Annotated in this window: 42 protein-coding genes and 1 pseudogene; 22 read left to right on the forward strand and 21 right to left on the reverse strand. The window is 40.9% G+C overall.

Annotated features, from left to right (window positions below; translation table 11 throughout):
* Window positions 1-63 precede the first annotated feature (63 nt).
* Window positions 64-873: a uroporphyrinogen-III synthase gene (locus tag H6G18_RS19455; protein ID WP_190408747.1), complete on the reverse strand. Its 810-nt coding sequence runs from the start codon at window positions 871-873 to the stop codon at window positions 64-66.
* Window positions 874-961: 88 nt separating this feature from the next.
* Between H6G18_RS19455 and H6G18_RS19460 the strand changes: the two genes are divergently transcribed.
* The 3 genes from H6G18_RS19460 (at window position 962) to H6G18_RS19470 (ending at window position 4,650) form a co-directional block, all read left to right on the forward strand.
* A complete protein-coding gene (locus H6G18_RS19460; protein ID WP_190408748.1) occupies window positions 962-1,636 on the forward strand; it encodes an HAD family hydrolase in 675 nt (224 codons plus the stop codon).
* Window positions 1,637-1,786: 150 nt separating this feature from the next.
* On the forward strand, window positions 1,787-3,865 hold the full coding sequence (locus H6G18_RS19465) for a DUF1565 domain-containing protein (RefSeq protein ID WP_190408786.1): 2,079 nt from the start codon (window positions 1,787-1,789) through the stop codon (window positions 3,863-3,865).
* A 128-nt stretch (window positions 3,866-3,993) separates the two neighbouring features.
* Window positions 3,994-4,650, forward strand: coding sequence for a hypothetical protein (locus tag H6G18_RS19470; protein ID WP_242040410.1), 657 nt, complete (start codon window positions 3,994-3,996; stop codon window positions 4,648-4,650).
* Window positions 4,651-4,722: 72 nt separating this feature from the next.
* Here the strand turns inward: H6G18_RS19470 and H6G18_RS19475 are convergent, their stop codons facing one another.
* From H6G18_RS19475 to H6G18_RS19485, 3 genes are all read right to left on the reverse strand, one after another.
* The gene (locus H6G18_RS19475) at window positions 4,723-7,353 is read right to left on the reverse strand and encodes a DNA polymerase III subunit alpha (RefSeq protein WP_190408749.1); all 2,631 of its coding nucleotides are present in this window, start codon (window positions 7,351-7,353) and stop codon (window positions 4,723-4,725) included.
* Between the two features lie 346 nt (window positions 7,354-7,699).
* The gene (locus tag H6G18_RS19480; RefSeq protein WP_190408750.1) at window positions 7,700-7,873 is read right to left on the reverse strand and encodes a hypothetical protein; all 174 of its coding nucleotides are present in this window, start codon (window positions 7,871-7,873) and stop codon (window positions 7,700-7,702) included.
* 305 nt (window positions 7,874-8,178) lie between these two features.
* Window positions 8,179-9,366: a HetZ-related protein 2 gene (locus H6G18_RS19485; RefSeq protein ID WP_190408751.1), complete on the reverse strand. Its 1,188-nt coding sequence runs from the start codon at window positions 9,364-9,366 to the stop codon at window positions 8,179-8,181.
* A 496-nt stretch (window positions 9,367-9,862) separates the two neighbouring features.
* On the opposite strand from H6G18_RS19485, the gene H6G18_RS19490 reads away from it, so the two are divergent.
* Window positions 9,863-10,609: a creatininase family protein gene (locus H6G18_RS19490; protein ID WP_190408752.1), complete on the forward strand. Its 747-nt coding sequence runs from the start codon at window positions 9,863-9,865 to the stop codon at window positions 10,607-10,609.
* Between the two features lie 226 nt (window positions 10,610-10,835).
* Here H6G18_RS19490 and H6G18_RS19495 read toward each other — a convergent pair whose 3' ends face one another.
* The 3 genes from H6G18_RS19495 to H6G18_RS19505 all read right to left on the reverse strand — a co-directional run bounded on the left by H6G18_RS19495 (window position 10,836) and on the right by H6G18_RS19505 (window position 14,106).
* Window positions 10,836-11,546: a DevA family ABC transporter ATP-binding protein gene (locus tag H6G18_RS19495; RefSeq protein ID WP_190408753.1), complete on the reverse strand. Its 711-nt coding sequence runs from the start codon at window positions 11,544-11,546 to the stop codon at window positions 10,836-10,838.
* A gap of 62 nt (window positions 11,547-11,608) precedes the next feature.
* Window positions 11,609-12,787 carry an ABC transporter permease DevC gene (devC, locus tag H6G18_RS19500; RefSeq protein WP_190408754.1) on the reverse strand — a complete coding sequence of 393 codons (1,179 nt, stop codon included), beginning with the start codon at window positions 12,785-12,787 and terminating at the stop codon, window positions 11,609-11,611.
* Window positions 12,788-12,792: 5 nt separating this feature from the next.
* Window positions 12,793-14,106: an ABC exporter membrane fusion protein gene (locus tag H6G18_RS19505; RefSeq protein WP_190408755.1), complete on the reverse strand. Its 1,314-nt coding sequence runs from the start codon at window positions 14,104-14,106 to the stop codon at window positions 12,793-12,795.
* 184 nt (window positions 14,107-14,290) lie between these two features.
* On the opposite strand from H6G18_RS19505, the gene H6G18_RS19510 reads away from it, so the two are divergent.
* On the forward strand, window positions 14,291-15,154 hold the full coding sequence (locus H6G18_RS19510) for a TetR/AcrR family transcriptional regulator (RefSeq protein WP_190408756.1): 864 nt from the start codon (window positions 14,291-14,293) through the stop codon (window positions 15,152-15,154).
* Between the two features lie 147 nt (window positions 15,155-15,301).
* On the opposite strand, the gene H6G18_RS19515 is transcribed toward H6G18_RS19510, so the two are convergent.
* A complete protein-coding gene (locus H6G18_RS19515; protein ID WP_190408757.1) occupies window positions 15,302-16,255 on the reverse strand; it encodes a polysaccharide deacetylase family protein in 954 nt (317 codons plus the stop codon).
* Between the two features lie 111 nt (window positions 16,256-16,366).
* Window positions 16,367-17,752, reverse strand: a complete 1,386-nt coding sequence (locus H6G18_RS19520) for an ABC transporter substrate-binding protein (RefSeq protein ID WP_313954447.1) — start codon at window positions 17,750-17,752, stop codon at window positions 16,367-16,369.
* A gap of 83 nt (window positions 17,753-17,835) precedes the next feature.
* On the opposite strand from H6G18_RS19520, the gene H6G18_RS19525 reads away from it, so the two are divergent.
* Window positions 17,836-18,594, forward strand: a complete 759-nt coding sequence (locus H6G18_RS19525; RefSeq protein WP_190408759.1) for a YebC/PmpR family DNA-binding transcriptional regulator — start codon at window positions 17,836-17,838, stop codon at window positions 18,592-18,594.
* 53 nt (window positions 18,595-18,647) lie between these two features.
* Here H6G18_RS19525 and H6G18_RS19530 read toward each other — a convergent pair whose 3' ends face one another.
* Window positions 18,648-19,484 (reverse strand): Rpn family recombination-promoting nuclease/putative transposase, encoded by an 837-nt coding sequence (locus tag H6G18_RS19530; protein WP_190408760.1) that lies wholly within the window; start codon window positions 19,482-19,484, stop codon window positions 18,648-18,650.
* Window positions 19,485-19,709: 225 nt separating this feature from the next.
* Here H6G18_RS19530 and H6G18_RS19535 point away from each other — a divergent pair, with 225 nt between their 5' ends.
* The 5 genes from H6G18_RS19535 to H6G18_RS19555 all read left to right on the forward strand — a co-directional run bounded on the left by H6G18_RS19535 (window position 19,710) and on the right by H6G18_RS19555 (window position 24,994).
* Window positions 19,710-20,969 (forward strand): FAD-dependent hydroxylase, encoded by a 1,260-nt coding sequence (locus tag H6G18_RS19535; RefSeq protein ID WP_190408761.1) that lies wholly within the window; start codon window positions 19,710-19,712, stop codon window positions 20,967-20,969.
* A gap of 260 nt (window positions 20,970-21,229) precedes the next feature.
* Complete coding sequence (locus H6G18_RS19540; protein ID WP_190408788.1) at window positions 21,230-22,915, forward strand: NAD(P)H-quinone oxidoreductase subunit 4; 1,686 nt, start codon at window positions 21,230-21,232, stop codon at window positions 22,913-22,915.
* Between the two features lie 246 nt (window positions 22,916-23,161).
* Entirely contained in the window at window positions 23,162-23,674 is a 513-nt protein-coding gene (locus H6G18_RS19545; RefSeq protein ID WP_190408762.1) for a PD-(D/E)XK nuclease family protein, read from the forward strand.
* 99 nt (window positions 23,675-23,773) lie between these two features.
* Window positions 23,774-24,304 (forward strand): hypothetical protein, encoded by a 531-nt coding sequence (locus H6G18_RS19550; RefSeq protein ID WP_190408763.1) that lies wholly within the window; start codon window positions 23,774-23,776, stop codon window positions 24,302-24,304.
* Between the two features lie 114 nt (window positions 24,305-24,418).
* Window positions 24,419-24,994: a Uma2 family endonuclease gene (locus H6G18_RS19555; RefSeq protein WP_190408764.1), complete on the forward strand. Its 576-nt coding sequence runs from the start codon at window positions 24,419-24,421 to the stop codon at window positions 24,992-24,994.
* Between the two features lie 56 nt (window positions 24,995-25,050).
* On the opposite strand, the gene H6G18_RS19560 is transcribed toward H6G18_RS19555, so the two are convergent.
* On the reverse strand, window positions 25,051-26,424 hold the full coding sequence (locus H6G18_RS19560) for a 1-acyl-sn-glycerol-3-phosphate acyltransferase (RefSeq protein ID WP_190408765.1): 1,374 nt from the start codon (window positions 26,422-26,424) through the stop codon (window positions 25,051-25,053).
* Window positions 26,425-26,619: 195 nt separating this feature from the next.
* Between H6G18_RS19560 and H6G18_RS19565 the strand changes: the two genes are divergently transcribed.
* Both H6G18_RS19565 and H6G18_RS19570 read left to right on the forward strand, forming a co-directional pair.
* A complete protein-coding gene (locus H6G18_RS19565; protein ID WP_190408766.1) occupies window positions 26,620-28,434 on the forward strand; it encodes a proline--tRNA ligase in 1,815 nt (604 codons plus the stop codon).
* A gap of 580 nt (window positions 28,435-29,014) precedes the next feature.
* Window positions 29,015-29,629, forward strand: a complete 615-nt coding sequence (locus H6G18_RS19570) for a GerMN domain-containing protein (RefSeq protein WP_190408767.1) — start codon at window positions 29,015-29,017, stop codon at window positions 29,627-29,629.
* Window positions 29,630-29,694: 65 nt separating this feature from the next.
* Here H6G18_RS19570 and H6G18_RS19575 read toward each other — a convergent pair whose 3' ends face one another.
* From H6G18_RS19575 to efp, 3 genes are all read right to left on the reverse strand, one after another.
* Entirely contained in the window at window positions 29,695-30,039 is a 345-nt protein-coding gene (locus tag H6G18_RS19575; protein WP_190408768.1) for an ArsR/SmtB family transcription factor, read from the reverse strand.
* A gap of 75 nt (window positions 30,040-30,114) precedes the next feature.
* Window positions 30,115-30,663, reverse strand: coding sequence for an acetyl-CoA carboxylase biotin carboxyl carrier protein (gene accB / locus H6G18_RS19580; RefSeq protein ID WP_190408769.1), 549 nt, complete (start codon window positions 30,661-30,663; stop codon window positions 30,115-30,117).
* A gap of 192 nt (window positions 30,664-30,855) precedes the next feature.
* The gene (efp, locus tag H6G18_RS19585; protein WP_190408770.1) at window positions 30,856-31,413 is read right to left on the reverse strand and encodes an elongation factor P; all 558 of its coding nucleotides are present in this window, start codon (window positions 31,411-31,413) and stop codon (window positions 30,856-30,858) included.
* Between the two features lie 205 nt (window positions 31,414-31,618).
* On the opposite strand from efp, the gene H6G18_RS19590 reads away from it, so the two are divergent.
* Window positions 31,619-32,725, forward strand: coding sequence for a peptidylprolyl isomerase (locus H6G18_RS19590; RefSeq protein WP_190408771.1), 1,107 nt, complete (start codon window positions 31,619-31,621; stop codon window positions 32,723-32,725).
* A 90-nt stretch (window positions 32,726-32,815) separates the two neighbouring features.
* Here H6G18_RS19590 and H6G18_RS19595 read toward each other — a convergent pair whose 3' ends face one another.
* Window positions 32,816-33,388 carry a Uma2 family endonuclease gene (locus H6G18_RS19595; RefSeq protein ID WP_190408772.1) on the reverse strand — a complete coding sequence of 191 codons (573 nt, stop codon included), beginning with the start codon at window positions 33,386-33,388 and terminating at the stop codon, window positions 32,816-32,818.
* A gap of 99 nt (window positions 33,389-33,487) precedes the next feature.
* Here H6G18_RS19595 and thiL point away from each other — a divergent pair, with 99 nt between their 5' ends.
* Window positions 33,488-34,492: a thiamine-phosphate kinase gene (gene thiL / locus H6G18_RS19600; protein ID WP_190408773.1), complete on the forward strand. Its 1,005-nt coding sequence runs from the start codon at window positions 33,488-33,490 to the stop codon at window positions 34,490-34,492.
* Window positions 34,493-34,533: 41 nt separating this feature from the next.
* Here thiL and H6G18_RS19605 read toward each other — a convergent pair whose 3' ends face one another.
* Together H6G18_RS19605 and nadD are read right to left on the reverse strand one after the other, a co-directional pair.
* The gene (locus H6G18_RS19605; protein WP_190408774.1) at window positions 34,534-35,547 is read right to left on the reverse strand and encodes a type I glyceraldehyde-3-phosphate dehydrogenase; all 1,014 of its coding nucleotides are present in this window, start codon (window positions 35,545-35,547) and stop codon (window positions 34,534-34,536) included.
* Between the two features lie 116 nt (window positions 35,548-35,663).
* A complete protein-coding gene (gene nadD / locus H6G18_RS19610) occupies window positions 35,664-36,290 on the reverse strand; it encodes a nicotinate (nicotinamide) nucleotide adenylyltransferase (protein ID WP_190408775.1) in 627 nt (208 codons plus the stop codon).
* A 403-nt stretch (window positions 36,291-36,693) separates the two neighbouring features.
* On the opposite strand from nadD, the gene murC reads away from it, so the two are divergent.
* The 4 genes from murC to H6G18_RS19630 all read left to right on the forward strand — a co-directional run bounded on the left by murC (window position 36,694) and on the right by H6G18_RS19630 (window position 40,514).
* Window positions 36,694-38,178: a UDP-N-acetylmuramate--L-alanine ligase gene (gene murC / locus H6G18_RS19615; protein ID WP_190408776.1), complete on the forward strand. Its 1,485-nt coding sequence runs from the start codon at window positions 36,694-36,696 to the stop codon at window positions 38,176-38,178.
* A gap of 121 nt (window positions 38,179-38,299) precedes the next feature.
* Entirely contained in the window at window positions 38,300-39,298 is a 999-nt protein-coding gene (murB, locus tag H6G18_RS19620; RefSeq protein WP_190408777.1) for a UDP-N-acetylmuramate dehydrogenase, read from the forward strand.
* Window positions 39,299-39,511: 213 nt separating this feature from the next.
* A complete protein-coding gene (locus H6G18_RS19625; protein ID WP_190408778.1) occupies window positions 39,512-39,859 on the forward strand; it encodes a YbaB/EbfC family nucleoid-associated protein in 348 nt (115 codons plus the stop codon).
* 169 nt (window positions 39,860-40,028) lie between these two features.
* Window positions 40,029-40,514 carry a low molecular weight protein-tyrosine-phosphatase gene (locus H6G18_RS19630; protein ID WP_190408779.1) on the forward strand — a complete coding sequence of 162 codons (486 nt, stop codon included), beginning with the start codon at window positions 40,029-40,031 and terminating at the stop codon, window positions 40,512-40,514.
* Between the two features lie 9 nt (window positions 40,515-40,523).
* On the opposite strand, the gene H6G18_RS19635 is transcribed toward H6G18_RS19630, so the two are convergent.
* Window positions 40,524-41,207, reverse strand: coding sequence for a response regulator transcription factor (locus H6G18_RS19635; RefSeq protein WP_190408780.1), 684 nt, complete (start codon window positions 41,205-41,207; stop codon window positions 40,524-40,526).
* 550 nt (window positions 41,208-41,757) lie between these two features.
* Here H6G18_RS19635 and smpB point away from each other — a divergent pair.
* Window positions 41,758-42,225 (forward strand): SsrA-binding protein SmpB, encoded by a 468-nt coding sequence (gene smpB, locus H6G18_RS19640; protein WP_190408781.1) that lies wholly within the window; start codon window positions 41,758-41,760, stop codon window positions 42,223-42,225.
* A gap of 17 nt (window positions 42,226-42,242) precedes the next feature.
* Here smpB and H6G18_RS19645 read toward each other — a convergent pair whose 3' ends face one another.
* On the reverse strand, window positions 42,243-42,452 hold the full coding sequence (locus H6G18_RS19645) for a hypothetical protein (protein ID WP_190408782.1): 210 nt from the start codon (window positions 42,450-42,452) through the stop codon (window positions 42,243-42,245).
* Between H6G18_RS19645 and H6G18_RS19650 the strand changes: the two genes are divergently transcribed.
* Window positions 42,451-42,738, forward strand: coding sequence for a WGxxGxxG family protein (locus tag H6G18_RS19650; RefSeq protein ID WP_190408783.1), 288 nt, complete (start codon window positions 42,451-42,453; stop codon window positions 42,736-42,738). The two genes, H6G18_RS19645 and H6G18_RS19650, sit on opposite strands and share 2 nt — an antisense overlap.
* A 192-nt stretch (window positions 42,739-42,930) precedes the next feature.
* On the opposite strand, the gene H6G18_RS19655 is transcribed toward H6G18_RS19650, so the two are convergent.
* Both H6G18_RS19655 and H6G18_RS19660 read right to left on the reverse strand, forming a co-directional pair.
* Complete coding sequence (locus H6G18_RS19655) at window positions 42,931-44,358, reverse strand: IctB family putative bicarbonate transporter (protein ID WP_190408784.1); 1,428 nt, start codon at window positions 44,356-44,358, stop codon at window positions 42,931-42,933.
* A gap of 194 nt (window positions 44,359-44,552) precedes the next feature.
* Entirely contained in the window at window positions 44,553-46,106 is a 1,554-nt protein-coding gene (locus H6G18_RS19660; protein ID WP_190408785.1) for a GAF domain-containing sensor histidine kinase, read from the reverse strand.
* Between the two features lie 903 nt (window positions 46,107-47,009).
* On the opposite strand from H6G18_RS19660, the pseudogene H6G18_RS19665 reads away from it, so the two are divergent.
* A pseudogene (locus tag H6G18_RS19665) lies at window positions 47,010-47,426 on the forward strand (aminotransferase class I/II-fold pyridoxal phosphate-dependent enzyme); the annotation flags it as partial.
* Between the last annotated feature and the right edge of the window lie 107 nt (window positions 47,427-47,533).

Here is a 47,533-nt window from a genome sequence, read left to right on the forward strand (position 1 = left end):
GTTATGTTCATTGGTTTGAGGAGATAATGTTATGTTGACTATTTTAGGACTTTTGGAGTTAGTCTAACTAAGAATGTAAAGTTTTGTATCAGCTTTCAACATTTCTGCTGTTGAAACAATTGAAACATTGACACCCAACTCTTGGGCATTTGCTGCTGTGTAAGGGCCAAAACAGGCAATAAGACAACGTTCAAACTCACTTTTTGAATCAAACATTGTTAAAAAACTGGCTACTTCTGCCGTACTACTAAAAGCAATAATATCTATTAAACCTTGGCGGATTAAATTGATTTCTACAGTATAAATATTTTTATCTAAACATTGAGTTATATACGCAGGTACACGCATTACCTGCATACCCAATTTTTTTAAATCCGCAATAAAATTAGGCACGATATTAGGTTCAGATATGCCTACAACCTCTGGAATAGGTACTAAGATTTTTTGCCCGCTAATTCCCTCAATTTGCGAAAATTCAGCCACAATTCCCGCAGGACTAGACTCACGAGGAATCAAATCAACCCTACCGCACAAAGATAATAAAATATCAACATCTTTTCCTAAAGCAGACAATTGACAATTTTGTAATTTAGAGATTTCTATATCTAAATTATGTAGACGCTCAAAAAATGCTATAATGCCGTTTCTACTAGTAAATGCAATCCAGTCAAATTCATCTATGCGTCTGATCACACCATCTAATTCAGAATAGTTAGATAAATAGCAAGTTTCTATGGTGGGCATGAAAATTGACAGACCACCTTGGGAAATAATTTGTTCGGACAGCCTAGCAGCATAGTTTCTCGGTGCTGTGACTAAAACTCTTTTACCGTATAAAGGTAATTGGCTAGATGCAGTTAGTAAGTTAGACATTATTTAGTCAAAGTTATTTGATTGCACTCAGCACTCAGAATCCCTAATTATAGTGTGTTGTTGTCAAGCTTAAAATAAAGGATTTAGTGTGTTAAAAAATATCCGCGCCGCAATCTTTGACATGGATGGTTTGCTGTTTGATACAGAAAGCATCGCTCGTTGGGCATGGCAGCAAGCCCTGACCAGTCATGGATATATAATGAGCGGTGATTTCTATAATGAATTTGTCGGGCGCGATTTGACATGGCGAGAAAAAATCCTCAAACAAAGATATGGCAACGATTTTCCCTTTGATGCAGTCAAAAGCCAACGGATTGAAATAGGCGATCGCCGAGAACTGCAAGAAGGTTTACCAATGAAAGCAGGTGCGTTAAACTTACTGTGTCAGCTACATAGTTTGGAAATCGTCATTGCCTTAGCAACAGGTACATCACGTAGCCGCACCATCCGCCGCTTAAGCAACGCAGGCATTTTGCATTACTTTACAACAATTGTCACCAGTGAAGATGTCCCAGAAGGCAAGCCTGCACCAGATATATATTTAGAAGTTAGTCGCAGAATTCATGTTACGCCTGTGCAGTGCGTAGTTTTTGAAGACTCATGTGTAGGTATAGAAGCAGCCTTTAGCGCCGGGATGTATCCGATTATGATCCCCGATATTGAACATCCATCTCCAGAAATTAGATGTTTGACTTACAAAGTTTTAGATTCTTTAGAACAAGCCAGCCAATTATTAGAAGAAAGGTTAGGAACTAGAGGTTAGCTAATCCACAGTACTCTAGGGGAAAAATGCGATGGCGTTCCGCCCACCGTAGGTGATCGCAATACCTCTAATATTTCTTTTGTGTAAAAAAACTAAAAGTAGTGTTGTCTTATGATGGACGTAATTTCCCAAATTGCTGCTCAATCATTAATGGTGAACACTACGCTCATTACTATAGTCTACGTTAATCCCGTGACCGGGAATGATGCTAATACAGGCTCACGGCAGAGTCCGTTGAAAACCCTCACCCGTGCTTTAAAAACGACTCCCCCAGCAATTATTCAGCTAGCTGTAGGGACTTATAACACTGCTAATAAAGAAGTTTTTCCCCTGGTGATTCCTGAGGGAGTAACCGTGGTAGGTAACGAAGCCAACAAAGGCGCAGGAATTTTGATTTCTGGGAGTGGAGAGTACCAAAGTCCCAGTTTTAGCGTGCAGAATGTCACCTTAGTTTTACTCAATCAAGCTAGTCTCAGGGGTGTGACTGTCACCAATCCCATAGCTAAAGGTACTGGTGTCTGGATTGAATCAACCGCACCAAATATAGCTAACAATACCTTTATTAATTGTGGTCGAGAAGGTGTATTTACTAGTGGTACAGCCAAACCAGCCATTTTAGATAATGTGTTTGTGCAGAATGCTGCTAGTGGTTTATTTATGGCACGCAATAGTAAAGGGGAAGTGTTGCGAAATGTCTTACAAAAGAATCCCTTGGGTATAGCTATCAGTGACTTTGCTGCACCTTTACTAGCCAATAACAAACTATCAGAAAATCGGACAGCGATCGCCCTATCTCGCAATGCCCGTCCGGTATTACGTCATAATTTTATCGTCAAAAATACCCAAGGCGGATTGTTAATCAATGAAAACGCCATCCCTGATTTGGGTAGTAGTCAAGATGGGGCTGGCAATATTTTTAGTAATAATGGCGAGTTCGATATTCAAAATGCGACAACACAGCAATTAATTTCTGTAGGTAATCAGTTAAACCCTACCCAAGTCAAGGGAAGAGTAGATTTTATTGCTGCCATCATCGATAATCCTGTCACTAGCACCAATTTTCTGGACTTACCAGGACATTGGGCAGTCGCTTTTGTGGAAGCATTGGTAAATAAAGGTTTACTTAGCGGCTTTCCCGATGGCACATTCGCCCCCGATGCACCAATCACCCGCGCCCAGTATGCGGCGGTGATTGCCAAAACTTTTCAATTACCCACAAACAATCAGCCACCTAAATTTCCCGATATCAAATCAGATTTTTGGGCAGCATCAGCCATTACCAAAGCATCCCAGATGGGATTTATTAGCGGTTTTCCTGATGGGACGTTTCGCCCAGCGCAGAACTTAACCAAAGTGCAAGCCATCGTTTCCATTGTCAATGGTTTAAAACTGAGTGGAGGTAGCCCGAATGTGTTGAGTATATACCGCGATCGCGCTCAAATTCCCAGCTATGCCACAAATCCCATCGCCGTTGCTACACAAAAGAATTTGGTTGTCAACTATCCCCAAACTGATCAACTAGAACCACTGCGAGATATCACCCGCGCCGAAATAGCAGCCTTAATTTATCAGGCTTTAGTGGCTAATGGACAAGAAAAAGCGATCGCTTCACCTTATATAGTCAGCCCCGAAGTTGATACCCCCTCCTTCACTGACTTAGCCGGACACTGGGGAGAACCATTTATTCGCGGTTTAGCCAGTATGGGCATCACTAGCGGTTTCGCTGATGGTAGCTATCAACCTAATAAACCCATGACCCGCGCCCAGTATGCAGCGATGGTGGCAGTTGCTTTTAACCCCCCTGCCACTAGACCAGCCACAGATTTTGTAGACGTACCACAGAATTTTTGGGCATACAAAGCCTTACAAATCGCCGCTAGTGGTGGCTTTGTCAGTGGTTTTAGCGATCGCACCTTCCGCCCCGACCAAAATGTCCAGAGGCTACAGGTAATCGTTTCTCTAGTTAACGGACTAGCCCTAACGACAGTTGATAGTAATAACTTACTCACTTACACTGACAGTAATAATATTCCTGAATATGCTCGAAAAGCCGTGATTACAGCAACACAGCAAAAAATTATTGTCAACCATCCAGACCCCAAACAGTTAGCACCCACAAGAGAAGCCACAAGAGCAGAAGTAGCAGCAATGGTCTATCAGGCCTTAGTAGCCATACAGAGAGCGCCAAGTATTAATTCGCCCTATATTATTTCGACAGTTAGCAGTTGACCAAGTAAAATGAAAAACACTGCTTTTCGACTGGGAAATTCTTGGTAATAAATCCTACAGCCAAAAACACGCTAGGCTATATGCGATGGGTCGATGATTCATACAGATTGCCAGCAGCCAAAAGTCTTATGTCAACATCAGTACCAAACACTTGTGCCAAACTGGCAAAAGCCCTACTAGTTCACTATGGTTTTGATCTCAGTGGTTATAGTGCCACTGAGCTAGTTAACCGTTGGCAAAAGCAATATCCCGCCGACTGGTTGCATTTAGCAGTAATTGAAGCACTATATCAAGGTCGTTATAAAGGTATTTCAGTCCAGCAAATCTTGGCATTTTGGCAAAGGCGGGGTCAGGAAATATATCATTTCAACATGGAATTTGAGCGCCTGATTTGTAGCAAGTTCCCTGAAAGCTTACATCAGATGGCTGCACCAGTGTTACCCCCTGCACGTGAGCAAGTTGGTGAGGAACGGGGGATCAGCCAAAATCAATCCCTACAATTGATGAGTTTCCCACAGCAGGAACCAGTCAACCAAGCAGAAGAACAGCCAGCCGAAAAGATTTTGGCATACTCTAGTGTGAGCGTGGCTGCTAGTGTTGAGGTGAATTTAAACAACCAGGAAAATTATTCGGGTCAATCTATATTATTGAACCCTGATACAGCCACAAAACTACTACCAATATCATTGACTCATCCACCCATTGGGCAGTTTACTCCAGAAACAAGCGATCGCTCCGAGACATTCACCTCAAAACTCAAAGCCATGTCTAGCGAGAATCCTTAACAGTCATATTTCTGGAATAAAAGCATTCTCTAGGTTCCCCAGGGATGGGATATTTTTTTACTGGAAAGTCCCTTACTCTGGTAAACCCTTCACCTGCAACAAGTCCAACCCCCGTTCAAATATTTCATCAATTGGCAACATTTGTTGATCTTGAGTCATAAATTTATGGTCTTTCGTTGCTCGAATTACTGAACCATCTTCCAAGCAATATTCCCACACTTCTTGTTGACCGCGATTGTGCCATTGGGCAATTGGTTGAGTGTAAACAAGACCATTACTATCAACACTAAATACCCTGCATTCAATACCTTTCTCTACAATTTCGCCGATAGGTACAAAGCCATATTCAACTGTTAAAACTTCCGTGTCGTAACTCAAGCAATATTCAGCAAATTTCAACATATCCTCAAATAGCTTCTCCGCTACTTGCTTTCTCACACCATTTTTAGTTGAACCATCAATAAACTTTTCCTGCTGCTTCTGCATCTCCGAAACTTTCTTTTTCCCCATAGCACGACGCAGCAAGTCAGCTTGTCCTAAAGAATAACCAGCCATGTCTTGAGCAATTTTCATAATCTGCTCTTGATAAACCATGATTCCATAGGTTTCATTTAATATCGGTTCTAAAAGCTGGCTTTCATAATCAATATTTTCCCGCCCGTGTTTACGGTTAATAAACTTAGGAATCAATCCCGCATCTAACGGGCCTGGTCGATAAAGTGCCAAGATTGAAGAAATATCTTCGATATTAGAAGGCTTCAAATCTCTGACTATCTGCTTCATCCCTGAAGATTCTAATTGAAATATGCCTTCTAATTCACCAGATTCTAAGAGTTCGTAGGTCTTTTGGACATCTTTAGGTAGAGTTTTATATTCGCCTTTAGCTAATATCTTCTGTGCCTTGCGTTCTTGATTAGTGATTTCATAAGGGTCAATCCTAAAGCCATGTTTTTCTTCAATCAAATCAATGGTTTTCTGAATCATGGTGAGGTTCTTCAGACCTAAGAAGTCCATTTTTAACAAACCCATTGATTCCAGGTCTTCCATGAAATATTGAGTAATTACAGACCCATCATTATTTTTTTGCAGTGGGACGATTTCATCTAATGGATCGGCAGAAATTACTACACCGGCAGCGTGAACACCAAAGGTTTTGTTAGTCCCTTCAATTCGCATTGCCATATCCAGCCAATGGCGAACTCTTGGGTCTTTATCATATTTCTCTTTAAACTCTGGTTCTGGGGTAGCATCGGAAATCATCACCTTGAGTTTGGTTGGTTTACCCCGCACCACAGGAATTAATTTCGCCATTTTATCCGCTTCCCCGTAGGGAATATTTAACACTCTGGCGACATCTTTTAAAACTGCTTTGGAAGTTAGACGGTTAAAGGTAATAATTTGGGCAACTCTTTCTTTACCGTATTTTTCTGTTACATACTCAATGACTTTATCCCGTTGTTCAATACAAAAGTCTGTATCAATATCGGGCATTGATTTACGTTCTGGGTTCAAAAATCGCTCGAACAGTAACCCATGATGTACCGGATCAATGTTGGTAATTCCCATTGTGTATGCAACCAATGAACCAGCAGCAGACCCTCGACCAGGCCCCACAGGAATATTATTATCTCTAGCAAATTTAATGTAGTCCCACACAACTAAAAAGTAAGTGGAAAATCCCATCTGCTGCAACATTTTGAGTTCATATTCTAGCCTTTCTCTGTAGGCTAGATCGACTTCATTACGGGATTTACGATTTAATTTTTCTAACAGTCCTTGCCAAGCAACTTCCTCAACATAAGTATCAGCAGTATGACCAGAAGGAATTGGGTAGTTGGGAATGCGAGGCTCGCCCATAATATGGTAAGGCTCGACTTTATCGGCAACTTCTGCTGTGGTGGCGATCGCTTCAGCAATTACATCATCTGATAGGTGGTCACGAAATAGCAGTTTCATCTCTTCAGCAGATTTGAGATATTCTGTGCCGCTATATCGCATCCGATTCTCTTCAATAATTAGTTTACCTGTTTGAATACATAACAAGGCATCGTGCGCTTCTACATCAAAACAAGAAATAAAATGTGAATCGTTAGTGGCTATGATTTTAATTCCCAATTCCCGCGCAATTCTGACAATTTCCACATTTACAATGCGGTCTTCTTGGGAACCGTGGTCTTGAATTTCTAAATAGAAATCATCACCAAATACATCTTTATACCATTTGGCAACTTTGCGCGCTGCATCTGGTCTATTGCTAAGAATTGCTTGGGGAATTTCTCCACCCAAACAAGCACTAGTGACAATTAAATCTTCATGATATTTTTGTAATAATTCTTTATTAATACAAGGACGGGAAAAAATACCTTTACCTTGGACACCTTGTAGATGAGAAATTGTGGTTAATTTAACTAAATTTTTATAACCTTTAGTGTTTTTTGCTAAAACAACTTGATGATATTTCGGACGGCGTTCTTGCTTTTCAATATCGCCGTTGATTATATACATTTCATTGCCAATGATTGGCTTAATATTTTTACTGCGGCAAATTTTCAGCAGTTCGACAGCACCATACATGACACCGTGATCAGTGACAGCGATCGCCTCCATACCCAGTGAGATCGCCTGATCAATCAACTCTGGTAGCTGACTAGCCCCATCTAGCAGACTGTAATCACTGTGAATATGTAAAGGTACAAAGGACATATATAACTCCCAGCACTAGCCCACAATCTTCTCAAGCTGATTTCTTGTGAGCCAGATTTTATCTAGCAACGGAATCTTAGATTAACGCTTTTACGGAAATTTCACTTCCGCAACTGATGTTTGAATAGTTACATCAGTTCAATTCATTAGTTAGGTGCAAATTTTTAAAATGATGTGAATGCCCGGTATGAGGCGATATCTGCGTTGTATATTTCACAGGTGATTGGGCATTATTTCAATTTGGGACAGCAGTTAATTTTTGTTCTTACATGAGGGAGATGAGAGGAATGATGTAAGTAGAAATTATGCCCCATCTCTCCCCGTTCCTAATCTTAATTACGAATTACTAATGCTGTTGTGGCCCTTTGGCATCACATTCTTTACTCCAGCACCGTTTTAAAAGTCCAATACGCCAGCTGTAGGCGAAACGCCGGGGATTGAGTTCTAAGTCACGGTTAAACAATGGTTGGTTGAGATACTGCCAAAGAGGAAATTTAATTTGGTGGTGTTTATCAGCCATAGGAGGAGCAAAATAGTATAAAAATGTTATGGCAGTCGCTCACGCTAGGAAAGCAACTACCAAATAATGTTTTTCTAGTTAAAGATGACATGATATACATTCAATTGTCCTGGTGACAATTGCGGAATTCTACCTAAAGATTGATGCTCAGAAATTTTTAATAAATTAACTAAAATTTAACTGTCTAAGAAGCTAGAGGCTAGAGGCTAGAATTTTTACTCAGCGCGGTATTACAGCCCACTTTACTAACAGTATTTAGCCCGCAGCACTCACTTCTCAGTTCTCCGTACTCAGCCTCACCATAGTTACTCTTGAGTCCTAATGGCTTGAGCCGCAAGATAGACTTTAGTCCATTCCCCCATTACCTGATGAGGTTTGAGATGTAATTGTTGGGCTACTGCTTCTGTGGAGTTACCAGCCTTCCGCAGATCCAGTATTTGCCGTCCGACGGGGGTTAGGTTGTCATAGAATTCCTGCCATTGCTTTTGTGTTAAACCCAAATTATTCTCCTGTAAGGAAATTGCCAGCCAGTTATTTACGAGTTCCGGCTTACCCTTGAGGGCAAAGACGCGTACTGCATGGTAGCTGATTTTTTCTCGAAGTCGATAGATTTCTTTGATTGGTTTATTTAATTTCTTGGCGATTTCATCTTGGGTTTTACCTTGCAAATAAAGTTTTAACCAGTCTACTGCTTCTGTTCCCAGGTTTTCTTGTAAGTAGTTGGCAAATTCTTCCTGTACTGTCTGTCGCAGTGCTTGTTGTTCCTCTATTTGCTGTGTTTCTTGGTATTCAGCGATCGCTTGGTTATCTCCCAAGTTAACTCGATTGTCGCTGTCATCTGTCAGCACTTCTTCGGAAACTAGCCTAACTAAATCGCCTCCTGGGACTTGGGTTAACCCTCCACGTTGAGAACGGCGTAGATAGTTGACAAAACGATAGGCTAACAAGGGCTGATTGCGGACTGGCCGCATACAATACTCTTCCACCGTAGCAAATAGCAAAGTATCTCTGAGTCGCTTATCTAGGGCAACTTCTGCGATATACCCCATTTGCTGCTGAATGTAAGTATCATTTTGTAGAAGTTCTTGTATCACTTCTTGTAATACGTCAATCACACTACGTTGGCGATCGCGGCTCAGGGCAATCCAGGTTTGAATTTTATACCGTAATGTCACTAAACTCCCTAATCGAGTGATTAGGTTACGATATGCACGTTCCCGCCCTACACCTAAGTAGCGTTGACTTAAAATTTTCCAGCGATATTCCATCGCTTGCTTGGCAATTTCAAGTTCTTTAGTATTGAGCAGGTCAAATCGTTGTAAATCACGACCTAACAGCCAGAGAAGAATACTCTCTCTTGCAGCCACATTTTGTTCTGGACACTCCGCAGCTAGTCGCTGACGCCAAAACTGCGCTAGTTTTTCTGCTTCCGTTACCATAGCGAGATTGCGCTCCTCGAAACCCTGTTTTAAAGTTTGCATCACAACCCCCATTTGTCGCACTTATCTTGTGAGCTAGCAAATCACCCGTGAGTCCGTCATCTAGATGAAGACGTATCCACCATTCCATTGTTATTACGTCTTTATTCACGAACTTTATGCAGGAATTTATCTAGTTCTGTATTTTTTTTCGACTTCAAGACCGGAAAACCCATATGTATCGGGCTTTTGCTTCAATTTCAGTAAAATTACAATTTTGTAAAGTTATGTGTAGGAATCATGGATGGGGCATTTACCCAGAGTAAGTGCAGATGACCTATTTTTTGAGAGGCGTTTAAAAAAGCTAACATTTTGTACCTTAGAGGAGCAGGAAGAATACACCTGAATTGAGACGCTATTTTAGCCCTATAAGTTTCGTTTCACAGAGTTTAGCTGCGATAATTTTGAGTTTTTGGGAAGATGAAACTCTTTCTTCTCCGAATCCTTGTTCTCTCGTCATAATTATTGAATAAAGAAAATCCAAAACAACTGGCGCGGAAATCAGTAAAAAATGTTACTAAAATTAAGTACATGGCAGGAAGTTGAAACCTATTTGCAAAAATCTACAGGGATGATTATTCCTATTGGTTCGACTGAACAGCATGGGCCGACGGGTTTAATTGGTACTGATGCAATTTGTGCCGAAGCGATCGCTCATGGTGTGGGTGAAGCCACTGGGGCGATCGTTGCGCCTACAATCAATGTAGGGATGGCATTACACCATACAGCTTTTCCAGGTACTATGAGTTTACGCCCCAGCACTTTAATTCTGCTGGTGAGAGATTATGTAACCAGTCTTGCCAAAGCCGGTTTTACCAAGTTCTACTTTATTAACGGACACGGCGGTAATATTGCTACCCTCAAAGCGGCATTTTCGGAAACATACGTCTACTTAGAAGATTTACAGATTCCCCATGCCCATAAGGTACAATGTCAAGTCGCCAACTGGTTTATGTGCAGTTCTGTATACCAACTTGCCAAAGAATTGTATGGTGACAAAGAAGGTTCTCATGCTACCCCCAGTGAAGTAGCGGTGACTCAATATATTTACCCAGAAGCAATTAAGCAAGCACCTCTTTCACCAGAAGTAGCCAAGGGACACAGAATTTATAGCGCCACCGACTTTAGACAACATTACCCAGATGGACGCATGGGTTCTAATCCCGCTTTAGCAACACCAGAGCATGGTAAGCAGTTTTATGATTTAGCCGTCAAAGAACTCAGCGAGGGATATTTAGAATTTTTGAGTAATGAGTAATGAGTAATGAGTAATGAGTGATGAGTAATGAGTGGTGAGTAATGAGTGATGAGTAATGAGTAATAAGTAATGAGTAATGAGTGATGAGTAATGAGTGACTTTCAGAAAATAAAATATTCAATGGGTGAGAGCAAATATTATCGTGAGATTTTTCCTCCCCTGCTCCCCCTGCTTCCCCTGCTCCTCTGCTCCTTTGCTCCCCCTGCTCCCCTATCTCTCCTGCTGATTAGTTAACACTTACCGCATCCCTGACTAGATGACCATCTTCCATGTAAACAATTCGGTCAGCAATGTCTAGAATGCGGTTGTCGTGAGTAACTAGGAGAATTGTACAGCCTTGTTCTTTGGCTAATTTTTGCATTAGTTCTACAACATCGCGCCCGGATTGTTTATCTAGGGCGGCTGTTGGTTCATCGGCTAAGACTATTTTCGGCTGATTGACTAAAGCACGAGCGATCGCTACTCTTTGTTTTTGTCCTCCCGATAAGTTATCTGGGTAGTAATTTAGCCGATTTCCTAATCCTACTTCTTCGAGTATTTTCTGCGATCGAGTCAACATTTGTTGGGTGGAAATTCCTGGTTGTAACTCTAAACCCATCCGCACATTTTGCAGTGCTGTCAGGCTACCATGTAGGTTATGAGCTTGGAATATATAACCATTGTTGCGTCGTGCTTGAGTTAATTGTTTACTACTAGCACCGCAAAGTTCCCTTCCTAATACCTGCAACTTCCCAGACTGGGCTGAACGCAAACCACCAGCTAAAGTTAGCAGTGTAGTTTTCCCAGAACCAGAAGGGCCTGTCATAATCACAATTTCACCTGCATTAATTTCTAGATTGATATTAAATAAAACCTGTTTGCGGAGTTGTCCGCTACCAAAGTAATGATCAAGATTGCGGATAGAAATAACTGGTGCAGATTTGTTAATGGTTTGCATAGGTGATTTGAAGAAGATATTTAGCACGCAGAAATGCAAAAAATCTTGAGAGGTTTTGCTGTTTAAAACATATCTGCTGGATCAGCAGACTGTAATTTACGTGTGGCGATCGCTCCAGAAAGAATACACATAATAAGGGTTAATAATAAAACTATTAAAGCCCTAGCTACTGTCATATATATAGGTAAATTTGTGGCGTTTGCGGCTAATTGGTAAAGTCCTAAGGGAACAATAAAACCCGGAATAAAGCCTAAAATTGCCAAAATAAGCGCCTCTTCAAAAATTATCCCTAGTAAATAAGAATTACCATATCCCATTGCTTTAAATGTGGCATATTCTTTTATATGGGCATTGACATCAGTGGAAAGAACCTGATAAACAATAATCACACCCACCATAAACCCCATTGATACACCGAGACTAAAAATAAAACCAATAGGACTTTCTGTTTTCCAGTAATCTTCCTCCATTTTGATATATTCAGCACGAGTTAGTACTTTGACATCATCATTTGGTAGGTAAGATTTTAATGCCTCTGCTACTTGTTTTGGTTCGTAACCTGGCTGAACACTAACTAAACCTAAATTAATACTTCCTGCTTGTCTTCGGGGAAATAGCCGCAAGAAATTTTCATCACTAGAAATTAAAGTACCATCAGCACCAAAAGAAGCGCCTAGTTTGAATGTTCCACTAACGGTAATAGTGCGTTTATCTACTTCGGTAGTGACACTCTCACCTGCATCAATTTGACTAAAAACTTCGTCGTATTCACCCCTAGCTGCGCGGTCAAAGATAAAATGGTCTGGTAGCTTAATCTTATCTAGTTGATTATTCACCTCTGGGATGTTGAGAGCAAGTTGCTCAGGATTAAGCCCAATTGCTTGCACTGAAGTTTTGCGGCGAGTTTGGGGATTTTTCCAAGTGACTAAACCGATATACATGGATTCTGCTGACTTCACGCCAGGAACATCGGCAGCTTGTAACAATCGCCGCCGCGAGAATGTAGCCAAATTCTGCATATTCCGGCTTTGGGGACTGATTAACACTATATCTGCAAGTACTGCACGATTAAGCCGAGTGTTACTGTCATACAAGGCATTTTGAAAACCCAACTGCATGAACATGAGGACATCTGCAAAGGCAATACCAGATAAAGCAACCAAGAGACGGCTTTTATGATGACTCAGTTGTAGCCATCCTAAAGGTGTGCGTCGTTGTATTTCTTGAATGAATGCAATCATGGTTATTAGTCCATATTTATTACTGCTTTGATTTGTAAGTTCGTAAATTTGGCTGCTTTCTGGCTTGAGGGTTGGTCTAGTTGCACATGAACTTCCACAACTCTCGAATCAATGTTCTCACTGGGATCAGAGTTAATGATGTTCTGGCGTTGCACTTTCCAGCCCACCCAATCTACTGTTCCTTGTAATTTGCTAGGTAGTGAATTACTTGATATATCTACCTTTTGTCTGGTGCGGACTTTGCTGACATCGCTTTGGTAGACTTCCACCACTGCATACATCTGGTTTGTTTGCCCAATTTCGACGATACCGTCATTAGATACAACTTCACCAGCACGGGTGTAAATGTCAAATATCACCCCATCTTGAGGGGAACGCACATAAACTTGATCTAGGTTTGCTTTTGCTTGTTTTGCTGCTGCTAATGCGCGGTTAACTTCTACTTTGGCTGCTTGCACGTCAATGGGACGCACTTCCGCGATTTTATTCAAGGTGGCGGCGGCGGCGCTGACTTGTTTACTACCTGTGGCGTTAATTCGAGATAAAGCTGTTTTGGCTTCGCTAATTTGCCTACTTCCTGTACTATCAATCCGTTGCAGGTTCGCTTGTGCTTCACTCAACTGCTGGGTAATGGTATCGACACTCAGGCGTTTACTATCAAATAAAGATTGGGAAATTGCACCGTCAGCATAAAGCTTTTGATAACGTTCCCATTCGCTTTGAGCGTTTTTTAGTTCTGCTTCTAATCTCTTAATTGTGGCTTGTTGGGCTGATTTCTCGCCTTGCCATTGGGCTTCTAATCTGGCTATCGTTTCTTGTTGTTCTCTGCCATCACCTGTTGTTTGTGCCTGGACACGGGCAATTTCGGCTTTTTGCGCTTCTATTTCGCCAATTTTGGCACCTTCTCGCACTTTTTGTAAATTTACCTGGGCTACGTTCACCGCTTCTTGAGCTTCTTGGTAAGCTGCCTCTAGGCGATCGCGGTTATCTAAAATAGCAATTACTTGTCCAGGTTTTACCCTGTCACCTTCTTTAACTAATAGTTGTTCTACTCGACTCCCTTGTCCAGATGATGAAGGTGCGGAAAGTTTAATTACTTTGCCCTTCGGCTCTAATCTACCCAATGCTGTCACCGTTCTGATTTGCGGTGCGCTGACTTGGGGAATCGGTGTTGTTGAAGACTCTTGTGCTTGACTTTGCCATGAAATATAACCTTTTACACCTGCGATCGCCAAACCTGCTGTTGTCGCTAAGATGATTAATTGCCGGGAGTTACGCTTGAAGAATACGGAACCTTGATCTGCTACATCGCGTACCATAAGCCCCTCTTTTGTTTAGGACGCTAAATAAACTGTTTAGTTTAGTAATCTATAATTAAACTAAACCGTACATTACAATCTTGTCAAGAGAGATGGGATGGAAAAATTCATTTTTTAGGACAAATCTCTGCAAATTCGATCGCTTATCGGTCTAAGCTGGTTTATTTAGCGAAGATATAAAAATATGAGTAAAAAAAAGGCAGATATAGAAAGTAATAACACCGACCGTCTACCGTTAGCCGAGAAGATTGATGCAATTCTCAATGGTGCAATGCAAGAGTTTTTGACCCACGGCTATGCTGCGACGACGATGGATAGAGTCACAGCCGCCGCAGGTGTATCGAAAACCACTGTCTATAGCTACTTTCAAGACAAAGAAGGACTGTTTGTGGCGTTAATTGAACGCATGGCGCAGGAAAAATGTTTCGCCATCCAATACCCAGAATTTCTCCAAGGAGAACCCCGTATAGTTTTACACCGTTTAGCGAAAAATGTTTTAGAGCAAGTTGAGCAAGAACCGGAGTTTTTAAGTTTAGTGAGACTGATTATTGGCGAATCTGGGCGATTTCCATCCTTAGCACAAACTTTTGTTAGTAACGTAGATAAAACGGCTTTAGATTTGCTTAGTCAATATTTTGCTGATCATCCAGAACTAAATTTACCCGATGCAGAAGTCACAGCACGGATTTTTCTGGGTACATTGGTGCATTTTATAATTCTTCAGTATATGCTCCATAGCCATGATATCTTGCCGATGGATGGCGATCGCCTGATTAATAATCTGATTGATTTAATTACGATGAATCTCTCTGACAATACATCTGCGAATCAGTATTCCGGTACAAGACAAAAATCGCCAAGACGCAAACGTAGCGCATCAGGTAAATTCCAGATGGACTACGGTTCAGAACCCAAGCAATTAAGGTCTATCAGGTTGACGGATACAGCTTGGAAGCAGTTAGCAGAACTAGCACAGGAAAATAATTTGACACGCAGTGAAATGATTGAAATTTTTGCCCGTAAAGGGTTTCTCCCTAATCAAGAGTAAGTCAAATTTTCTACTAGATTTTGGCACAATATGTATATACATGGAAAAATCAGTTATTATTGTATATACATGGAAAAATAAAAGTAATACATAATTACTAATAATTAACCAGAAGAGGCAAGGAATAGGGGCAGGTACTTCCCCTTGTCACCCTGCCCTTCGGGTTCGCAGTCGCTCATGGGGGAAACCCCCAAGACCGCGCTGTCTCACCCCCTGCCCCTTTTCCTCTTGTTGACAGGCTTGATTATTAATTAGAGCTATGTCTTTAGCCATCTTGATAATTTGTTGGGAAGACTTATTATAATTAACAATTAGACGAGGAATTTGATAAGGATTTTGCTGACAGGTATAATCGAAGGTTTCGTTATTATATAAATATCCAGATAAATAATATCGAGAAACATAGGACTCAACTTGTTTATTATAAGCTCCATAAGGATAAGCAAAATGAGAACCCACCTGTTGTTTTGGGTCTAAATCTTCTGTACACCTCCTCAAAATAGTCCTAGCGTGTAAAAGTTCACGAACAATCTCCCGACGGGACAAATTTGTTAAATCTCTGTGATTTAATCCATGAGATTGAATATCATAAAAATCTTTTTGTAACCCTTCTCGTATTTCTTCACAACTGAGGTGGGTTTTACTACTACTGGCTTTTTGCTCTAAACGACTGGGATTGATAAATAAGACAATTTTTACTTTCTGACCATATTGCTTTTCTAGTTTTGATAAGATAGGTAATAATTTAGTGTGTACTGATTTATATCCATCATCAAATGTCAGCATTATCGGCTTCTTTCGCCGATAATTGGCTGGTATTTCCTGGGATTTAGTTAAATAAAAATTATATAAATCTTGTGTACTTAAAAACCAGTAATCATTGATAATTAAGTCATTTAAAAGCTTTTCTAATTCTTGTTTTGAATAGTGCATTTCCTCTGGTATGGCAACAGATTTAATGTTGTTGTTTTGAGGATCTATAATGCCATGAAAACCTAAAATAGGTACGGTGGTTTCAGAATGTCCAAAATTTAGGGCAGCGAGGAAAATTATAGAAACTAAGGCTAAACCAAAGGGAAAATTTTGAGTTTTAGCGGTCATTGTAGCAGTAGTATTACCCTGATATAGCGGCGAAAAAAAAGCTGAGTAATGTTCACATCACACAGCATTTATAAAAAATGCATGAGATTTTTATAACATAATGAATGTAAATTATTTGAAAATTAAATCTAAACGCTGCTGGCTGGCTTTTAAAGCATCGGCGGGAGAACTTCTACCCAACAACACTGTTTCTACTGCCCGACCGACACTATCAGAAATCCGATTATAACCGGGGAAAGTAGGACGCGATCGCGCATATTGAGCCTGTTCTAAAAATACTTTTACTTGTGGTAGCTTCTGCAAAAAAGCTTGGTATTCTGCACTTTCACGAGATTTTAAATTAATCGGTAAATAGCCAGTTCCCAGTGCTAACTCTGTTTGAAATTCTTCACTAGCAGCATACTCCAGAAACTTAAAAGCTGCTTTTTCTCTTTCTGGTCTAGATTTAAAGATATACAAATTTTCGCCACCAATTACCGTAGCAGGTCTTTGTCCTACCGGAATCGGAAACACATCAAAATCAACCCCACTAGCTTGAAATTCTCCCAAACTCCAAGGCCCAGTTAATTGCATTGCTACTTTACCAGATAGCAAATCATTGGTTTCATAACCTCGTTCTGGGCCTGATAACACAGCTGAACCATCTGTAATTAAATCACGCCACAATTGCAAAGCAGCGATCGCCCCAGAATTATCTTGTAAAGTCACACCAGCCGCATTTTGTGAATCTCCGCTTACCAACTCGCCGCCACCACTCCACATAAACGGTAGCCAAGTAAAAACCGTAAACTCACCTTTACCCAAAGGTAGTAACATTCCATGTTGATCAATTCGCCCATCACCATTAGTATCACGAGTTAACTGTTTAGCTACCTCACGTAACTCTGTCCAAGTTTTGGGTAATTGTGTAATTCCCGCCGCCTGAAACAGACTCGGACGGTAGAAAACACCAACATTGTTTGTAGCGAAAGGAACTGCCCAGATTTTCCCTTGATATTCCAAAGACGGGTATAAACTAGGGTCAATCTCGTCTTTAATTGGTGAATTTGCCAACAGATCATCTAGAGGAAGCAAAGCATTTAGTTCTACCAATTGTCCTGTGGTTGCTGGGTTGTACCACAAAATATCTGGGGGTGCATTACCTACCACAGCCGCCAAAATCTTTGGCATTTGCTGGTCTTGTTGTCCAGCATAAATGGCTTCTATATGAATATTAGAATGCCTTTGGTTAAACTTATCTACTAGCTTTTGAAATACGTCACGATTAGGCGGCGGATTTACCCCATGCCACAAAGTTAAATTAATGACCTTATCTGCATCTACTCTATTTTGTATGAACTGACATCCACTAGTAATCAATATTCCTACCAGAAACAGTGATATCCAGCGATATCGATAAAATCGCCAGTTTTTGCTTTTTACCCTAAAATTATCAGAGGCGAAAAAAAACCGCCTACAAACTTGATGCGACAGATTAATGAATTTTTTAACTTTAATGGACATAGTTAGGATCTAGTAGAAAGAGTAATTACTAACTAATAACTATTGACTGGGAAAAACAGATTTATTAGCTTCAGATTATGGCAGGACACAGTAAATGGGCAAATATTAAGCGCCAAAAAGCAGTAGTAGATGCCAAGAGGGGAAAGACTTTCACTCAGTTATCTAGGGCAATTATCCTGGCTGCGAGAAGCGGGGTTCCCGACCCAAACGGAAACTTTCAACTCCGCACAGCTATAGACAAAGCAAAAGCGGCCGGTATTCCTAACGATAATATAGAACGGGCGATCGCTAAAGGTGCAGGAACCTTTGGTGGCGATAACGCTAGTTTAGAAGAAATTCGTTACGAAGGTTATGGGCCTGGGGGTGTAGCTATCTTAATTGAAGCCCTCACCGACAATCGCAATCGCACGGCTGCTGACTTGCGGGTAGCTTTTAGTAAAAATGGTGGTAATCTCGGTGAAACTGGCTGTGTTAGCTGGATGTTTGATCAAAAAGGTGTGTGTGTTGTCTCTGGTGTAGTGGATGAAGACCAGCTTTTAGAAGCATCTTTAGAAGGTGGTGCGGAAACTTATGAAATGACTGAAGATGAGACAGCAGAAGTTTTTACAGAAGTAGCAAATTTAGAAATTCTCAACCAGACACTCAAAGACAAAGGTTTCTCAGTGACAGAAATCGAGTTGCGTTGGATTCCTGGCAATAATGTAGAAGTGACCGAACCAGATCAGGCGCGATCGCTGCTCAAATTAATTGATACTCTAGAGGGGTTAGATGATGTCCAAAATGTGACATCTAATTTTGAAATGTCCGAAAATCTCATGGCGTTAAGTATCGCCTAGATAATATCTTATCGCTGGGGAAGCTAGGAAATCAAAATTTGATACCTCACTCCTTAAGAAGACAATTTTTCTGCGGCTTGTCTGACCAAATCAACTTCTAACTCCAAAGCCTCAGCGATTTGTTCCACACTCAATCCCAATTTCAAAAACTTAGGCACTGCTTCGAGTTTACCCTCTAGCTTACCTTCGAGTTTACCCTCTAGCTTGCCCTCCAGTTTACCTTCGAGTTTACCTTCCTCTTTGGCTTCTTGATAAACCTTGGTGTTCCTAATAGCATCCAAACCCAACATAGCTTCTACCTCTTCCCGGCTAAGTCTGGGAAACTTATAAATTACTACTGTCTCAATAAATTCTATAATTTCTTGCTGGGTAAGCGCATCTGTTAACTGCTGTTTAGCTTGCCCAATTAGTTGTTTAGCTTTTCCTGCTGTTTTACTTTCGCTTTCCACAATTAGCTGCACAATACCAACGCCGATTGAGGTATTTGCTGTTTTACTCAGTTCATTTAAATAAACTCGTTGTATTAGGGAACTGTTGAGTAACAAGCGATAAGGTCTAGGTTCTTCTGGTTCCACACTCTTTTTAGGAAATATCACCACAGCACGCCATTCATTTGTGGGCTGATACTGGTATAAATAGAGAAAAATTTCCGCAAAAACTCGCTGGTAGAAAGCTTCGTCTTTCTGAAACTGCACTTCCAGAAAGTAGATTGGTTGATTGGGGTTGCCAGATATGGGTAAAAATACCCCATCCAGACGAAAGGACTGTTGTTTCAGTTCAATAGATGTGAATTGATAGCCACTCGTATCAGTTTCAGGTTGACCAATTAATTCAAAAAATACATTGGGAAAAGTCTGAAATAGGCTATGAAAAAGGGTGTCAGTTTTCACAGTTGGCAGAAATTACACTTACCCTGGGGAGATTTAGGAAGATTTTAATACAGAAAGTAGCTGCTCTTATGGCTTTTTTTAGTAACAAGATTAGGTGACACACATCACACAACGAAAGTATGGAAATCCCTCTTCCCAGTCCCTAATCCCCATTGCCAACTAACTTGCTCAAACAGGGGCGATCGCGTAACAATAATAGTTAGGATCGCTTAATCTCTCTTAACAATGGCGCTAACGCAGCTTAATCAGACTATTTCTCCTCAACCGACACCGCCAGAACTGCAAGGATATGACTATGATTTGGTCATCGTCGGCGGTGGAATTGTTGGGTTAACTCTAGCTTCAGCATTAAAAGATTCTGGCTTGAATATACTGCTAATTGAAGCCAAAGTTGCATCAGCAGCAGTAGCTAAAGGTCAAGCCTACGCAGTTCATCTACTATCAGCGCTAATTTACCAAGGAATCGGCATTTGGGATAAAATTCTGCCTCAAATTGCCAAATATCGCCAAGTCCGCCTTTCTGATGCTGATTACCCTGGTGTGGTGGAGTTTGAAACCACAGACTTAGGGACACCAGAATTAGGCTATGTAGCGGAACATCAAGCGTTATTGGAACCCTTACAAGAGTTTGTGCAGAATTGCCCAAATGTGACTTATCTTTGTCCGGCTGAGGTGGTGAGTACCGACTACCAACAAGATGAAGTAGTCATCGCCGTCAAAATTGCTGATCAATTAAACACAGTACGTAGCAAATTACTGGTAGCCGCAGATGGATCGCGATCGCCTATTCGTCAGGCGGCGGGGATTAAAACTCATGGCTGGAAATATTGGCAATCCTGCATTGTCGCCTTCGTCAAGCCAGAGAAACCCCACAACGATACAGCTTACGAAAGATTTTGGCCTAGCGGCCCCTTTGCGATTTTACCTCTACCTGGAAACCGTTGCCGCATCGTCTGGACAGCCCCCCACGATGAAGCAAAAGCCTTGTGCGCCCTAAATGACGAAGAATTTTTACAAGAACTAAGCCAACGCTTTGGTCAGCAGATGGGTAAGCTGGAATTATTGGGCGATCGCTTCGTTTTTCAAGTGCAACTCATGCAAAGCGATCGCTATGTCCTCCCCCGTTTGGCATTAGTTGGCGATGCAGCACACAATTGTCATCCTGTAGGCGGACAAGGTTTAAATCTAGGGATTCGAGATGTCGCAGCTTTAGCCCAAGTAATCCAAAAAGCACATCAAGCAGGTGAAGACATTGGTAACATTCGGGTATTGAAACGTTACGAAGGCTGGCGACAAAAAGAGAACCTAGCAATTTTGGGGTTCACTGATATGTTAGACCGGATGTTCTCCAATCAATTCCCCCCATTAGTATTAGTTCGCCGCTTGGGTTTATGGTTTTTGGCTAGTGTACCCACCCTGAAAACATTTATGCTCAAGTTAATGATTGGCTTGAAGGGAAAAACTCCAGAATTGGCGAAACGTTGAAAGTTTTATCTGAGTCATGGGGTAAAGGCGATCGCTTGTTATTATCCAAAAAGTGAGGAGGCATTTTGCAATCAGCATTGCCTCCTGTCTTGTTAATTAGCGTTTTTTGTCAATGAATCCAATGCAACTGACAACTGACAACTGACGCACGTAGTGCAATAAATTCTCTCTATGTCCGACTACGGTAAATATTTATAAAAAAAGTTTACAAAGTTTCATACAATAGATCCATTCACCAATAAGTATATTTGCTCAATATCATGATGGCGGATGGATTTCCTTGGCTGACCGCGATTATATTGCTACCACTCGTTGCTTCTGGTTTGATTCCCTTGCTGCCTGATAAAGACGGCAAGCTCGTGCGATGGTATGCCCTGGGTGTAGGAATCGCGGACTTTATTTTGATGTGCTACACCTTTTGGCACCATTACGATGCAAGCAGTGCGACTTTTCAATTGGTAGAAAAATATGATTGGCTGCCTCAGATAGGTTTTAGCTGGGCGGTTTCAGTTGATGGAATATCCATGCCACTCGTGCTACTGGCAGGATTTGTAACGACGCTTGCCATGCTGGCTGCGTGGCAAGTTGATCTCAAGCCGCGCCTGTTTTATTTCTTAATGTTGGTGCTGTATTCTGCCCAAATCGGGGTGTTTGTTGCCCAAGACTTACTATTGTTCTTCATCATGTGGGAACTAGAACTGGTTCCCGTGTACTTGCTTGTCTCAATTTGGGGTGGTCAGAAACGCCGCTATGCTGCGACAAAATTCTTGCTTTACACTGCTGCCGCTTCCATTTTTATCTTAATAGCAGGCCTGGCAATGGCTCTCTACGGCGATAATACTACTTTCGATATCGTCGAACTGGGCGCGAAAAATTATCCTCTGGGGTTAGAGTTATTACTTTACGCAGGTTTGTTAATTGCCTTTGGTGTCAAATTGGCAATTTTCCCCTTACATACTTGGTTGCCTGATGCCCACGGTGAAGCTTCAGCACCTGTATCGATGATATTGGCTGGTGTATTGTTGAAAATGGGTGGTTATGGGCTGATTCGCTTAAATTTGGAATTACTGCCTGATGCTCACATTTACTTTGCCCCAGTTTTAGCAACTCTAGGTGTAATCAATATTATCTATGGTGGTTTGAACTCCTTTGCTCAAACTCACATGAAGCGCCGTCTCGCCTATTCTTCCGTTTCCCACATGGGGTTTGTGTTGTTAGGTATCGCCTCTTTCACCGATGTCGGTGTGAGTGGTGCAATGCTGCAAATGCTTTCTCACGGTTTGATTGCGGCGGTGTTGTTCTTCCTAGCTGGTGTTACTTACGATCGCACCCATACAATGGCTATGGATAATTTGGGTGGTATCGGTCAAGCTATGCCCAAAGTGTTCGCTTTGTTTACCGCCAGTGCGATGGCATCTTTGGCACTTCCTGGAATGTGTGGCTTTGTCAGCGAACTCAAGGTGTTTATTGGTGTCACTACTAGCGACATTTATAGTCCGACTTTCTGCACCGTCATGGTATTCCTCGCCGCAGTGGGAGTTATCTTAACGCCAATTTATCTACTGTCCATGTTGAGACAGGTATTTTACGGGACTGGTGCAGACCTCAGTTGCAATATTAACAATGGTGCTTTCGAGAACCAAGAGGACGAAGGAACTGCCTGTTTTGGTACAGACTGTCTCTTACCAGGGGAAGCTGTATATAGAGATGCTAGTATCCGCGAAGTATTTATTGCTGCCTGCTTCCTGGTGTTGATTATTGGCGTAGGTGTCTATCCCAAGGTAGCTACGCAAATGTACGATGTGAAAACTGTGGCAGTCAATACTCAAGTGCGTCAATCATATACACAAATTGCTCAAGAAAATCCCCACATATATGCTAAAGGTTTCTTTGCTCCCAAAATCGTAGAGCCTGAAGTGATGGCAATTTCGGGAATGATCAAATAATCCCATCGTCAGATAATAAATTAGGCGATCGCTTCTTTGTTAGGCGATCGCTTTTTCTTTATATTTAAAAAAGCGCATTTTTGCTAATTAGAATTATCATTTAGTAGTCTTGCCAATAGGTGATCGCTTAAGTTAAAACTGATACAAACTTTGTAAAATTAAATAATACCAAGGATAACTATAATTTTTTATAGTCTAGTTTCACTGTGACTACGAAATAACTGTTTTCTAAAAATTTGAAGATAAATGTCGTTATTTAAAAATTTATTGAATTTACATTCAAGCAGTAAACCACTTGAGGATTTCTTCACTGAGATAATAGCTTATTTTTTATCTATTAATACAGATATTTTAATTGATTGGTTAAAATATCACTCGATTATTAGCGAAGAAAATTATATTAACATCAATATCTTAACGCAGAAATACTACGAACCACTAGATAATCATGATTATGGTAGCCAGCCTGATATTGTAATTGAATTAACTAGTGAAACCAATACAGATGTAATCCTTATCGAATCAAAAATTGCTGCAACAGAAGGGGATAGACAATTACAAAGATATGCTGAGATTTTGAGTAATTTATCATATCCTAAACGGCGCAGTTTAATCTACATTACTCGTGATTATGATCCAAAAGAATCTAAAAAAATTTTACCAGACAGTTTATGTACAAAAATTAGTTTTCATCAATTAAGATGGTATCAATTTCACAGTTATCTAACAAAAAAAGATAGTGATATTTTCGCTAAATAAATATTAAGATTTATGGAAATTCATGGAATGTCACATACTAATCAAATTTCATCTATTGATCTATTAACAATGGTCAATTTTCAGAAGACTTTGAACTTTATGCAATCTACTCTCGGTGATGAATTAAAGATAAAATTTAGGCAAGCTGTTGAAGGTTTTAATTATGCCGAAGCAGATAGTTTGTATCAATGGAAATCTCATAACAGATATATAATTGCTAATAGCTTATCTTCTAAGAAATGGAATGTTTGGTGTGGATTGGGATATTTTGAAATGAATCCAGAAAGTTTAACTGAATACCCATATATAGGAATTATTATAGAAGTTTCACCTGGCTTTAAAAACCGTCAAAAAATTATCGATTTTATGCAGAAAATTATCACTTCTAAACCTCATATATGGATGGGATATCATCTCAATAGTCCTTCTGCATGGTCACATATTTCTTACCGTAAGAGTTTAAGAGAATTTTTATCAGAAGAAGATCATTTATCTTGTATTAAAGATTTTTTCTCTAATTGTATTGATGAAATGAGAGATATTCAATCGGAATTTGATTTTCCTTGGGACGTTTTAAAAGACGAGTCCACCAAAGAATCTTCTACTATCTCAATGTCTTCTCCTATTTAAAAGAACCTACTGTTTCACTTTTTATTTAAAAAATCCCCCAGAATACTACAAGAATTCAGGAGTATATTTGCAAATATATTAAGATAAAAATATACCTGTATAGTCATAAATAATATGAATCTCGTTGTTACTAAGCGTTTTACAGTAGATGAGTACCATCGTTTGGAAGAAATCGGCTTTTTTGCTGAGAAAGAAAGAGTTGAATTAATTAAGGGTGAAATATTTCAAATGGTAGCTAAGGGTACACCTCATACTGCTTGTCTAACTCGCTTGTACAGGGAATTATTTAAACTTATGGGAGAACAAGCTACTCTTCGAGGACAAGAACCAATTAGTATTTCCCAATACAGCGAACCAGAACCAGATATGGTCATAGTCAAAAATACTCCTGATGACTATCTGAAAAATCATCCTCTACCATCGGATGTATTACTTTTAATTGAAATTGCAGATTCGTCTGTAAAATATGACCAAGAAATCAAATTACCTGTTTATGCTGAAGCAGGTATTGCTGATTATTGGATATTGAATTTAGTAGATGATTGCCTAGAGTGCTACAGCGAACCTTATCAGGATTTAAAAGGTAAATTTGGTTATCGGCATAAATTAATTTATCTACCAAATGAATCTGTTCATCTGCCATCTTTTCCTAATTTAAGTTTGGATTTATTAAAGGTATTTCCTAGTTAGTTTATACGTCAAAAGTTTTAGTTTATCAGAACTAAATTCCTTGCTACAAACCTTATTCAAATTAAGTTTTCCAACGCCTGTTGTAAGTCTTTTGTCAAATCAGCAACAGCTTGTCTCGCCCCTAAACGACTCTCTTTATACCTGGGATATAATTCTGATACAGATAGCGGTTCACCAATAGTAATCTTGACCTTCTGTTTGCCTAATTTGGGACGCTGAAAAGATTTTGTACCTTGAATTTTTGCTAACATTTGCCAAACAATTAATACTGTTTCCGCAAACCTTTCTACTGTGGGTTTTTCGCGGATATAATTACCAGAAACAGCTACAAAACTTTCTACTAATCTCATGTGCCATATTCTGGCGTTGGCTTCTTCTGCTACTCTATCGCCTAACGCCCTCTCCACAGCAGATAATCCTTTAATATCCTTATAATCTTCCCTAAATATATAATTCCACCCGGCTTGTTCCACCCGCCGACAGCGATCGCTCAATTGTCCCTTTGGTTGTAAATTAAAATACTGCTCGGCTATTTCTAGTGCTGCATTCAACAAAGCCTGTAACCTTAATTTTAAAACTTCATTGCGATCGCTAACACCTTCTGACACCGGAGATAACTTGAGATGGTAAAACCGCGTGTAAAACTGTTCCATCAAAGATAGTAGATGTTCCGCCAAAGTCAACAAACGCGGATAAAGTGACTGCAAATCAGGAATTTTGTTGTTGGCGCTTGTATCCACAGATAAACCACTAGCCACAGCCAACTCATCTAAAAGTTGAGCGATCGCACCCCAAGGTGCATCCACATAACTATATTTAATCCCAACTGGTACAATTAAAACCTGCTCAGTGCGTCCGGCTTTTTGCAAGTCTTCAGCACACCAAAAACCCATTTGAGCAATACCTGGCTCTAGTGGGCTGATCATCTCCGATAAACCATTAGTAGCACCTTCTGGAGCAGCAGCCATAGGAAACTTTCCATTAGCAAACAAATCTCGCGCCGAACGTAACCCCGTCCAGTCAGCCTTACCCCTCTGTATGGGAGTCCCACCCAATTGGGACGCAAGCCAACCAACATAGTCACCCGCCCAGAGAGGTATGCCGCGATCGTAGATAAAATGAGCATGAATGGGAGATTGTAGTGCTATACCCTGCTCTCGTGCTACCCTTGGCACGAGTTGGGAAAGCAAATAAACCAAAGAAAAGGGATCATCCGTTTGTGGGTGGCGAAACGCTAATAGAAAACGTATTTTCCCCTGTTGCTGTTGATGATAAAAATTTGCTAAAACCTCAACATTGTCTGCTTCAATTTGGTTAATGGCTGTTTGAGTGCGTATCCACGTTGGTAAAAACAGGTGAACAAATCGCAGAAGTAAGGGATTAAACGCCGGAGGGATAAATTCTAAAGGTGGTTGTGCTTGGTAAATCATGGAAGTTGGGGAGAGTGGGAAGTAATAGGTAATGAGTAATAGGTAATGAGTAATAAGTAATGAGTAATGAGTAATGAGTAATAAGTAATGAGTAATAAGTAATGAGTAATGAGTAATGACAACTGACAACTGACAACTGACAACTGACTATTGACCAAATTAGTAATTTTGCAATTAGGAGTCAAGGAATAAACGATGCGACTGTCACAAATGTTATTCGTTACACTGCGGGATGATCCGGCTGACGCGGAGATTCCTAGTCATAAATTGTTACTACGTGCAGGGTATATTCGTCGCATCGGTAGCGGTATTTATGCGTATCTCCCCCTGATGTGGCGGGTACTGCAAAAGGTTTCTCAGATTGTGCGGGAAGAAATGAACGCTACAGGCGCACAAGAATGCTTATTACCTCAGTTACAACCCTCCGAGTTGTGGAAGGAATCGGGACGCTGGGATACATACACCAAAGCCGAGGGAATTATGTTTTCCCTAATTGACCGTCGTGAACAACAATTAGGGTTAGGGCCGACACACGAGGAAGTAATTACAGCGATCGCTCGTGATATGATTTGCTCTTACCGTCAGCTACCAATACACCTATATCAATTGCAAACCAAATTCCGCGATGAAATTCGTCCCCGTTTTGGTTTAATGCGCGGACGGGAATTTATCATGAAGGACGGCTATTCTTTCCACGTGGATGAAGAAAGCCTGAAAAAAACATACCAAGATATGTACACAGCCTACAGCAATATGCTACGGCGTGCTGGTTTAGCTTTCCGTCCTGTAGAAGCTGATTCCGGTGCTATCGGTGGTTCTGGTTCCACAGAATTTATGGTGTTGGCGGAAGCTGGGGAAGATGAAGTTCTCTACACCGATGATGGAAAATATGCAGCTAACGTAGAAAAAGCTGTTTCTCTACCTGCGGATGCTGAACCATCAAAATTTACTACCTTTGAAAAACGGGAAACACCGGGAACAGAAACGATTGAAAAAGTTACTCAATTATTGCAGGCTTCCCCTACTCAAGTAGTTAAAAACGTTCTTTACCAAACAATTTATGACAATGGTTTAACGGTTTTAGTACTGGTGATTATTCGCGGTGATCAAGAAGTCAATGAAGTAAAATTACAGAATGAATTGACGAAATTAGCCGCTAATTACGGTGCAAAAGCGATTATTTCCTTAACGGTTCCCAGTGCAGAAAACCAACAAACATGGACAGCCAAATCTTTACCTTTGGGTTACATCGCACCGGATATTGCTGATGATTACATAGCTGTAAACAAACAGATTCATCCTAAATTTGTCCGTTTCGTTGATAAAACCGTTGTTGATTTAAAAAACTTCATTACAGGTGCGAATGAAGCTGGTTATCACGTCGTTGGTGCTAATTGGGGCGAACAATTTACCCTACCAGAAACTGTTGTAGATGTGCGAAAAGCAAGACCGGGCGATCGCGCTGTTCATGACTCAACACAACTCTTAAAAAGTGCCAGAGGAATAGAAGTCGGTCACATCTTCCAACTAGGTACAAAATATTCTCAAGCCTTAGGCGCAACCTATACCAATGAACAGGGTGAAGAAAAACCCCTCGTCATGGGTTGCTACGGTGTGGGTGTATCGCGGTTAGCCCAATCAGCCGTAGAGCAATCTTACGACAAAGATGGCATTATTTGGCCTGTAGCGATCGCTCCTTATCACGCAATTGTGACAATTCCTAACATTAACGATACTCAACAGGTAGAAATTGCCCAAAAGCTTTACACTGAACTGAATCAATCAGGGATAGAAACATTATTGGATGACCGTAATGAAAGAGCCGGAGTAAAATTTAAAGATGCCGATTTAATTGGTATTCCTTATCGAATTGTCACCGGACGAGCCATTACCAACGGGAAGGTTGAAGTTGTAGAAAGGGCGACTCGCCAATCTCAAGAAATCCCCATTGATGAAATAATTACAACACTCAAACAGTGGATTAAAGCAGCAATAGAAAATAAAAATTAACTCTTCAGGAATGCAGAGTCATAAATATTCTCCCTGTCTCTGCATTTCTAATTAAATTGTGAAGAATCTCAAGAAAAAATAACATTTACAGATTTACATAATTTGACAGGTGACGAATTTTAAGTCTCAATTCTAAAATGAAGAATCAATAAGAATTCAGAATCCAGAATTCCAGAAGGTAGGGTTTTTCCTATCACCTAATTCTAGACAATAAATATATAATTTAGTGAAGGTGTGCAACCCGATATATTTATCCATCAGTTGTACAGCAGTCATTATGACTCCTGACTCCTGACCTCTGAATTCTCAAATGAGAAAGTGCAGCATTTGAATCTACAGAGTTATCCTTTAGGTTTTTGGAAACTCTCCATTTGTCAACATCGTCCTTAACCAGGCTGCTCTTCACAAAAAGACTATCTTTAGGAATTACCAATGAGAAGTCAAACTCATGGTTTGGGCAAAGGGTATAGGGATATGGAGGTGTAGGTTTCCAAATCCTTACACCCTCACACTCTGACCTCAAATAAATTATCTCTATGTGTAAGTCCTGTTTCAGCCCCCAGTCAGGAAGGTTTTAAATATGAATAACCAACAAGGATCTAACCGTATATCTTCGGGTGTAATTGCAGCAGTCTCAGCAGCAGTTGTAGCAGTCGGTGGTGGTGTGGCTTGGATAACTTCCCAATCCCAGAATACTCCCACACCATCAAACCCTTCTCAAAGCGTCCAGCAACCAGGACAGCCAACAACCAAACAGCCAGGTAACGAGCAAACGGCTAGTGTTTATTGGCTCCAACCAAAAGGCAATAATGTTGATTTAGTCCCCCAACAAGTGAGAGTAGCGGCTGTACAGCCAAACCAAGTTTTAGAAAAAGCTTTTCAAAATTTACTAGCAGGGCCAACAGAAGGAACAGATTCCACCACCATTCCCCAAGGAACTAAGCTATTAGGGCTAAAAATAGAAAATAATGATGAAGTACACGTTAATTTGTCTGAAAGTTTTACCAGTGGTGGTGGTAGCACTTCAATGATGGGTCGAGTAGGTCAAGTTGTTTATACTGCTACAAGTTTAAACCCCAATGCCAAAGTGTACATTGAGGTAAATGGAAAACAATTGGATGTTCTAGGCGGTGAAGGTGTGGTGTTAGATCAACCCCTAACTCGTGAAAGCTTTAAGAAAGATTTTCCGCTTTAGTACAAAAGTCAACAGTCAAAGAGTCAAAGGTCAACAGTTGTGGACTCATGACTCATGACTCATGACTAATTTTTATTTAGCACCCTAAAATTACGGGCTTGCTGTTCTAACCTTGTAGCAAGGCGATCGCAAACCCGATTACATAACTCAAAAATCATCTCATCTTCCACCCGATAGTAAGCGCTAGTCCCTTCACTGCGACGGCTAAGGATTCCGGCTTGCCACATTACTTTAAGGTGTTTAGAAACATTTGCCTGCGAAGTCTGGGTCGCTTCTACTAATTCCTGTACGCACTTTTCTTCATCCCTTAGTAAGTGCAATAGCCGCAGACGCATCGGCTCACTTAACAGGCTGAAGTATTCGGCTACTTGTTGCACCACTTCTTGAGATACAGGCAACGCTTGTTTCATCAGGATTGACCCGCAGGACTGACATTTTTACCAATGACTCATTGAGAGTAATGACTCACTTATATACATTAATACTTAATCTGGTTTAATTCTCATCAAAGGTTGATTATATTCCACAGGTTCTCCGTTTTGGACGAGAATTTCGATCACTTGTCCAGAAATATCAGCCTCAATTTCATTCATCAGCTTCATCGCTTCGATGATGCAGACGGTTTGGCCTTGACGGATGCGATCGCCTACTTCCACAAATGGCGCTTCACCTGGTGCAGGAGCGCGGTAGAATGTTCCCACCATCGGGGAAGGTACTTCTGCTAATTTCTGGTCAATTATTTTTCCTCCTGGTTGTGAGCCAGAACTAGTCGCCGTACTATCTGAAATACGGTTTGTCCCAGCTTCCGGAGATAAATTGGGAGTAACCTGGGTGACAATCGGTACAGCCGATGGCAATCCCGAACCAACCACACCACTCAAGGGTGCTGGAGCGATCGGCACAATTTGATTGCTAACACTCACCGATTTACGTACTGTTAATTCAAAGTCATCACTTTTGAGTGTTACTTCTGCAATATCTGTTTGTGCGATAGTTGTCAGCAGTTGACGGATTTCGTTAAAGTCCAATGGCACAGTTTTTATTACCTCGACCAGTCCGTAAATTAAGAATAATTAATACCAATTTTCCAAAATTAAGCCACAAGTGCAAACTCAGAAATCCTCATGGAATCTAGGTTTTTGAATTTTGAATTGGTCTAAGTGTGGCAGGGATTTAATCCCTAAATAGGGATTGAAATCGGGATTTGTTCTCGAATGAGAGAAAACCTATTCCCTGCCTATGTATTTGTCATCACGGGTATCAATTTTGATGCGTTCACCTTGAGAAATAAACAAAGGAACCATCACAGTTGCACCAGTTTCTACAGTTGCCGGTTTAGTGCCACCTGTAGCAGTGTCACCTTTAACACCTGGATCAGTTTGTGTCACTTCCAAGACTACAGAGTTAGGCAGTTCTACTTCCAGCACTTGCTCACCCCAACGAATAACGTTGACTTCCATACCTTCCTTCAGGTACTTGACGCGATCGCCAATTTGTACAGCACTGAGTCGTCCCTCTTCGTAGGTTTCCATATCCATAAAGACGAATTCATCGCCCTCTTTATAGGTATGCTGCATCGTAATTTTTTCCAGAGTAGCTTGTGGTACACTTTCCCCAGCCCGGAAAGTTCTTTCTAAAACTTTACCGCTTTGAACGTTTTTGAGAGTTGTCCGAACAAAGGCAGAACCCTTGCCAGGCTTAACGTGAAGGAAATCTATCACTCGCCATACAGACCCATCTAAGACAATGGATACACCGGGTCGAAAATCGTTACTAGAAATCATGAAGCTTTCAACTTTTGGAAGACAATCGGCATTTATTGTACCCTTCAAGGGTCGTAATTAGGTAATTAGTCAGTTGTCATTTGTCATTCGTCAGTGGTCTTCAATCTCTAGTACCTCATCCCTTGACTACTCATGACTCGTACTGTGGGAAGATGATTGATGGGTTACGCCTAGTCAACAATTTGATGCTGCATTGAGCTATTCCATGTTGAATTTATTAAAATCCTGGCTGAAAAACAGCCTCATGGCAATACTGTTAGTAACAATATTTTTAGGCATAAATACAGCTGGCTGGACACCCTCCAGTAACGCCGCTTTGCCCTCTGGAAATGCAATTACTGACGGTAGAGCTTTATTGCGGTACGCACTCCCGATAAATAATAAGCCAGTACGCGAGCTGCAAGCCAGTCTAGAAGATATTTCTGCCCAACTGCGTGCAAATCGCCGATGGAGTGCTGTCTCCAAAGACCTGAGCAAAGCATCCCGCATTCTTGATAAACCTTCACAAATCCTAACAAGCGTTCCGGAAGAACGCCAAACTCAAGCCGAAGCTTGGATTAACGAATTAAAATCTGGTGTGGGTAAAGTTCAAGAACTTGCACAGTCCAAAGATAAAGAACAAGTCCTCTTAGAGAGAGCTAAATTGCTCAATTTAGTCTCCCTCTTAGAAGAGTCAATGGTGACAGGATTTCCTTTTGAAGTTCCCGAAGAGTACAATAACCTTCCTCAACTTAAAGGACGTGCCACCATAGCCATTAAAACCAACAAAGGTGACTTGGCTGTTGTTGTAGACGGGTATAGCGCCCCCGTCACTGCTGGAAACTTTGTAGATTTGGTGCAACGAGGATTTTATAATGGCTTAGAATTTACTCGTTCTGAAGAATCTTACGTCCTACAAACAGGAGACCCACCAGGAAAGGAACAGGGTTTCATTGATCCCAAAACAGGGAAATATCGAGCTATTCCTTTAGAAATTCTCGCAGAAGGTGATAAAAAACCAACCTACGGGATTACTTTAGAAGATGCTGGTCGTTACCTGGATATGCCAGTACTACCTTTCTCTTCCTTTGGCGCATTAGCAATGGCTCGTCCTGAAACCGAAGTCGATGGCGGTTCCTCTCAAGTCTTCTTCTTCCTGTTTGAACCAGAACTCACCCCCGCCGGACGTAACCTCCTAGATGGTCGTTATTCAGTTTTTGGCTATCTCATCGAAGGCAGAGAGATTTTAGATAAACTAAAAGCCGGCGACAAAGTCGAATCAGCCACGGTAGTTCAGGGACTAGAAAATTTAGTCCAACCCCAGCCAGCCTAATCTATCAAGTTCGTAGTAAGTACTTTAGTACTTAATTCACCAAACTAAAGGGCTTACTACAAACACAAACTAAAATTTTTGTTCCTCTTACTAAACAAGACTTCCCGCAGCCAACACCTGCTCAACAGAAATGGTTATTTCTCCAAAAGTCCGCGATACAACTTTCTGGTCGCCAGTAAACACCGTCTCCTCGTAAAATCCTTCTTCCAGCAGCAACACAGAGATTTTTTTCTCTAACGGGTCTACAATCCAATATTCCAACACTTCAACCGCCGCATATTCAGACCGCTTGTAGCGATAGTCTCGTTTTACCGAATCTGGACTGACTACCTCTACAATCAATAATGGTGGTGACTCAAACACTGCTGACACGTTGAGCAATTCTCTTGCTTGTTCCTGCGTCACCACTGACAAATCAGTTAGCCTAGATTTATTTCGCCCCGTCCTTACCCCAGTTTCCCGAAAGGTTAGCCAAGATAAACTCAACCGCTTAATTTCAGTATCCAGTAATTGCTCCAGGAATTTAGCAATCAAGAAATGTTCAATCGTTGGGGGGTTCATTAATTCCAGCCTGCCATCCACCAGTTCATAGCTAAAACCACTGCCATCATCATAAGTTAAATACTCTTCAAAAGTAAGATTTGTCACTGGTGTAGCTACCATCCCAACAGACCCCTAGACGATACCATTATCGTAACTTGAGGGAGTGGGGAGCAGGGGAAAACTAATGAGTAATAAGTAATGAGTAATGACAACTGACTAATGACTAATATCAAAGATATTGGCGAACAAGGACTTTTGGAAAGATTACAGCGTTTCTGTCCACCAGAAATTATTGGTGATGATGCGGCGGTATTGGTGACAGAACCAACGCAATGTTTGGTAGTTACTACAGATATGCTTGTTGATGGGGTGCATTTTAGTGATATCACCACTTCCCCTGAAGACGCTGGTTGGCGTGCTACGGCTGCAAATTTGTCAGATTTAGCGGCTATGGGTGCTACTCCCTTAGGAATTACTGTGGGATTAGGACTTCCTGGTGATTTGAGCGTCAGTTGGGTGGAAAGCCTATATCAGGGGATGACAGAATGCCTGCAACAATACCATACCCCGATCGTAGGTGGAGATATAGTGCGATCGCCTATCACTAGTTTGTCCATTACCGCTTTCGGTCAAGTTTACCCCAATCGCATCATCCGCCGTTCTACTGCTCAAGTCGGGGATGCGATCGTTGTCACAGGTGTTCATGGAGCCTCCCACGCAGGCTTACAATTGCTCTTAGACCCCAAAATAGGCAAAGACCTAACCACTGAAGAAAAGAATGCTTTAATCAAAGCACACCAGCGTCCCCAGCCACGATTAGATGTCCTCCCTCATCTCTGGAAAATTTTCGCATCCCAACTCCCCATCCCTGTATCCGGCATGGATAGCAGTGACGGTTTAGCAGATGCTGTATTACAAATCTGCCGCGCCAGTGGTGTTGGTGCAGTTCTAGAAAGCGCCCAAATTCCTCGACCAAAAGCATTCGACCATTGGCTAACAGAAGAACAAGCATTGAAATATGCTTTATATGGTGGCGAAGACTTTGAATTAGTGCTATGTTTGCCACCAGATTTAGCAAACACTCTAGTACAAAGCTTAGATCAAGGTGCAGTCATTATCGGAAGCATCACATCAGATTCAAACGTATCATTGCTCCATCAAAACGTAAAAATCCCTGACCAAGTACTCACTCTTAGTCAGGGATTTCAGCATTTTAGTCAATAGTCCATATTCAGAAAGCTTGTAACTATTGACTATTGACTAAATTAAACCCATTTTTCAGCCACTAACTCTGCTAAATCGAGAACGCGTTGGCTGTAACCCCACTCGTTGTCATACCAAGCCATGACTTTTACTAGGTCATTGCCCATAACTAGAGTCAAGCTTGCGTCAATGATGGAAGAAGCATCAGTTCCTTGATAATCCGACGACACCAATTGCAGTTCACTGTAGTCCAAAATACCTTTGAGTGAACCTTCAGACGCGTCTTTAAGAGCTTGGTTGACTTCTTCAGTAATAGTACGCTTCTCAACCTGAACTACGAAATCTACCATTGAGACGTTTGGGGTAGGTACGCGTAAGGCAACACCATTAAGCTTGCCTTTGAGTTCTGGGATGACTAACGCCACTGCTTTTGCCGCGCCGGTAGAAGTGGGAACAATGTTAATGGCCGCTGCCCTTGCCCGGCGTACATCGCGGTGAGAAGCGTCTAATAAACGCTGATCACCTGTGTAGCTGTGGGTGGTTGTCATTGTGCCTTTGATGATCCCGAATTTTTCGTTCAACACCTTAGCAATGGGAGCTAGACAGTTGGTTGTACAGCTGGCATTACTAATAATGTGGTGTACGTTGTGATCATATTCGTGATGATTGACACCTATCACGAAAGTACCGTCCTCATTTTTACCAGGGGCAGTGATCAGAACCTTCTTAGCTCCAGCATTAACGTGCTTCAAAGCACCTTCTTTGCTGGTAAACACGCCTGTTGCTTCGATAATCAGGTCTATTTCCCACTCTTTCCAGGGCAAGTTTTCTGGATTACGGTCAGATACGCATTTAATGGTCTTACCGTTAACGGTGATAGAGTTATCATCAGCCGTAATGTCAACATCCTTTAACTTCCCAAGCATCGAATCGTACTTTAGGAGGTGAGCATTAGTTCTCGGATCTGATGTGTCATTAACAGCTACAAGCTCTATATTGCTATTTTGCCGTCCCAGCCAGCAACGTGCAAAGTTACGCCCAATACGCCCGAAACCGTTGATTGCGACTCTAATCACAGTGTCTTGCCCTCTGTATATATGCCTATAAGTTTATATCTTTGACCCCAATCATATCGCAAAGGGGGAGGGTATTTATAACCATAAAGTGTTAGATCGAAAAAAAAACACATATTTTATTCAGAATCGTCTGAGTAGAGGTTGTGAGCAGCGATGTAGGATATCACATCTTCCGGAACTAAATAACGAATTGACTTTCCTGTTCGATAAAGTTTGCGAATTAGGCTTGACGAAACTCCTACTAAGGGTATATCCAAGAAGTGCCAGTTAATAGTGTGCGACTGCTCCCCTAGTTGTTGCTTCACTTGCTTGCAGATCAACTCACTTTGAGCTATATTCTCACCACCTAGTAATCGGGGTGCTATTAACCAATCACACATTTGTGCTATTTCGTGTCCACGGTACCAACGAGGTAAGCTTTGGAAAGTGTCTAAGCCTACTATCCAGTACCAGTGAGTATTTGGGAAACAAGCACATAAGTCTAGCAAGGTGTCGATCGCATAAGAAACTCCTGAGCGATTATTCTCCACTAAGGAGACAGTAAACCTTGGGTTATCTTGTGTAGCTAATTGCAGCATTGCTAGGCGATGTCTAAAAGCTGCTGCTTTTTTATGAGGAGGATTTAGTGACGGCACCCAAATTACCTTTTCTACTGATACTTGCTGCAAAGCTGCCTCGGCTATGAGTAAGTGTCCCCAATGAATGGGATCGAATGTGCCGCCAAAAATTGCCAGATGTTGCATGGTGATGCCTTGGCTTTGTGCAATTGAAAATCATTTTCATCGCTGACGTATTATTGTAATCAATTCATGCTTTGGCTTGATGAAATATTAAAAGCGGTTTCGCTACGAATATAGTTATATAGTCAACACCAGTAAGGAATGGAATATTATGTATTTTCTATTACAAGAATTTCTTTCCCGATGTGACGAAAATTTCCTGAATAATCATAAAAACAGTATAGAAATAGCAAAAACCTCTAACCAAGGTAAAATCATTCTCAATAATCAAAACCTCAGTAGAAATTTTCTAGAAAATCATCCTTGAAAAAGATATAGGAGTAGTTACAGTAAAAATCCAAATCCTGTTATGATACGCGTGTTATTTGTGATTTATGGTGTGGCGTGGTGTTAAGAGGAGTAATCAATGAGTAATAGTGTAGATTTTGGCGGTAGACCATTTCATTTTATTGGAATCGGCGGTATAGGAATGTCTGCTCTGGCATACGTTCTCGCAAAACGCCAATTGCCAGTATCAGGTTCCGACCTACGACCTAATCATATTACGCGTAAGTTGGAATCTATCGGAGCGCATATTTTTAGTAGACAAGAAGCAAGTAATCTTGAATTCTTTCATCCTAAAGTAGAAGCTAATGAAATAGAATTAAATAAACAAGAAATGTTTCCAATGGGCAATTTAACATTGCCCCAAGTAATTTGTTCAACAGCAATTAACTCCAACAATTTAGAATATAAAGCAGCACTAGAATTAGGCTGTCCGATTTTACATCGTTCAGATGTACTAGCTGCTTTAATTACCGATTACCATAGCATTGCTGTAGCGGGAACTCACGGTAAAACCACAACTAGTAGCATGATTGGCTATATGTTACTAGCCGCAGGTTTAGATCCGACAATCATTGTCGGTGGAGAAGTAAACGCTTGGGAAGGCAATGCCAGATTAGGGCAAAGTCCCTATTTAGTAGCTGAGGCAGACGAATCAGATGGCTCCTTAGTGAAACACGCTCCTGAAATTGGTATTATCACTAATATTGAATTAGATCATCCTGACCACTACGACACCTTAGAAGAAGTAGTCGACATCTTTCAAACATTTGCCAAGGGTTGTAAAACCCTAATTGGTAGTATTGATTGTGCAACAGTACGCGAGTTACTACGCACCGCCTCTGGCGATCGCCTGCAACCAACAATTACTTATAGCCTCCATCAAGATACCGAAGCTGACTACACCGTTACTAATATTGACTACCGCGCCGATGGTACCACTGCTTTAGTCTGGGAAAAAGGCAAAGCTCTGGGCGTGTTGAAATTAAAATTACTGAGTCGTCATAACCTGAGTAATGCCCTCGCAGCAGTAGCAGTTGGTCGGCGCTTGGGTTTAGAGTTTGGGGAAATTGCCAAAGGCATCGCTAGTTTTGAAGGTGCAAGACGACGCTTTGAATTTCGTGGCGAAGTCGATGGTATTACCTTCATTGATGATTATGCTCATCACCCTAGTGAAATTCGAGCTACCCTAGCCGCCGCTCGCCTCCAAGCCAGACCAGGACAAAGAGTGGTTGCTATCTTCCAACCCCATCGCTATAGTCGCACCCTGACCTTTTTAGAAGAATTTTCTCAGTCCTTCAGCCATGCTGATTTGGTTGTCCTGACTGATATTTATAGTGCAGGCGAACCCAATTTAGGGCTAATCAGTGGTGAACACTTGGCAGAGAAAATTGCTCAAGAACACCAACAGGTAGTTTATCAACCAACTTTATCTACAGTGTGTGAGTACTTACTCAAAACTCTCCGCCCTGGTGACTTAGCTCTATTTCTGGGTGCAGGAAATTTAAATCAGGCAATTCCGGAAATTATTACCACACTGTGCGCACCTGCTACAGCCACATTGTGAAGATACTCACTGCTTGAAGGTTTGTATCTGAGCAAAAAGTCTGTTTAGCAACAGTTTTATCGGTATTGCTGTAATTTTACGGCAGATAAATGTAAAAATTTCACAATTAATTGATGTAAAGATGAAAATTTCCCAGGCTGTTGGAAACGCCTGCACAGTTCCTGCTTCCAATATAGAGACACAGGATACCAATCACTCAAGAGAAAGTAAAATCATTTACTTACCCGGTACTAATTGCGAGATCAAATCCCAGGCTTTGTTATCTGCATATACTTCCTACAGAGTTGGGGGAGCAGCTGAATTATACGTTGCTCCTCGCAATATAGAAGCATTGCAAGCCAGTCTCAAATATGCAAAAGAACATAATTTAAGAGTAACAACTCTCGGTGCAGGTTCTAATCTGTTAGTAAGCGATCGCGGAATATCAGGTTTAGTAGTCGCCACCCGTCATCTGCGCTACAGCCATTGTGACCTACAAACCGGTCAAGTAACCGTAGCTGCTGGAGAATCAATTCCTAGCTTGGCATGGGAACTAGCAAAATTGGGATGGCAAGGATTTGAGTGGGCTGTGGGTATACCTGGCACCGTTGGCGGTGCTGTGGTAATGAATGCCGGAGCGCATAATAGCTGTATCGCAGATATATTGATTAGCGCTCAAGTACTGTCCCCGGATGGCACAATTGAGACACTCACACCAGAAGAATTAGGTTATACGTATCGTACTTCATTACTGCAAGGGAGCGATCGTGTAGTCACCCAAGCCACTTTCCAACTGCAACCAGGTTTTGATCCCGCCTATGTCACAGCTACAACCAAACAACACAAGAAATTGCGGTTAACTACCCAACCTTACAACTTCCCCAGTTGCGGTAGCGTCTTCCGCAACCCCAAACCTTACGCGGCTGGCTGGTTAATTGAACAATCAGGGCTGAAAGGCTACCAAATAGGTGGCGCACAAGTAGCCCATCTCCACGCCAATTTTATAGTTAATTGCGGAGGAGCCAAAGCCAACGATATCTTCTGCCTAATTCGTCATATCCAGCAGGAAGTACAAGAACGCTGGTCAATCTTGTTAGAGCCAGAAGTCAAAATGCTCGGCGAATTTCAGGCGGCTTGTTGAGAGGCTACAGGCTAGAAATTAGAGACTAGAAGCTAGTGAGAAATTGATTAGTTCTAAAACAAATCAATCATGAATATCTAAATAATTTCTAACCCCTAGCGCCTAGTCCCTAGTTTCTCATCCCTAAAGTTTTGGTAAAAAAAGAGGCAAATTGCCCACCGCATCTATAATTGAATTTGATTTGTTATTCAACGCACACGCGAACTACCAATTATGACAGGAAAAGGACAAGGATTTGGCTTTGGCTTGGGAAAAATGAAAGAACTAGCCGAAGCTTTCAAGAAAGCGCAGCAAGTTCAAGAGGGTGCAAAGCGACTCCAAGAAGAATTGGAGCAAATGGAAATTTTGGGAGAAGCAGGTGGTGGATTAGTCAAAGTAATTGTCAGTGGTAACCAAGAACCAAAGCGTGTAGAAATTTCTCCAGATGCTTTAGCACAAGGGGCAGACTTACTTTCCGACTTGGTAACAGCTGCAATGAAAGATGCTTACAACAAATCTACAGCCACAATGCGGGAACGCATGGAAGACTTGACAAGTGGGTTAGAATTACCTGGATTTTAGTCATTAGTCATCAGTCATTAGTCATCAGTCATTAGTCAAAAACTTTGTATGCTATAGACTTTCGGCTACTGACTTTTGACCTTTTTTAAGAGGAATTTTTGTATTACATTCTTGAAATAAAACTTAATCAAACTACTTTGTCTTAATTAAGCATTACGAATTAGTATTTATGTCTTACAAACTACTATTTGTGTGCCTGGGTAATATCTGTCGCTCACCATCGGCAGAAAATATTATGAACCATCTCATTGACCAGGCGAATTTCAGCGATAGTATTTTTTGTGACTCCGCAGGTACTTCTAGCTATCACATCGGTAGTCCGCCAGACCGAAGGATGAGTGCTGCGGCTCTGACGAAGTTAGGAATTAAACTACGTGGACAGGCTAGGCAATTTGTAACATCAGATTTTCAAGAATTTGATTTAATTCTAGCGATGGATCGAGACAACTATGACAACATTACTGCACTTGACCCAACTGGAAAATATCACAACAAAGTACATTTGATGTGTAAATTTTGCTCTCGTCACAACCTTAAGGAAGTTCCAGATCCCTACTACGGTGGGACGGAAGGATTTAATCAGGTCATTGATTTGCTAGTGGATGCTTGTGAAGGTTTGCTGCAACATATCACCAACCAGCAATTAGAAGCATAAATGCAACACCTATTCCACCAGACCATGTGTAATAGCAAAACGTACTAGTTCCGCCCGATTGCTGGTAGCGGTTTTTCTTAATAAACTACTAACGTATTTTTCCACAGTTCTGGAACTCAAGTGCAATTGATGTCCCATCTCAATATTAGACAGACCGTGAGTCAGCATTTCTAAAACTTCTTGTTCCCTCGCAGTTAAAGACGAGAGTAATTGGGATTTTTCTACATGAGTGAATACCGAGTGATGATTCTCCACAATTTTTGTGGGGATTGTATTGCCTGAAGTATCTTTGTGAGAAAATCTGTATTCAGATTGAATGATTTGCGATCGCTCCAAGAGATTACGAATTGCTGCTGCTAGCTCTTCTAGTTCAAAAGGTTTAGGTAGGTATAAATCACATCCCGACTGATAACCGAGTATTCTTTCCTGAGTCTTGGTACGCGCTGTTAATAAAATTACAGGCAATAAACGGAACGGGGGTTGTTGACGTACCCGACGCACCAACTCATAACCATTCATTCTTGGCATCACAATATCAGTCACGAGCAAATCAGGATGGTATGCTTCTACCATCGTCAAAGCATCTTGACCGTCATTAGCCGTAATCACTGAGTAGCCAGACAGTTCCAGATAATCACTAATAGACAGACGAGTGCCCAGATCGTCATCCACTACAAGGATCGTCAAGGGCATGGACAGTACACCCCTAGCATTATTTTTTACTGAGATTATTTCTACAAGCTCCATCTATGAACACCGATGAAATAGTGTTCTCATGTTTCATACTATGACAGGATTAGCAGCTAATGACTGCTGCAAAAGTAATTTATAAAGAAAATCTTAAATCATTAGTTAGTTAAAAAACTCTAAAACCGCCATAATCCCTAACGAAATAAAAGTACAGACAATTTTGTAATTCTTAACTGAAAACTATGGATAAAAATTAATTCACTACTACAGTATAAAGAAATACTAATTCCTTCAGCATCTATATTTAGGGGAAAATTTTCCATTGAAACGGAGAAAAACTAAATTATTTTAGATACTACTCAGACTTAGTTCAACATTTATTATAGTAGTTTAATATACCCTGCTGGATTTACTAGTAAGCTAGAGAAAAATAACTATCCATCAGAAAAAGGTTAACAAGCTTTGCTAGAAGCTGTTTTGCCTTACAACTTTATGTACTAGCTCATCCATCTAAACTATTTTTGCAGTAAGTTTAAAAGCGGCCTAATTCTCAATGAGCGATAAGAGCGAAAGTTACAAAGTTATTAGCGACAACCGACAAGCCCGTTACTTGTACGAAATTTTAGAAACCTATGAAGCCGGCATTCAGTTGACTGGAACAGAGGTCAAGTCAATCCGCGCGGGGAAGGTGAATCTCCAAGATGGTTATGCGTTGCTTCGAGATGGAGAAGCATGGCTAATTAACGTGCATATCTCCCCTTATAACGCCAGTGGACAGTATTTTAATCACGAACCGCGCCGGACGCGAAAATTGCTATTACATCGCCAAGAACTTCGTAAGCTGATTGGTAAAGTAGAACAGCAAGGTTTGACGTTAATACCATTGAAAATGTACCTCAAACGCGGCTGGGTAAAAATCAGTATCGCCCTTGGCAAAGGTAAAAAGCTCCACGATAAGCGAGAAAGCCTCAAACGCCGCCAAGACCAACGAGATATTCAAAGAGCAATGAAAAATTATTAGTTGTTTCTATTTCTTGATTACTTCATTAGAGTTAGACAGCGATCACCGACGGTGGGGCGTAGCTCATCGCCTACGGTGTGCGGAACGCCATCGCAACCAGCAGAGTTATTGTATATCTTCAGGTGAGTTAAAAAAATACAGAGTTTATAGCCGCAGATTGATTCTGCTAGGTTCAAGACTAGATACAGTGGTGAGTAACTTTGGAAGCGACAAGGAACTCTCACCATGAAACGTGACTTCACTGCAACTGTTGGCGCTGCTGTTCTCACTTTGAGTATGGCAACTTTGCCTTTTAGTTTACCAGCAAACGCTCAGGTAGATACTGTCCCTAGAACTGATGGCACTACAACCAGAACTTATGATCGCACAGCAGCTCGTGATGGTTTTGATTGGGGTTGGCTTGGCTTAATCGGTCTACTAGGTTTAGCTGGGTTGGCTGGTAAAAAACGTGATGATGAACCAACCCGTTATCGCGATCCTAGTGCGCCTGGTGCTAGTAGCTATCGGGAATAGATAGTTAAAATTACCAAACAATTTGTCAAATTTGCCTTATATATTAGGCACGGCGGTAGATAACTAAGTTGAAGTTGAAGAAAATTTTATTCTGTTCACCTGCAATTTTCATCTTAGGGATTTTCCTCTGACTAGCGATCGCCTAAAGTGGGGCGTAGTCTATCGCGCCGTGCCTCATTATCTAAGTAACATTTAATTGCTGGTCGGGTCGGGGTTGGGTAAGTTGACCTCTGGATTGTGGTCTATTACTAAAGGTTTCCAATAGCTAGCAATTAAAGCCACCATTAGCCACCAAAGAGTATTAACTTCAGGGCGAAACCAGATAGTATCGACCGTACCGTGAGCCAGCATTCCCAGCAACGTGGCTAATGCTCCAATTAACCACAATCCTTCCAAATCGCCAGATTGGCGTAAACGGCGTAATTGCACAGATGCTGTATTAATAGTCACAATAATTAACCACAAAAAACAGGTTAAGCCAACAAAACCCATTTCTACAGCTACTTCAAGGAAAATTGAATAAGCACTCAAAGCAGTATAACGAGGACGCTGGTAAAGGGGGTAGACTTTATTAAAAGAATTGTGACCAGGGCCAATGCCGATAATTGGGTAATCGCGGATCATCTCAAAGACAGCATCCCACACATTGCGGCGAAAATTATTGCTACTATCTTGACGATCAGCAAAAATACTTAAAACCCGTAAGCGTACTGGCTCAACAAATATTACTGCTATCACCAATACCCCAATCAAACTTCCCAAAAGTATGGGTAACGACCAAGTTCGCCAAAAAGCTGGCATTTGCACACTCCACCAATAAACTAGTAATGCGATCGCTGCCAAGACTGCTACTACAAGACCAATCCAGCCTCCACGACTATAAGTAAAGATTAGGCAAGCAGTATTGACACATAGCATTGTTAATGCTAGAGATTTTTTCATCCAGCCTTGCCAAACAAAAATTGCCATAAGGCTAAAAATTACCGCAGGCACAAGATAACCAGCCAATAAGTTGGGATTGCCTAAATAACTGTAAACCCTTGTTGTTTTAGAAAGTGCGGACTCAGGATCGACCCAGGTAGCCAGTGGTGGCGCACCAAAACGCCATTGCCGCATTCCATATATACTGACAACAAGTGATGCGTATAAATAGAGGCTAATAATCCAAGAGCGCAAACGATGCGACCTCAGCACCCTTGCACAAAGGGCAAATAGCAGCAAATACAGCGTCAAAGTTAGCAAGTCAGTTAAGGCTGCTTTTTTGACTGGCGATAATGCCGTTGCTACTACAGCAATTCCCCAATAGAGCAACACCAGCAGGTGTATGGGCGTGACTAGAGAATTAGTGCTTGATGATTTTTCATCAGATAAGGTTAACAACAACCAAAATCCCACACAAGCTATCAGCAGCACCCCGACAAGGGTGCTAGATACAAAAGGAGCCAAAACATATACCAAGCTGAGTAATGCAGCAGCTATAATGTCTCCCCACTGAAGCAAGAAACTAGTTTGCCGCCAAGAAGACAACAGTCCGACCAAGGAACGGTGTAGGTAACTGGTAGCCAGAAACTGTTTAAGAGGTAAAGAGGATAAAGTGAATCGTTGCCAGACTAAATTCATAAAATAAGCTGCAATTGATTAGCAAGCTCTTACTGAACTTGGACTTAATCTTAATGCGGCTCATTATAAAAAGCTAATAACACAGATGGCAAATTAGTAATTGCTAATTTTGTCCTTAAAAATAGTGGTAATTACCCACAATGCTAATTGAAGCCAAGCATTGAGTCATTAAGCATACTGTGAAATAAAAATTTTTAGGCAATGTCGCTGGCTTCTGAAGTTGTAGCCAATTGTAATGGTAAGGTTACTAGATAACGATGTCCTGATTCTGGTGAACCTTGAATAGAAATTTGTCCACCATGCAATTCTGCCAATTGACAACTTAACAATAAACCCAAGCTTTCACGAGATAAATTACCTTTACTTTTAGTTAAATCGCCATCAGGATTAATAGCCAAGAGATCAGAATAAGAATCAGCCAAAGTTTGTAACTTCTCCAGTGTAACTGGTAAACTTCCTACTTCTTCTTGAGGTTCAGGAGGCATACTGTAAATAGCAGCTTCGCTTGTCAAATCCATGAGAGATAATGAATTGAGACGGAAGTAGGGATCAACATCAGTAATACCGTCGCCTAACCAAGGGTGAGAAACCCAAACAGTAATATTGAGCGTATTTTCTTTATATGAGACATGAATACGCACAATACTGCCAGTAGCAGAAAATTGAATCACACTGAAAATCAAGTGATACAGCATTTGCCGAACTTTGTCTTTGTCTAAAGGCCAAATACGGCTACGTCCTGGTTCTATAGACAAACGAATGTCTTGTTCACGACGGTTAGCTGCTTCTTCTAAAGTATTAATAGCTTGTTGACACAGCATTTCAATATCTACAGGAGCAAGATTGAGTACACTGGGATTTTCATCTATTGCTCCTAGTTCGGTAATTTCATTTACCAACGAAAGTAAATACCGGCCACTGTGTTGGATGATATCTAGATATTCTCTCTGCTTGGTTGTCAATGGTCCATAAATCTCACGTCCTAAAACACTTGCCATCCCTAATACGGATGTTAAGGGTGTACGTAATTCTTGAGTGAGTTGCGCCAAAAGTTCTATCTTTACTTGTCTTTTTGAATGAGAGTCTTTTTCTACACTAGGTGGAGTGACTTTAATCTCACTGACTTCGTCATGAAGTATGAAAGTGGGAGCATTTTTGAAGCTACTTGGCTCTGATTTTCCTTGCATCAGTAGGCAATTGCGCTCAAATTCACTCATGCTCCAACGAGCAATGATTTGCAAAAACTCAATATCTCTGGTTGTAAAATTGCGTGGTACCAAATCCATAACCGCTAATGCACCAAGGCAATTTCCAGCAGCATCAATTAAGGGCGCGCCTAGATAAGCACGAATGCCATAGTCTTTTATTAACTTACCTGTTACAAGTTTAGGTTCTGAGATTTTCTGAGTATCATTTATAATCAGTACTTGATGACTCTCTACTACTTGAGTGCAGAACGATTCCTGGCGTAACAACTGACGGTTTTGGGCTAGATGATTCATCAGTCCTAGCCTAGATAAGCCTACTGCCGATTTAAACCAATGACGTTCTTGATCTATAAAACCCAAAATGGAAATTGGTGCTTCCAAAAAATGAGCAGCAGTTTGAGTGGCTTCTTCAAAAACTGGTATCGTTTCTGGTTGTCGCAAACCTAATTCTGATAATCCTTTGAGGCGTTGTTGTTCTCTTGTGTCTGGAGAAATCCAACCATCCTTGAGGTCAAATAATTTGTTTTCCGGCTCTACCATTGCCACCGCTACCTTAATAAATGCTCGATAATGTAATTTATATAACCGCTAACGCTGGGTTATTATGTCCTATTTTTAAGCATTCCCCAATTTAACTGCTGATAAACAATTTGGGAACAAAAATTTTCTACCCCTGACAAAAATAGTGTAAATGGTTGTGTATTATGTCCTCATAGTAAATATTGCACGACAGTATAATGCCTTAAATACTGTTTGTGCTTTAAATACAGAACAGTGTTAGTCCACATTAAAATCAAGTATAAAAAAATACTATTTGCCCAATATTTTTAACTACAGCAGCCAAAATAATAAACTCGGATTGTAAATTACATATTTCACTCAGTAGCAGACTGTGGTATTTCTTTACATAGCCGTTCTCAATTATATGAGATATACCATAACCTCTAGCTCCTGATTTCAACGAAATGTACTTGACTAATTAGTATTAGTAAATAATTTTGCCAAATTACTTCAGTTGAGCAAAATGTATTGAAAAAAAATTTAAGAATCAGAATCAATTCGTAGGGGATTCAGAGCCAGCGCTAATTTTAGACTTTGGTGAAGCATATCTATTCTCAAAAGACAGCGCTGTTTACTTATCATACTTACTGATAAAGGAACATATAAAATAAATGACCTCAAATTGGCTGTTCTTAGGTTGCATCAGTAGAAATAATTTCTTGTTATTGCCGGGTTTTATTTCACTGACGTACCTTACCTACATAGTGGATATTTTTTAATTTGGAAGTCTCTAAATTCATTTGAGTACAAAGTTCATCAAATATTTACGATTTTTTGCGGATTATAATTTTTTCAAAGTTTACTGTCATGTCATAAATAAATCATATTAGAACTAGATAAATTACTGGTATTTATTTTTGAGGTTAACTGGCAATGACTAAAATGACTATAAAAATTCCTTTTGTAGATTTGAAGTTACAACATCAGCCAATCGAAAGTCAGATACAACAGGCGATTCAGAAGGTATTGCAACATGGAGATTTCATTTTAGGAAAGGCACTTTCAGAGTTTGAAGTAGCGTTTGCCGCCGCATCAGGAGTGGAGTATGGCGTGGGTGTAGCTTCGGGTACTGATGCGATCGCCTTGGGTTTACAAGCTTGTAATATAGGGCCTGGTGATGAGGTAATTTTACCCGCTAATACTTTTGTTGCCACACTGATTGGAGTTTTGCAAGTTGGTGCTAAACCAATCTTGGTAGATTGTGATCCACAAACAGCTTTAATTGACCTAGAAGCAGCAGCCAAAGCAATCACAGCCAAGACTAAAGCGATTATCCCTGTACATCTGTATGGACAAATGCAGAAGTGTTGAATGTTAAGAAAAAGCCAATAAAAATAGCCCAAAATATGTTAGATTTTGGGCGAAGGATTAAAATATTTTAGTTTAACAGTGATTATAAATTCATT

The sequence above is a fragment of the Anabaena subtropica FACHB-260 genome (assembly GCF_014697105.1).
Classification (GTDB): domain Bacteria; phylum Cyanobacteriota; class Cyanobacteriia; order Cyanobacteriales; family Nostocaceae; genus Trichormus; species Trichormus subtropicus.

What these genes read in the sequence shown, in the direction of transcription:
- H6G18_RS19515 (WP_190408757.1), bottom strand. Translation starts at nt 16,255, where the DNA reads ATGACCGCTAAAACTCAAAATTTTCCCTTTGGTTTAGCCTTAGTTTCT.
- H6G18_RS19485 (WP_190408751.1), bottom strand. Translation starts at nt 9,366, where the DNA reads ATGGGGGTTGTGATGCAAACTTTAAAACAGGGTTTCGAGGAGCGCAAT.
- H6G18_RS19625 (WP_190408778.1), top strand. Translation starts at nt 39,512, where the DNA reads ATGACAGGAAAAGGACAAGGATTTGGCTTTGGCTTGGGAAAAATGAAA.
- H6G18_RS19535 (WP_190408761.1), top strand. Translation starts at nt 19,710, where the DNA reads ATGGCGCTAACGCAGCTTAATCAGACTATTTCTCCTCAACCGACACCG.
- H6G18_RS19635 (WP_190408780.1), bottom strand. Translation starts at nt 41,207, where the DNA reads ATGCCCTTGACGATCCTTGTAGTGGATGACGATCTGGGCACTCGTCTG.
- thiL (WP_190408773.1), top strand. Translation starts at nt 33,488, where the DNA reads ATGACTAATATCAAAGATATTGGCGAACAAGGACTTTTGGAAAGATTA.
- H6G18_RS19630 (WP_190408779.1), top strand. Translation starts at nt 40,029, where the DNA reads ATGTCTTACAAACTACTATTTGTGTGCCTGGGTAATATCTGTCGCTCA.
- H6G18_RS19565 (WP_190408766.1), top strand. Translation starts at nt 26,620, where the DNA reads ATGCGACTGTCACAAATGTTATTCGTTACACTGCGGGATGATCCGGCT.
- murB (WP_190408777.1), top strand. Translation starts at nt 38,300, where the DNA reads ATGAAAATTTCCCAGGCTGTTGGAAACGCCTGCACAGTTCCTGCTTCC.
- H6G18_RS19645 (WP_190408782.1), bottom strand. Translation starts at nt 42,452, where the DNA reads ATGGTGAGAGTTCCTTGTCGCTTCCAAAGTTACTCACCACTGTATCTA.
- H6G18_RS19570 (WP_190408767.1), top strand. Translation starts at nt 29,015, where the DNA reads ATGAATAACCAACAAGGATCTAACCGTATATCTTCGGGTGTAATTGCA.
- H6G18_RS19545 (WP_190408762.1), top strand. Translation starts at nt 23,162, where the DNA reads ATGTCGTTATTTAAAAATTTATTGAATTTACATTCAAGCAGTAAACCA.
- H6G18_RS19475 (WP_190408749.1), bottom strand. Translation starts at nt 7,353, where the DNA reads ATGTCCTTTGTACCTTTACATATTCACAGTGATTACAGTCTGCTAGAT.
- H6G18_RS19465 (WP_190408786.1), top strand. Translation starts at nt 1,787, where the DNA reads ATGGTGAACACTACGCTCATTACTATAGTCTACGTTAATCCCGTGACC.
- H6G18_RS19510 (WP_190408756.1), top strand. Translation starts at nt 14,291, where the DNA reads ATGAGTAAAAAAAAGGCAGATATAGAAAGTAATAACACCGACCGTCTA.
- H6G18_RS19595 (WP_190408772.1), bottom strand. Translation starts at nt 33,388, where the DNA reads ATGGTAGCTACACCAGTGACAAATCTTACTTTTGAAGAGTATTTAACT.
- H6G18_RS19490 (WP_190408752.1), top strand. Translation starts at nt 9,863, where the DNA reads ATGTTACTAAAATTAAGTACATGGCAGGAAGTTGAAACCTATTTGCAA.
- efp (WP_190408770.1), bottom strand. Translation starts at nt 31,413, where the DNA reads ATGATTTCTAGTAACGATTTTCGACCCGGTGTATCCATTGTCTTAGAT.
- H6G18_RS19660 (WP_190408785.1), bottom strand. Translation starts at nt 46,106, where the DNA reads ATGGTAGAGCCGGAAAACAAATTATTTGACCTCAAGGATGGTTGGATT.
- H6G18_RS19655 (WP_190408784.1), bottom strand. Translation starts at nt 44,358, where the DNA reads ATGAATTTAGTCTGGCAACGATTCACTTTATCCTCTTTACCTCTTAAA.
- H6G18_RS19575 (WP_190408768.1), bottom strand. Translation starts at nt 30,039, where the DNA reads ATGAAACAAGCGTTGCCTGTATCTCAAGAAGTGGTGCAACAAGTAGCC.
- H6G18_RS19590 (WP_190408771.1), top strand. Translation starts at nt 31,619, where the DNA reads ATGTTGAATTTATTAAAATCCTGGCTGAAAAACAGCCTCATGGCAATA.
- H6G18_RS19455 (WP_190408747.1), bottom strand. Translation starts at nt 873, where the DNA reads ATGTCTAACTTACTAACTGCATCTAGCCAATTACCTTTATACGGTAAA.
- H6G18_RS19525 (WP_190408759.1), top strand. Translation starts at nt 17,836, where the DNA reads ATGGCAGGACACAGTAAATGGGCAAATATTAAGCGCCAAAAAGCAGTA.
- H6G18_RS19470 (WP_242040410.1), top strand. Translation starts at nt 3,994, where the DNA reads ATGTCAACATCAGTACCAAACACTTGTGCCAAACTGGCAAAAGCCCTA.
- H6G18_RS19505 (WP_190408755.1), bottom strand. Translation starts at nt 14,106, where the DNA reads ATGGTACGCGATGTAGCAGATCAAGGTTCCGTATTCTTCAAGCGTAAC.
- H6G18_RS19540 (WP_190408788.1), top strand. Translation starts at nt 21,230, where the DNA reads ATGATGGCGGATGGATTTCCTTGGCTGACCGCGATTATATTGCTACCA.
- H6G18_RS19495 (WP_190408753.1), bottom strand. Translation starts at nt 11,546, where the DNA reads ATGCAAACCATTAACAAATCTGCACCAGTTATTTCTATCCGCAATCTT.
- smpB (WP_190408781.1), top strand. Translation starts at nt 41,758, where the DNA reads ATGAGCGATAAGAGCGAAAGTTACAAAGTTATTAGCGACAACCGACAA.
- H6G18_RS19555 (WP_190408764.1), top strand. Translation starts at nt 24,419, where the DNA reads ATGAATCTCGTTGTTACTAAGCGTTTTACAGTAGATGAGTACCATCGT.
- H6G18_RS19560 (WP_190408765.1), bottom strand. Translation starts at nt 26,424, where the DNA reads ATGATTTACCAAGCACAACCACCTTTAGAATTTATCCCTCCGGCGTTT.
- H6G18_RS19650 (WP_190408783.1), top strand. Translation starts at nt 42,451, where the DNA reads ATGAAACGTGACTTCACTGCAACTGTTGGCGCTGCTGTTCTCACTTTG.
- H6G18_RS19550 (WP_190408763.1), top strand. Translation starts at nt 23,774, where the DNA reads ATGCAATCTACTCTCGGTGATGAATTAAAGATAAAATTTAGGCAAGCT.
- H6G18_RS19480 (WP_190408750.1), bottom strand. Translation starts at nt 7,873, where the DNA reads ATGGCTGATAAACACCACCAAATTAAATTTCCTCTTTGGCAGTATCTC.
- murC (WP_190408776.1), top strand. Translation starts at nt 36,694, where the DNA reads ATGAGTAATAGTGTAGATTTTGGCGGTAGACCATTTCATTTTATTGGA.
- nadD (WP_190408775.1), bottom strand. Translation starts at nt 36,290, where the DNA reads ATGCAACATCTGGCAATTTTTGGCGGCACATTCGATCCCATTCATTGG.
- devC (WP_190408754.1), bottom strand. Translation starts at nt 12,787, where the DNA reads ATGATTGCATTCATTCAAGAAATACAACGACGCACACCTTTAGGATGG.